General features: G+C 49.9%; 50 protein-coding genes, 1 tRNA gene, 4 pseudogenes and 1 riboswitch. Of the genes and pseudogenes, 48 read left to right on the top strand and 7 right to left on the bottom strand.

Annotated features, from left to right (window positions below):
* The first annotated feature begins 60 nt into the window (after positions 1 to 60).
* The 7 genes from LKE53_11660 (at position 61) to LKE53_11690 (ending at position 10,358) form a co-directional block, all read left to right on the top strand.
* Positions 61 to 1,344, top strand: coding sequence for an extracellular solute-binding protein (locus tag LKE53_11660; GenBank protein MCH3973392.1), 1,284 nt, complete (start codon positions 61 to 63; stop codon positions 1,342 to 1,344).
* A 98-nt stretch (positions 1,345 to 1,442) separates the two neighbouring features.
* Positions 1,443 to 2,849 (top strand): sugar ABC transporter permease, encoded by a 1,407-nt coding sequence (locus tag LKE53_11665; protein ID MCH3973393.1) that lies wholly within the window; start codon positions 1,443 to 1,445, stop codon positions 2,847 to 2,849.
* Positions 2,849 to 3,706 (top strand): ABC transporter permease subunit, encoded by an 858-nt coding sequence (locus tag LKE53_11670; protein ID MCH3973394.1) that lies wholly within the window; start codon positions 2,849 to 2,851, stop codon positions 3,704 to 3,706. The genes LKE53_11665 and LKE53_11670 overlap by 1 nt, the downstream gene beginning before the upstream one ends.
* A 48-nt stretch (positions 3,707 to 3,754) precedes the next feature.
* Positions 3,755 to 5,299 carry an alpha-amylase family glycosyl hydrolase gene (locus LKE53_11675; GenBank protein MCH3973395.1) on the top strand — a complete coding sequence of 515 codons (1,545 nt, stop codon included), beginning with the start codon at positions 3,755 to 3,757 and terminating at the stop codon, positions 5,297 to 5,299.
* A gap of 193 nt (positions 5,300 to 5,492) precedes the next feature.
* The gene (locus tag LKE53_11680; protein ID MCH3973396.1) at positions 5,493 to 7,016 is read left to right on the top strand and encodes a response regulator; all 1,524 of its coding nucleotides are present in this window, start codon (positions 5,493 to 5,495) and stop codon (positions 7,014 to 7,016) included.
* Positions 6,997 to 8,694: a sensor histidine kinase gene (locus LKE53_11685; protein ID MCH3973397.1), complete on the top strand. Its 1,698-nt coding sequence runs from the start codon at positions 6,997 to 6,999 to the stop codon at positions 8,692 to 8,694. The genes LKE53_11680 and LKE53_11685 overlap by 20 nt, the downstream gene beginning before the upstream one ends.
* Entirely contained in the window at positions 8,691 to 10,358 is a 1,668-nt protein-coding gene (locus LKE53_11690) for an extracellular solute-binding protein (protein ID MCH3973398.1), read from the top strand. Before LKE53_11685 ends, LKE53_11690 begins: the two co-directional genes overlap by 4 nt.
* Positions 10,359 to 10,481: 123 nt before the next feature.
* Here LKE53_11690 and LKE53_11695 read toward each other — a convergent pair whose 3' ends face one another.
* A complete protein-coding gene (locus LKE53_11695; GenBank protein MCH3973399.1) occupies positions 10,482 to 10,961 on the bottom strand; it encodes an AraC family ligand binding domain-containing protein in 480 nt (159 codons plus the stop codon).
* Positions 10,962 to 11,163: 202 nt separating this feature from the next.
* Between LKE53_11695 and LKE53_11700 the strand changes: the two genes are divergently transcribed.
* The 26 genes and pseudogenes from LKE53_11700 (at position 11,164) to LKE53_11825 (ending at position 35,672) form a co-directional block, all read left to right on the top strand.
* Positions 11,164 to 11,526: a hypothetical protein gene (locus tag LKE53_11700; GenBank protein ID MCH3973400.1), complete on the top strand. Its 363-nt coding sequence runs from the start codon at positions 11,164 to 11,166 to the stop codon at positions 11,524 to 11,526.
* A gap of 13 nt (positions 11,527 to 11,539) precedes the next feature.
* Positions 11,540 to 12,915, top strand: a pseudogene (locus LKE53_11705) (alpha-glucosidase).
* Positions 12,916 to 13,062: 147 nt separating this feature from the next.
* Positions 13,063 to 13,488, top strand: a complete 426-nt coding sequence (locus LKE53_11710; protein MCH3973401.1) for an Rrf2 family transcriptional regulator — start codon at positions 13,063 to 13,065, stop codon at positions 13,486 to 13,488.
* Between the two features lie 280 nt (positions 13,489 to 13,768).
* Positions 13,769 to 13,924, top strand: a complete 156-nt coding sequence (locus LKE53_11715; protein MCH3973402.1) for a hypothetical protein — start codon at positions 13,769 to 13,771, stop codon at positions 13,922 to 13,924.
* On the top strand, positions 13,921 to 14,538 hold the full coding sequence (locus tag LKE53_11720; protein ID MCH3973403.1) for a pyridoxal-phosphate dependent enzyme: 618 nt from the start codon (positions 13,921 to 13,923) through the stop codon (positions 14,536 to 14,538). The genes LKE53_11715 and LKE53_11720 overlap by 4 nt, the downstream gene beginning before the upstream one ends.
* A 208-nt stretch (positions 14,539 to 14,746) precedes the next feature.
* Positions 14,747 to 15,073, top strand: a complete 327-nt coding sequence (locus tag LKE53_11725) for a PLP-dependent transferase (protein MCH3973404.1) — start codon at positions 14,747 to 14,749, stop codon at positions 15,071 to 15,073.
* A gap of 205 nt (positions 15,074 to 15,278) precedes the next feature.
* Positions 15,279 to 15,671, top strand: a complete 393-nt coding sequence (locus LKE53_11730; protein MCH3973405.1) for a hypothetical protein — start codon at positions 15,279 to 15,281, stop codon at positions 15,669 to 15,671.
* Positions 15,672 to 15,738: 67 nt separating this feature from the next.
* Positions 15,739 to 16,692: pseudogene (locus LKE53_11735) on the top strand (glutamate-1-semialdehyde 2,1-aminomutase).
* A gap of 273 nt (positions 16,693 to 16,965) precedes the next feature.
* On the top strand, positions 16,966 to 18,009 hold the full coding sequence (locus tag LKE53_11740) for a sulfate ABC transporter substrate-binding protein (GenBank protein ID MCH3973406.1): 1,044 nt from the start codon (positions 16,966 to 16,968) through the stop codon (positions 18,007 to 18,009).
* Between the two features lie 12 nt (positions 18,010 to 18,021).
* Positions 18,022 to 18,867, top strand: coding sequence for a sulfate ABC transporter permease subunit CysT (gene cysT / locus LKE53_11745; GenBank protein ID MCH3973407.1), 846 nt, complete (start codon positions 18,022 to 18,024; stop codon positions 18,865 to 18,867).
* Positions 18,868 to 18,881: 14 nt separating this feature from the next.
* Positions 18,882 to 19,760, top strand: coding sequence for a sulfate ABC transporter permease subunit (locus LKE53_11750; protein ID MCH3973408.1), 879 nt, complete (start codon positions 18,882 to 18,884; stop codon positions 19,758 to 19,760).
* 6 nt (positions 19,761 to 19,766) lie between these two features.
* Positions 19,767 to 20,834, top strand: coding sequence for an ABC transporter ATP-binding protein (locus LKE53_11755; protein MCH3973409.1), 1,068 nt, complete (start codon positions 19,767 to 19,769; stop codon positions 20,832 to 20,834).
* 24 nt (positions 20,835 to 20,858) lie between these two features.
* On the top strand, positions 20,859 to 22,544 hold the full coding sequence (locus tag LKE53_11760; GenBank protein ID MCH3973410.1) for an adenylyl-sulfate reductase subunit alpha: 1,686 nt from the start codon (positions 20,859 to 20,861) through the stop codon (positions 22,542 to 22,544).
* Entirely contained in the window at positions 22,528 to 22,839 is a 312-nt protein-coding gene (locus tag LKE53_11765) for a ferredoxin family protein (protein MCH3973411.1), read from the top strand. The genes LKE53_11760 and LKE53_11765 overlap by 17 nt, the downstream gene beginning before the upstream one ends.
* An 11-nt stretch (positions 22,840 to 22,850) precedes the next feature.
* Positions 22,851 to 23,753, top strand: a complete 903-nt coding sequence (cysD, locus tag LKE53_11770) for a sulfate adenylyltransferase subunit CysD (GenBank protein ID MCH3973412.1) — start codon at positions 22,851 to 22,853, stop codon at positions 23,751 to 23,753.
* Positions 23,753 to 25,444 carry a GTP-binding protein gene (locus LKE53_11775; GenBank protein ID MCH3973413.1) on the top strand — a complete coding sequence of 564 codons (1,692 nt, stop codon included), beginning with the start codon at positions 23,753 to 23,755 and terminating at the stop codon, positions 25,442 to 25,444. The genes cysD and LKE53_11775 overlap by 1 nt, the downstream gene beginning before the upstream one ends.
* Positions 25,445 to 25,695: 251 nt before the next feature.
* A riboswitch (FMN riboswitch) is annotated at positions 25,696 to 25,811 on the bottom strand.
* A 235-nt stretch (positions 25,812 to 26,046) separates the two neighbouring features.
* Positions 26,047 to 26,765, top strand: a pseudogene (locus tag LKE53_11780) (hypothetical protein).
* 395 nt (positions 26,766 to 27,160) lie between these two features.
* Positions 27,161 to 28,129, top strand: a complete 969-nt coding sequence (locus tag LKE53_11785) for a proline racemase family protein (GenBank protein MCH3973414.1) — start codon at positions 27,161 to 27,163, stop codon at positions 28,127 to 28,129.
* 18 nt (positions 28,130 to 28,147) lie between these two features.
* The gene (prdC, locus tag LKE53_11790) at positions 28,148 to 29,449 is read left to right on the top strand and encodes a proline reductase-associated electron transfer protein PrdC (protein ID MCH3973415.1); all 1,302 of its coding nucleotides are present in this window, start codon (positions 28,148 to 28,150) and stop codon (positions 29,447 to 29,449) included.
* Between the two features lie 34 nt (positions 29,450 to 29,483).
* A complete protein-coding gene (gene prdA / locus LKE53_11795) occupies positions 29,484 to 31,193 on the top strand; it encodes a D-proline reductase (dithiol) proprotein PrdA (GenBank protein MCH3973416.1) in 1,710 nt (569 codons plus the stop codon).
* Between the two features lie 14 nt (positions 31,194 to 31,207).
* Positions 31,208 to 31,396: a hypothetical protein gene (locus LKE53_11800; protein ID MCH3973417.1), complete on the top strand. Its 189-nt coding sequence runs from the start codon at positions 31,208 to 31,210 to the stop codon at positions 31,394 to 31,396.
* Between the two features lie 34 nt (positions 31,397 to 31,430).
* Complete coding sequence (prdB, locus tag LKE53_11805) at positions 31,431 to 32,156, top strand: D-proline reductase (dithiol) protein PrdB (protein MCH3973418.1); 726 nt, start codon at positions 31,431 to 31,433, stop codon at positions 32,154 to 32,156.
* Positions 32,157 to 32,188: 32 nt separating this feature from the next.
* Positions 32,189 to 33,097 carry a DMT family transporter gene (locus tag LKE53_11810; protein MCH3973419.1) on the top strand — a complete coding sequence of 303 codons (909 nt, stop codon included), beginning with the start codon at positions 32,189 to 32,191 and terminating at the stop codon, positions 33,095 to 33,097.
* Between the two features lie 129 nt (positions 33,098 to 33,226).
* Positions 33,227 to 33,949, top strand: a complete 723-nt coding sequence (locus tag LKE53_11815; protein MCH3973420.1) for an amino acid ABC transporter ATP-binding protein — start codon at positions 33,227 to 33,229, stop codon at positions 33,947 to 33,949.
* 95 nt (positions 33,950 to 34,044) lie between these two features.
* A complete protein-coding gene (locus LKE53_11820) occupies positions 34,045 to 34,911 on the top strand; it encodes a transporter substrate-binding domain-containing protein (GenBank protein ID MCH3973421.1) in 867 nt (288 codons plus the stop codon).
* 62 nt (positions 34,912 to 34,973) lie between these two features.
* Positions 34,974 to 35,672, top strand: a complete 699-nt coding sequence (locus LKE53_11825) for an amino acid ABC transporter permease (GenBank protein ID MCH3973422.1) — start codon at positions 34,974 to 34,976, stop codon at positions 35,670 to 35,672.
* 106 nt (positions 35,673 to 35,778) lie between these two features.
* Here LKE53_11825 and LKE53_11830 read toward each other — a convergent pair whose 3' ends face one another.
* The gene (locus LKE53_11830; protein ID MCH3973423.1) at positions 35,779 to 36,393 is read right to left on the bottom strand and encodes a cytidylate kinase-like family protein; all 615 of its coding nucleotides are present in this window, start codon (positions 36,391 to 36,393) and stop codon (positions 35,779 to 35,781) included.
* A gap of 395 nt (positions 36,394 to 36,788) precedes the next feature.
* Here LKE53_11830 and LKE53_11835 point away from each other — a divergent pair, with 395 nt between their 5' ends.
* Positions 36,789 to 37,619 (top strand): helix-turn-helix domain-containing protein, encoded by an 831-nt coding sequence (locus LKE53_11835; GenBank protein MCH3973424.1) that lies wholly within the window; start codon positions 36,789 to 36,791, stop codon positions 37,617 to 37,619.
* A gap of 145 nt (positions 37,620 to 37,764) precedes the next feature.
* Here LKE53_11835 and LKE53_11840 read toward each other — a convergent pair.
* Positions 37,765 to 38,142 (bottom strand): annotated as a pseudogene (locus tag LKE53_11840) (tryptophan-rich sensory protein).
* Between the two features lie 888 nt (positions 38,143 to 39,030).
* Between LKE53_11840 and LKE53_11845 the strand changes: the two are divergent.
* The 5 genes from LKE53_11845 (at position 39,031) to LKE53_11865 (ending at position 42,468) form a co-directional block, all read left to right on the top strand.
* Positions 39,031 to 39,588 carry a hypothetical protein gene (locus LKE53_11845; GenBank protein MCH3973425.1) on the top strand — a complete coding sequence of 186 codons (558 nt, stop codon included), beginning with the start codon at positions 39,031 to 39,033 and terminating at the stop codon, positions 39,586 to 39,588.
* Complete coding sequence (locus LKE53_11850) at positions 39,512 to 40,219, top strand: hypothetical protein (GenBank protein ID MCH3973426.1); 708 nt, start codon at positions 39,512 to 39,514, stop codon at positions 40,217 to 40,219. The genes LKE53_11845 and LKE53_11850 overlap by 77 nt, the downstream gene beginning before the upstream one ends.
* Positions 40,198 to 40,503, top strand: coding sequence for a hypothetical protein (locus LKE53_11855; protein ID MCH3973427.1), 306 nt, complete (start codon positions 40,198 to 40,200; stop codon positions 40,501 to 40,503). Before LKE53_11850 ends, LKE53_11855 begins: the two co-directional genes overlap by 22 nt.
* A 581-nt stretch (positions 40,504 to 41,084) precedes the next feature.
* Positions 41,085 to 41,624, top strand: coding sequence for a DUF4258 domain-containing protein (locus LKE53_11860; GenBank protein MCH3973428.1), 540 nt, complete (start codon positions 41,085 to 41,087; stop codon positions 41,622 to 41,624).
* 349 nt (positions 41,625 to 41,973) lie between these two features.
* Positions 41,974 to 42,468 (top strand): phage scaffolding protein, encoded by a 495-nt coding sequence (locus LKE53_11865; protein MCH3973429.1) that lies wholly within the window; start codon positions 41,974 to 41,976, stop codon positions 42,466 to 42,468.
* A gap of 90 nt (positions 42,469 to 42,558) precedes the next feature.
* Here LKE53_11865 and LKE53_11870 read toward each other — a convergent pair.
* Both LKE53_11870 and LKE53_11875 read right to left on the bottom strand, forming a co-directional pair.
* Positions 42,559 to 42,634, bottom strand: a tRNA-Thr gene (locus tag LKE53_11870).
* A gap of 85 nt (positions 42,635 to 42,719) precedes the next feature.
* Entirely contained in the window at positions 42,720 to 43,493 is a 774-nt protein-coding gene (locus LKE53_11875) for a M15 family metallopeptidase (GenBank protein MCH3973430.1), read from the bottom strand.
* 131 nt (positions 43,494 to 43,624) lie between these two features.
* On the opposite strand from LKE53_11875, the gene LKE53_11880 reads away from it, so the two are divergent.
* The 8 genes from LKE53_11880 to LKE53_11915 all read left to right on the top strand — a co-directional run bounded on the left by LKE53_11880 (position 43,625) and on the right by LKE53_11915 (position 51,523).
* On the top strand, positions 43,625 to 44,068 hold the full coding sequence (locus LKE53_11880; GenBank protein ID MCH3973431.1) for a DUF4830 domain-containing protein: 444 nt from the start codon (positions 43,625 to 43,627) through the stop codon (positions 44,066 to 44,068).
* 50 nt (positions 44,069 to 44,118) lie between these two features.
* Positions 44,119 to 44,835: an rRNA pseudouridine synthase gene (locus LKE53_11885; GenBank protein MCH3973432.1), complete on the top strand. Its 717-nt coding sequence runs from the start codon at positions 44,119 to 44,121 to the stop codon at positions 44,833 to 44,835.
* Positions 44,836 to 45,042: 207 nt separating this feature from the next.
* Positions 45,043 to 46,155: a sn-glycerol-3-phosphate ABC transporter ATP-binding protein UgpC gene (gene ugpC, locus LKE53_11890; GenBank protein MCH3973433.1), complete on the top strand. Its 1,113-nt coding sequence runs from the start codon at positions 45,043 to 45,045 to the stop codon at positions 46,153 to 46,155.
* Between the two features lie 256 nt (positions 46,156 to 46,411).
* Positions 46,412 to 47,497, top strand: coding sequence for a helix-turn-helix domain-containing protein (locus LKE53_11895; GenBank protein MCH3973434.1), 1,086 nt, complete (start codon positions 46,412 to 46,414; stop codon positions 47,495 to 47,497).
* A gap of 275 nt (positions 47,498 to 47,772) precedes the next feature.
* On the top strand, positions 47,773 to 48,459 hold the full coding sequence (ftsE, locus tag LKE53_11900; GenBank protein ID MCH3973435.1) for a cell division ATP-binding protein FtsE: 687 nt from the start codon (positions 47,773 to 47,775) through the stop codon (positions 48,457 to 48,459).
* A complete protein-coding gene (ftsX, locus tag LKE53_11905; protein ID MCH3973436.1) occupies positions 48,456 to 49,364 on the top strand; it encodes a permease-like cell division protein FtsX in 909 nt (302 codons plus the stop codon). The genes ftsE and ftsX overlap by 4 nt, the downstream gene beginning before the upstream one ends.
* Entirely contained in the window at positions 49,354 to 50,679 is a 1,326-nt protein-coding gene (locus tag LKE53_11910) for a peptidoglycan DD-metalloendopeptidase family protein (protein ID MCH3973437.1), read from the top strand. The genes ftsX and LKE53_11910 overlap by 11 nt, the downstream gene beginning before the upstream one ends.
* A gap of 85 nt (positions 50,680 to 50,764) precedes the next feature.
* A complete protein-coding gene (locus tag LKE53_11915; GenBank protein ID MCH3973438.1) occupies positions 50,765 to 51,523 on the top strand; it encodes an arginase family protein in 759 nt (252 codons plus the stop codon).
* A gap of 61 nt (positions 51,524 to 51,584) precedes the next feature.
* Here LKE53_11915 and LKE53_11920 read toward each other — a convergent pair whose 3' ends face one another.
* Both LKE53_11920 and LKE53_11925 read right to left on the bottom strand, forming a co-directional pair.
* Positions 51,585 to 52,019 carry a divergent PAP2 family protein gene (locus LKE53_11920; GenBank protein ID MCH3973439.1) on the bottom strand — a complete coding sequence of 145 codons (435 nt, stop codon included), beginning with the start codon at positions 52,017 to 52,019 and terminating at the stop codon, positions 51,585 to 51,587.
* Positions 52,020 to 52,603: 584 nt separating this feature from the next.
* Positions 52,604 to 53,377: an SDR family NAD(P)-dependent oxidoreductase gene (locus LKE53_11925; GenBank protein MCH3973440.1), complete on the bottom strand. Its 774-nt coding sequence runs from the start codon at positions 53,375 to 53,377 to the stop codon at positions 52,604 to 52,606.
* Positions 53,378 to 53,552: 175 nt separating this feature from the next.
* Between LKE53_11925 and rlmD the strand changes: the two genes are divergently transcribed.
* On the top strand, positions 53,553 to 54,667 hold a 1,115-nt coding region (rlmD, locus tag LKE53_11930; GenBank protein MCH3973441.1), incomplete at its 3' end, for a 23S rRNA (uracil(1939)-C(5))-methyltransferase RlmD.

The following is a 54,667-nucleotide window of genomic DNA, read 5'->3' on the forward strand; positions in this document are numbered from 1 at the left end:
TTATAGCTGGGGGTACAAATTATATAATAAAAGTACCAAAAACAGGAGGTAGTTGTAATTATGAAAAAAGTTCTTGCTGCTGTGCTGGCGGGCGCAATGGTCGCCGCCAGCATGACCGGATGCGGCAGTACAGCCGCATCAAGCACTGCCCAGTCTGCGGCGCAAAGCACAGCGGCCAGCACGGCCAGTGCACAGGACGAGGCCTTGACCGCCACGATCAGCGTTTGGGGTCCGGCAGAAGATCAGGCCGCCGACAAAGGCAAGTGGCTGCCGACCATGTGTGAGCAGTTCAAAAAGCTTCACCCCAAGTGGAACCTTACTTTTAAATACTCCGCTTGCAGTGAGGGCGATGCCGGCAAGACTGTAACCAAAGACCCGCAGGCTGCCGGTGACATTTTCTTCTTTGCCAACGACCAAATCAACACCTTGATTTCTGCAAACTCCCTTTCTCAGCTGGGCGGTTCTACAGTAGAGGAAATCAAGAAAAGCTGCTCGAAAGAGATTGTCGATTCTGTAACCGTAAACGGCGGTGTCTACGGTGTTCCGTTTACCACCAATACATGGTTTATGTACTACAACAAGAGCAAGTTCTCTGACAGCGATATTAAGAGCCTGGATACTATGTTGACCAAGGCGAAAGTCGCTTTCCCGATTACGAATTCCTGGTATCTGCCGGCTTTCTATCTTGCAAACGGCTGCACTATGTTTGGCAAGAATGGCACAGATGAGTCCGCCGGGATTCAGTTTGGCGGCGACAAGGGCACCCAGGTTACAAAATACTTAGTAGACCTTGTTAAAAACAAGAATTTTGTCAACGACGACAGCGGCTCCGGTTTAGCCGGCCTGCGCGACGGCAGTGTTGCTGCAATCTTCTCTGGCTCTTGGGATGCAGCGGCGGTAAAGACAGCACTGGGCAGCAACTTTGGCGCGGCAGCTCTGCCAACAGCAAAAATCGGCGGCAGCGACAAGCAGCTTCTCAGCTTCTCCGGTTCAAAAGCAATCGGTGTCAACCCCAACACCAAGTACCCGCAGGTTGCCGTGGCACTGGCCAAGTATCTGGGCGGTGCTGACGCACAGCGTGCCCACTATAAACTGCGCGACATTGTTCCCTGCAACACTGATGTGCTGAAAGACAGCGCAGTTTCTTCCGATGCAATGGTTACAGCACAAAATGATACTTTCCTAAAGACCTCTATTATCCAGCCGTTTGTTGCTGCTATGAACAACTTCTGGACACCAACCCAAAACTTTGGCAAAGCAATTATTAGCAAAGACGTTACAGCCGACAACGCCGCCGCTAAGACAGACGCGCTGAACAAATCCTTTACAAGCGCCGCGTCCTAAGGCCATTTTCGGCCGGTTGGTCCTATAGAATGTACATTATGCCGGTCGGTTTTTCCGGCCGGCATTTTTTAAAGTGAAGATGAAGCGGAGGTCTTATTGTGGAACACGTTGCTATTCAGGCAAAGCGCGGCCTGCGGCGAAAAAAGAAAGGATCCGGTGAGTTTGACACCCCCTATACCCTGCACGCAGCAATCACGAAGGGTGACTGGCGCACACGTCTTTCTTGTCTGGTGATGGGCTTTGGCAACCTGGCACATCGGCAAATTGTGAAAGGACTGTTGTGTTTAGCGACAGAAATTGCTTTCATTTGCTTCATGGTGTTTTACGGGGTATACAGAATCTCGCAGCTGCCCTCATTGGGTGGGCATGCGCAGCAGAAAGTTTGGAATGAAGCCAAAGGCATTTACGAATACACCGCAGGGGATAATTCTATTATCATCTTAATCTATGGGTTGTCCTGCGTAGTGCTGGCGGTGCTGTTCTGCATTTTTTGGCGGTCGTCTGTTATCAGCAGCTACAAAGCGCAGTATCTTTCCCAGCATGGCGGCCATGTCAACAGCTTTGCCGAAGACGTGCGCAGCCTGTTTGATGAGAACCTGCACAAACTGCTGATGGCACTGCCGTTGGTTGGCATTTTCGCATTTACCTTTTTGCCGCTGGTCTTTATGATCAGCATGGCGTTTACAAATTACAGCATTGAAAATAACCACTTGGTATTGTTTCAGTGGGTCGGCTTTAAAAATTTTGCCCGCGTGCTGAGCTTTGGCAGCGGCATTGGCAAGTCCTTTTGGTCGGTGCTGGGCTGGACACTGATATGGGCGGTCTTTGCCACATTCCTCAACTATTTCCTCGGCATGATTTTGGCAATGGTTATCAACCGTCCCAGCACGCATGCCAAGGCTTTCTGGCGCTTCTGCTTTGTGTTGTCCGTGGCGGTGCCGCAGTTTGTTTCTCTGCTGATTATGCACACCATGCTGCAGCCAAACGGCGCAATCAACGTTTTGCTGATGAACGCCGGCATTATTAAAACGCCTCTGCCATTCTTTACCGACGCTACTTGGGCGCGCGTAACGGTTATTGTCATCAATCTGTGGGTCGGCATTCCGTTTACCATGCTGCAGGTTACCGGCATTTTGCAAAATATCCCAAAAGAGTTGTACGAGGCGGCCCGTGTTGACGGCGCCAACAGCGTTACGATTTTCTTTAAAATCACGCTGCCCTACATGCTCTTTGTCACAACCCCCTATCTGATTACAATGTTTACCGGAAATATCAACAACTTCAATGTTATTTATCTGCTGTCCGGCGGCGACCCGATTCCGGTTGGTTCCACGGCAGGCAAGACCGACCTGCTCATCACCTGGCTGTATAAGCTGACAGTTGACCAACAGTACTATAATCTAGGCTCGGTCATCGGCATTCTTACTTTTGTAATTATGATGGTTGTATCGCTGGTCGCCTATCACCATACCGGCGCCTACAATAACGAGGAGGCGTTCCGCTGATGAAAAATGCACATACTGCAAAACACATAGGCAATTTCTTTATTCATTTGCTGCTGGCGGTGCTGGCGATCGTTTGGGTATTCCCAATCTTCTGGGTAGTGCTCATCAGCTTTCGCGGGGAAAAAGGCTCTTATGTATCAACTTTCATGCCCAAAACCTACACAATGAACAACTATGTGAAGCTTTTTACCGACACGCAGGTCATCAACTTTCCCCGCATGTTTATCAATACGCTGATTGTCGCCATTTTCACCTGCCTCTTGTCCACTTTCTTTATCCTTTCCATTGCGTACTGCATGTCGCGCCTGCGCTTTAAGATGCGCAAGCCCTTTATGAATATTGCCATGGTTATGACCCTGTTCCCTGGCATTATGGCAATGATTGCGATATACTTTATATTGAAAGCGCTTGGGCTGACACAGGGCAGCATGGTGCGTGTAGCACTGGTCTTGGTTTACTCTGGCGGTGCGGGTCTGGGCTTTTACATAGCCAAAGGCTTTTTCGACACCATACCGACATCGCTGGATGAAGCGGGCTTCCTGGACGGCTGCACGCACTGGGATGTGTTTACAAAAATCACCATTCCGCTGAGCAAACCCATTATTGTTTATACCGTTTTGCAGAGCTTTCTTGCACCGTGGCTGGACTTTGTCTTTGCCAAGGTTATCTGCGGCGCGGATACCGACACCTACACGGTTTCCATCGGCCTGTGGAAAATGCTGGAGAAAGAAAATATTGACAGCTGGTTTACCTGCTTTGCAGCGGGCGCCGTGTGCATTTCTATTCCGATTGCGATTCTGTTTCTGCTGATGCAGCGCTACTATGCTGAGGGAATGAGCGGCGCTGTAAAAGGATAAAAAGCCGCTGCTGCCTGCTCTGATTTTAATGAAAAGAAGGATGTATCTATGCCGGAATGGCTGAATGACGCTGTGTTTTATGAAATTTACCCGCAGTCTTTTTACGACTCCAACGGCGACGGGATTGGCGATATCAATGGCATTGCAGAAAAGCTGGAGTATATTCAGTGGCTGGGCTGCAACGCCCTGTGGATCAATCCCTGTTTTGACTCCCCGTTTCGTGACGCGGGCTATGATGTGCGGGACTACAAAAAGGTTGCCGCGCGCTATGGCAGCAACGAGGATTTGTATCGCCTGTTCCGCGCGGCACACGAAAAGGGCATTCATGTACTGCTGGATTTCGTTCCGGGGCATACTTCGGAAGAACATCCGTGGTTTCGTGAAAGCGCCCGCCCGCAGAAAAACGCATATTCCGGCCGCTATATCTGGACCAACAGCGCCTGGGATATTCCGCAGCCGTACCGCTTTGTTAGCGGCCGTGCCGACCGCAACGGCAGCTACCTTATCAATTTCTTCAGCACACAGCCGGCACTGAATTACGGCTTTGGCAAAGTGACAGCCCTGTGGCAGTCGCCCTGCAATGCACCAGAGTGTGCAGCTACGCGCGAGGCTATGAAAGATGTCTTGCGCTTTTGGCTGGACCACGGCTGTGACGGCTTTCGCGTTGATATGGCGGATTCTTTGGTAAAAGATGACGATAGTAAAAAATCCGCGACCGGCGCCATTTGGCGCAGTGTGCGTGAAATGCTTGACCGGGAGTATCCGCAGGCCGCGCTGGTTTCAGAGTGGTCAAACCCGCAGCTTGCACTGTCTTATGGCTTTCACTGCGACTTTTATCTGAATCACCCCGGCAATGGCTACTATACGCTGTTTCGCGACAATGAAAACGGCAGGCAGCGCAGCTTTTTCAGCGCAAAGGGCAAAGGCGACATTACGCGTTTCCTTTCGGATTACCTGCCAAAGTACCGCAATACACGAAAGAAAGGTTTTATCAGTTTTATTACCTGCAACCACGATACCCCACGCATGAGCCGCGACTTTACCCCGCGGGAGCTGGCGCTGGCCTACAGCTTTTTGTTCCTGATGCCGGGTGTACCTTTTTTGTACTACGGCGATGAAATCGGGATGCCCTATCAGGCGGATTTGGTCAGCAAAGAGGGCGGGTACGACCGAACGGGTTCGCGTACACCAATGCAGTGGAACAGTACAGAACCTAATGCCGGCTTTTCTAGTGCCCCCGCAGCAAAGCTTTACCTGCCGGTCGACTCTGCCGCAGATGCTGTAAGTGTGAGTGCACAGTCGGGAAAAGCGGATTCTCTGCTGGAGACCGTGCGCACGGTGCTTCGCCTGCGCCACGCTGAACCGGACCTGCAGGCCGGTGGGGACTTTATACCGGTGTACGCGGAAGCAGAGCGCTGTCCCTTTGTATTCCGCCGGGGCGGCCTGCTGCTGGCCTTTAATCCTTCCGGCAAAGAGACCGCTGCGCCAGTAGATGCCCGCGGCGAAATTCTCTATTCTCTGGGAAAGCTGCCGGAGTGCTCTGCCAAAAAGCTGGCTATGCCGCCGCAGTCCTGTGTGGTTGTCCGTCTTTGATTACATCTGCAACAGTTTTCCTTATAGAAGCCTGCCCACCACCCGGGCAGGTCTTTTGCTAACTGCAGGCAGAGAAGTGAACAATTTCTATACGTGTGGCACAATTTGTTAAAATACAATTCTTTGAATAGAAGTTTCTGGGGAAAGTGTGCATAAAAAGCTTATACCGCACGGAAGCAAGAGGAGGAGCAGCATGCGTGTCCTGGTTGTAGATGATGAAAAAATAGAGCGGGACGGTATCCGCTTTCTGCTGCAGCAGACAGGCCTTTCCTGTACAGTTCGTGAGGCCGCCAACGGCAGTGAGGCTGCCGCGATGCTCAAAAAAGAGTTGTTTGACGTTTTGCTTACGGATATCCGTATGCCGTTTATGAATGGCTTAGAGCTGACAAAAACCGCCCGGGAGTCGCAAGAAGGCATTCAGATTGTCATTTTCAGCGGCTACAGTGATTTTGAGTATGCCAAGCAGGCCATTCGGTACGGGGTGTCTGACTATGTACTGAAACCTGTAGACCCGGAGGAATTCAATAGTACGATGCAGCGCGTGGCCAGCGCACTGGCAGAGCGCCAACGCCTGCTGACAGTGGAAAAACAGCTCTGCCGGATTGAGGGCAGCTATTATCTGCGCCAGTACCTGGTGCGCGGCCGGGCAGAAGATTTTGACAAGGCGCGCGAATATGTCGATGTTTCCCTTTGGGAAACATGCAGTACACTCTTTTTGGCAGAAAGCGAGGAACCTGTCTTTTTCGGCGAGCCAGAGTGGCTCTCTGCAGAAAGGCTGCAGCGGGCGCTGCAGTGCCCGGTCTTTGTGCTGCCGCTGCAGGACACCCGCGCGGCGTTTTTGCTGGGGCGGCAGCTGCCTTGCAGTTGGCGACTTTTGGCGCAGGATACACAGCATTACCTGGAGGGGCACAGCGGCCGGCCGGTGTGGCTTTCCGCTGCTGGGGGCGTACAGGGCGCCGCTTCTTTGGGAAAGCCCTTCCGCACACTCAGCCGCCTTTTGGGCCGGCGTGTGACTGACCCTGAGGAAAAAGTACTGTACGCGGATGAATCGCCTGTACAGCAGCCAAGGGAAAAGACGCTGCTTGCCTTACTTGAGCCGCTGAAAGAAGACATTCGCCGCGGCGATGTGACTGGTCTGTGGAAACATTTTTACGCGGCGCGCGCGGCCCTTTCTGGGGCAGCTGCTTTTCCGGCGAGCACAGCGGTAAAATATGTTTTGTCTGGCTTAATGAATAAGCTGATGGCTGCGCTCCCCGCACAGGAGCGTGAACCGGCAATCGGCGCGCTTTACCGCGCACGTACGCTGGAGGAAACAGCTGCTCTGCTGCAAAACGCAATCTGCTGCTTTGAGTCCGGCTGCAGTGAGCAGGCCGCAGACCGGCCCGATGTGGATTTGGTAAAAAGATATATTGCACAGCATTATGAGGAGGACCTCAGTGTGGAAAGTTTGGCAGAGGTCGTTTATCTTTCGCCCGGCTATCTCAGCGCGCTTTTTAAAAGAGAAACCGGGCAGAACTTGAATACTTACATACGAAACTACCGCCTGCTTGAGGCCCGCCGTTTGCTGGAAAACACCAATATGAAAATTGTGCAGGTCTGTAAAAAAACAGGCTTTACCAACGCATCTTATTTTTGCAAGCGCTTTCGGGAATATTTCGGCACCAGCCCGCGCCGCCTGCGCAGTACAGAGGTAAGCAATGAAGAAACTGCTGAATAAAATCCGCGACGCCAAACTGCGCACAAAACTGAGCCTTGTCATTCTTTTGGTCGGCATTGTGCCGATCCTGCTGCTCAGCCAAACCCTGCTTAGTGAGTTTGGTGGGATTATGCGCAGCGAAGAGAGTACCAGTATGAATACCTCCCTGCAGCAGGCAACTGCTACAGTGGAAAACCAAGTGACACAAGACGGCCTTTTGTGCCGGTATGTTGTTTTCAGCGACAGCATACAGCAAGTCCTTTCCGGGAAAGATACGGACCTTTATGACCGCTATCAGCTGTATTCGCAGTCTGCAAAGCAAATTCTCAATACTTCCCGCTATTTGCAGAAAGGCGCCCAGAGCATCACCATTTATTCTCAAAATATTCCGGTCAGCAGCGGTACCTCTCTGCAGCCGCTGCAGAATATGCAGGAGAAAGACTGGTATTATCAGATTCAGCCGGGCAGCGGGCTGCAGTGGTTCCTTGACAGTACAGCCCCCAACACCCTCGATTCGGTCTGCCTGACCTCGAATTATCTGGGAACGGGCAAAAGCTACTTGGTGGTGCGCTACAGCCTTTCCACTTTCTTGCAGCCTTTTTGCGAGATGAAGCAGAAAAATACAGATGTAGCGGTCTTTCGGGGTGACAAACTGCTGTATTCTACTGGCACCCTTGCCAAAAGCAGTACTTCCCAGGCAAATGCCGCCGCAGCCATGCGGTCCCGCGGCACATGCGAAAAACGGCACATTTCCGGTTTGAATTGGGATGTCTACCTCTGTGCTGACGGAAGCGTCATCTCTGATGCGGCACGGGCGGCCTTTTTTCGCACGGCGATGATTTTCCTGCTCTGCCTGCTCATCCTTGTGGCCATGGACCGCCTCTTTTCCCACACAATGACCCGCAGCATTGAGGCACTTACCGCAAACATGGTGGCGGTGTCGCAGGGCGATATGACCGTTCGGGTAAGCAGCAACGCAAAGGACGAAGTCGGCACGATGATTCAAACTTTCCGCAAAATGGTGCAGCGTATCGACAAACTGATTCACAAGATATACGAAACCCAGCGCCTGCAGAAAGAAGCGGAAATTAAAGCGCTGCAGTCACAGATCAATCCGCATTTTCTGTACAATACACTTTCTATGATCAACTGGAAAGCGCTTGCCGCAGGGGAAAAGGATATCAGCCGCATTACACTGCTGCTTTCCAGCTTTTACCGCACAACACTCAACCGCGGGCGCAGCATGACAACCGCGGGGGACGAACTGAAAAATGTTCGCGCTTATCTCGATTTGCAGCTCATGATGCACGACGGAAATTTTCAGGTAGAGTGGCATGCGGACCATGCGGCGGACCCGTACCAAATGCCAAAACTCTTGCTGCAGCCGATTGTTGAAAATGCGCTGGAGCATGGGCTGGATGTCAAAGAAACCGGTGAGCGGTGCTTATCGGTTTCTGCCGAGCTGACGAATACCGATGTCGTTTTTACCGTGCGGGACAATGGTGTCGGTATGCCGCAGAAGACAGCCGAGCAAATCATTCACTGTGAAACTTCCGGCTACGGCATGAAAAATGTAAATGACCGTGTGGTGCTGCTGTATGGGCCGACATATGCTTTGCAGATTGAAAGTGAACCGGGCCGTGGCACCTGCGTGACGGTGCGTATACCCAAGTCAGGGGAAGAAGGCGGTAAAACATGAAAAAGTTTGCCCGCAGGGGTGCGGCGTGGGTGCTTTCGGGCGCGCTTTTCTGCATGTGGCTTTCCGCCTGCAGAAGTCCTGCGTCTTCATCTTCTTCTGTATCGTCTGTTGTAAAGGAAAGCGCGGCATGGACCTCGGCACAGACAACACCTTTGGGAACCTATCCGCAGACGGTAACGTATACCCTGGGGAAAATGACCACACAGAACAATTCTAATATGCCCAAAGGCGATACTTATGAAAACAACGCCTATACACGCTACTTAAAAAAGATCCTGAATGTACAGAACCGCGATACTTTTGAAATAGATGGGGATATAAACTATGAGTCGGAACTGGAGCTGGAGGTCAGCAACGGCAAAATACCGGATGTCATGGTCGTTACGAGCCGGGACTTTTTAAAAAAGCTGGTACAGAATGATCTGGTGGCAAACCTTACCGATGCCTACCAGACCTGCTGCAGCCCGCGAATACGGGATATGTACAAAAGCTACAGCGGTCTGCTGCAGTCGGTCACGTTTAACGGGAAGATCATGGCCCTGCCGGAGACATCGATTGAAAATGGACCCAATCTGCTTTGGCTGCGCAAAGACTGGCTGACCAAATTGGGCCTGAATCCGCCCAAAACACTAGATGACTTGGAAACAATTTTAAAGGCGTTTGTACAGCGGGACCCCGGCGCAAGCAGCGCGGGGCATACGCTGGGGCTGGTGTGCCGCTCTAACCTGATGGACGACACCGGCGCTTGTTATTCTATAAACCCTATATTTGAGCAGTTCGGTGCATATCCGCGCAGGTGGGTACGCGGAACAGATGGAAAGCTGGTGTATGGGTCGGTTATGCCCGGAGCCCAAAAGGCTCTGGCCAAATTGCAAACCTGGTATCGCGAGGGGCTGATAGACGCGAACTTTCCTCTGCGCCAAGATGACAACCTGGGCGATTTGGTGGCACAGGGCCGTGTGGGTGCTCTTTTCGGATGGTGGTGGGCCCCAAATGACCCGTTGATTCGCAGCGTACAAAAAGATTCCGCTGCCGATTGGGAGCCTTACCTGCTGCTCAACAGCGGCAGTGGTGTTAAGACGACCAGTACGGCCGCCTCACAGCGGTACATTGTTGTACGCAAAGGCTACAGCCACCCGGAAGTCATCATGAAAATTATGAGTACGCTGTACGATTATGCCCGCTATCAGGACCCTTCTCCCACGACTCTGGAAAGCTATTTTTCCCATAACGTGGGGTCTACAGCAACGCCGTTGGTGCTGAACTGTGACTACAGCGATGCGGCAGTTCGTACGACCCGCCACATACAGGCGGCCATGCAGGGAACCCTGCAGACCGACCGGCTGAGTATGCTGGAGCGCGCCTATTACCGCACATGCAAATCCTACCTAGCGGCAAAGAAAAAAGAGCCGCTTCAGTGGGCGGCTTACACTTCCAGAATTACGGCTGTAAACCGCCTGATCAGCTGTAAAATCAGCTATGTTGACGAAGACTGTTCTTTTGAGGACAGCACCCCTTCTGACAAGCTCAGCAAACTGGAACAGGAAACGTACCTGCGAATCATTACCGGCAGCCAGCCGGTGTCTGCCTTTGATTCGTTTGTGCAGAACTGGTACAATCAGGGTGGAGCGGAGCTTACCACCCGCGCAAATGCACAGAGCTAAAAAAGCTAAAAGACGGGCAATCTTTCTGAAACGCAAAAAGCCGTACAGAAAAGCTTTAAAAGGGCTTTTCTGTACGGCTTTGCACTGGAGCTACTGATCGGACTCGAACCGATGACCTGCTGATTACGAAATAGTCAGTTCATAGGCAGGCTGATGTTCCTCATACACCTCTTTGATTTGCCGCAGACAAGCCAGTACCGTTTGTTCCCATTTGGCCTGCGGGTGCAGATGTGCGGGAAAATGCACCTGACCGTTTAGTACCGGGGTAATGTATTTCTGCTGAACACTGTCGTTAACGGAATTGTCCAGCAGCGAGGAGTGAAACACAACAGCAAAGAAACGGAAAGGCGTGTTTTCCACTGCCAGGGCAGAATGCAAGCGGTTGGAGTTGACAAACAGCACATCACCCGTGGTGACACGGTAGTGCTGTGCATCAATGTGAAAGTCAGCTTCCCCGTCGGTTACGACCAGAAATTCCAGTTCTTCATGCCAGTGGCACACCACGCGTTTCCGTAAACGCATGCCAGTTTCAAAGACATGTACCATGAGCGGCAGCAGGGCGTTACCGTGTGGGATTGGCTCCTGCAGTGACTCTCGTTCCAAAAGCAGCACTCCTCTTTTGAGAAACATAAAATTGTGTTAAAAGATCAATTCCATTCAAGAATTTTGCTGTAAAAATCATTATAATAACATTATAAGATAAGTAAAACGCAAGAAAAAAGAATTAAGGTGCTGTTATGTCTTTTACACAGGGAAATCATACCCTCGTTTTTCGCAAACAAAACGAAGTGCTCCGCTTGGAGCCGTGAGGCACAAATGCTCTGCGCTGTATGGCCGCTTCAGCAATCAGAATTGGGCGCTGGAGTCTGCTCCGGAAACATCCCCCAAAATTATCATTGGGGAAGAAACCGCTTCTATCCAAAATGGAAAGCTGTGTGTTGAAATCAATTTTGCCGGTGTTCTTACCTTTTATAAGGATGGTAAACAGATTTTACGCGAATGTTTCCGCAATTACGGCGGCACGCTGAGCAAAGAGAGCAGCTGCCTGAAAATCATTTCCCGTCAGTTCCGCCCCGTTATTGGTTCTGACGATTATGAGCTTTTTGTGGAACAACCTTTCCGTGGGGCGCGCTTCCTTTGGCAAGAACTATACCGAATAGTACGCTGAAGCGACTGAGCAAATGGACTACTGGATTACTGCAGATGACACACCGGCCAAGATTGTGGAAAATTATACAGCCGAGACTGGTCGTGCTCCGGTACTGCCGGAAAGCGTAATGGGTTTGTGGCAGTGCAAGCTGCGCTACCGCACACAGGAAGAAGTACTCACCGTTGCCCACAAGTACAAGGACCTGGATATTCCGCTGGATGTTATTGTCATTGACTTTTCCCATTGGACACGTCAGGGAGATTGGGGCTTCGACCCGGAGTGCTGGCCGGATCCGAAAGCAATGGTGGAAGAACTGCATGCCATGGGGACGCATGTTTATGGTGTCTGTGTAGCCGTCAGTTGACCGTAAAAGCACGCATTTTGAAGAGATATTTGAAAAGGGATTCCTGGTGCGTACAGAACGCGGCAGTATCTAGACCTATGACTTCAATGGCGACTGCCTGACCTTTGATGCCATGAATCCCGAAGCGCGGGATTTTGTGTGGAATGTCTGCCGTGAGAACTACTATAAATATGGCATTGACTTTTTCTGGCTGGACAACGCTGAGCCGGATTATGCTGTGTATGACTATTGCAATTATCGCTATTTCTTAGGGCCTGCACTGAAAGTTAGCAATATTTATCCGCTGATGTATGCGAAAGCATTTTACGACGGTCAGCACGGCGAAAAGCAGAAGAAAATTGTAAACCTGGTACGCAGTGCGTGGGTGGGTATCCAGAAGTATGCTACCCTTATATGGTCGATTGACGTGCTTAGCACTTTTGAAGTATTTCAGGGCCAGATTGCCAGTGGCCTGAATATTGTTCTGGCAGGACTGCCGTGGTGGACTCCTGACATTGGTGGCTTTATGTATGGTGATGTGCATGACCCGGCTTTTAAACAGCTGTTGCTGCGCTGGTTCCAGTTTGCTGCTTTTTGTCCGGTGCTGCGTATGCACGGTGACCGTGACCCGCACGATAGATATTCCACCGCTGAGCGGCGACAAGGATTATGGCGGCTACCTGTACACCGGCCAGTCGAACGAACTGTGGAGCTATGGGAAAGAAGCGCAGAAAATTATGCAGAAGTTTGTAAAGATTCGTCTGCAGTTGAAGCCTTACCTGAAAAAGATTGCACAGGAAGCACACAGAACCGGTGTGCTTATGATGCGTACCGTGTTCTACGAATTTCCGCAGGACGCAAAGTGATGGGAATTAAGCGACCAATATATGCTGGGGTCAGACTACCTGGTGGCACCGGTGCTGTACGCCGACCAGACTTCCCGCACAGTATATCTGTCTGCCGGCAAGTGGGTTTCGCTGAACGGCGAGCAGGAGTATGAAGGCGGCCAGACTGTTGAGTGCGCTGCGCCGATTGATGTCATTCCTGTATTTCGCAGAAAATAAAATTTGACAAGTGTGTTAATGAAAAGGTGGGGGCCTGTGTGGCTTCTGCCTTTTTTGCGTCTCTGCGGAATTATAGCGAGGTGTTTTTACAGAAAGACTTGAAAAGTATATAAACCCTGTGGTAAAGTATGTTTAGGAGGGAATGCTATGAAAATTTCTACAAGAGGGCGCTACGCCATCCGCGTCATGATTGACTTGACAGAGCACAATACCGGAGAATTTATTCCGTTAATGGATATTGCCAAGCGGCAGGAGATTTCTGAAAAATATTTGGAATCCATTATGTCCGTGCTGAGCAAAAACGACTTTCTCATTTCTTTACGCGGCAAAGGAGGCGGGTACAAACTGGCCCGTCCGGCGGAAAGCTATACGGTAGCCAGCATCCTGCTGCTGACAGAGGGGTCCTTTGCGCCAGTTGCCTGTTTGGAAAAGAAGCCGAATCGCTGTGTGCGTGCGGCAGAGTGCAAGACTCTGAAAATGTGGGAAGGCTTGGAAAAAGTCGTGACCGATTATTTTGAGGGGATTACCATTGCAGATCTGGCACACCAAAGTTTGTACGATTTTGTCATTTAAGGTTTGGCTGGCAAGGGTCGTTTTTTTGTCTCCGCTCACGCGGAGTATCCTTTTTTAGCTAAATCACACTAACCTATTTGCAAAGTATATTATGGAAGTATGATTAATTCATGCTTTACGGAAGGGGGGTGACACATGGAGAAGGTCGCAAAACATTTGACGGAACTGATAGGACATATGCTGCTGTTGGAACTGAGTGATTTTGAAGAAGACAGGCACCTGTAGGCACGTCTGTTGGCAAAATTGGAGTATTTTAATCCTTTGGGAGTGTAAAGGACGTGTGGCAGATGCCATGATTGAACAGGGAATCCGGAAGGGCAGCATGAACCGGGACACGGTGCTGATTGAACCGACCAGTGGGAACACCGGCATTGGTTTGGCTTTCGCCGCTGTCTGCCGCCGCCTACGGCTGATTTTAAACATGCCGGAACCATGAGCATCGAGCGCCGCAAGATTGTGAATGCTTTGGGTGCTGAGGTGGTGCTTACTCCCAGACATCTGAGAATGAAGGCCGCTATTGACAAAGCGCAGGAACTGCAGAAAACATACGGAAATGCATTTATCTCACAGCAGTTTGAAACTGCTGCCAATCCAGACATCCAACAAAAGACTACGGCACAGGAAATCTGGGACGCTACAGACGGCCGTGTTGACTTCTTTGTTTCGGCAGTCGGTACAGGCGGCACTGTGACCGGAACCGGACGGGACTTGAAGGAGAAAAATCCGGATGTACAGGTTATAGCTGTGGAACCGGCTGCTTCTCCGGGATTGTCAGGCGGCAAACCGGGGCCGCATGCCATTCAGGGAATCGGCGCGGGTTTTATCCCAAAGGTGATGGACACTCGTTTGGTTGATAAAATCATAACGGTAGAAAATGAAGACGCATTTGACCATTCCCGTGAGGTAGCCAAATCAGATGGTCTGCTGGTAAGCTTTTCTGCCGGTGCGGCCATTGACGCGGGTCTGCAGCTGGCACAGCGGCCGAAACACAATTGTGGTACTGCTGGCGGACGGCGGCGACGCTGCCTGTCTACTTCTTTGTACAAATAGAGTGAAGAGAACAGAAGCTATGACGGATTGGACAGACTGTGGTTTCAACACAGCTCTTTTATATGCCGGCAGCCACGAGGAAACTTTTGGCGCCGCTTTGCCGCCGGTGTACTAGGCCAGTGCTTGTCGGCACAAAGGTGCAGAGAAGCTGGAAAAAATTTTTGCAAATAAAGCGCCTGGCTTTTCATATACGCGTATTGGCAATCCAATAGTGTCAGCTGTTGAGCAGAAGATGACTCAACTGGAGGGCAGCACAGCCAGTGCGGTGTGCGCTTCTGGTATGGCGGCGATTTCCAGCGCGCTGTTAAACCTGGTGAGAGCCAAGGATGAAATTGTGGCGGCGGCCGGACTTTACAGCGGTACGGTTGAGCTGCTGCGTAGTTTTGAAGCGCTGGGTATCCATACTCGCTATGTGCCGAAAAATACGGTTTCAGAGTATGAAAAGCGCATCAACGGAAAGACACGGGTAGTGTTTGCAGAGACCATTGGAAATCCTCGGTTGGACGTAACAGATGTTGTGGTGAATTCATCTTAAGTATATCAACGGCAGCAGCGATGCAATTAGCGGCGTACTGACGTACAGCGGCAGGGACGCACAGCGCTACTCGGAACTGTAGCCTTACCGCAGATTTGGCCGTATGAGTTACATGGTTCGGCTGTGGCAGGAGCTTTTGCCTGCGCTGGGGGCATGTCTGGCACCGCAAAATGCACTTTTAAAATGACTGCAGCGGGTGAATGCCGTGGTGAGTGCGACCACCAGCCCGCACTATATCTTAACACAGGAAGCATACCGGCGGATGCTGCCAGAAGGCAATAGCCGACTGCTGGTTGATTTGGTGGTGCCGTATGATATCGACAGGGCACTGCTGGATGTGGATTACTTTGATGTATTGGCGAGAGAAAACCGCAGTGTCAAGCTGGACGAACTGCAGAAGGCACAGCAGATTGTACAGGATTGTGTGGAAGAAGCGGTTAAGAAGACAGCTGTGCGAAAATTTCAGGCGCCCGTCGGTGCTGCGCGAACCGAACCGTGGTTTCCGAAAATGATCTTTTACTTAAAGGATGTTTTGGACAGCGCCCAACTGCAACAGGTGCTGAAGCGCATTGCAGACACAGAAGCGGAGGACGCGTGAAATGGCATGTTTTCCGTTTATGGTGGACATTAGTGGCAAGACCTGCTTGATTGTTGGCGGCGACCGTATTGCTTTGCACAAGACGGAGACCCTGCAGTGCTTTTTGCCGGGCGGTGTGAACAACCCCGTGCGTGCCTATCGGAGTACATCGCAGTCCGGTGTTCATAGACCACGCGAAAGGTTCTAAAATTGTTAATGTAGATGGGAATGAATATATTGACTATGTTTGTTTCTGGGGCCCAGCTATTTTGGGCCATACGGACGGCTGCGTTATTGCTGTCGTACAGAGGGCCTGCGAAAAGGGACGGACCTTTGGTGCACCAACGGAAAAGGAATATCAACTGGTTGAATTGGTACAGGAACTGATGCACCTGGTTAATTCCAGTACAGAAGCGGTAATGAGTGCTATTCGTGCAACGCGTGGTTTCACCGGACGCAACAAAATCATAAAATTTCGCGGCTGCTACCATGGCCATTTTGACGGTCTATTGGTCAAGGCTGTCCCGGGCGTACCGGCGGACTTTACCCGCAACACGTTGGTGGCGGAGTATAACAGTGCCGCTTCTGTTGAAACCTTGTTAAAGCAAAACGGCGACGACGTGGCAGCCATCATTGTGGAGCCAGTGGCGGCAAATATGAGTGTTGTGCCGACCACAGAACATTTTTTGCAGGAACTGTGGGAACTGGCAGACTGCTACCATACGTTGCTCATTTTTGATGAAGTGATTACTGGCTTCCAACTGGCGCTGGGTGGTGCGCAGGCGTACTACAATGTTACGCCAAACCTGACTACGCTGGGGAAAATCGTCAGCGGCGTATGCCAATGGCGGCCTACGGCGGCCGAAGGAACATCATGCAGATGGCGGCACCGCTGGGCGGTGTGTACCAGGCGGGCACGCTGACGGGCAACCCGATTGCAACCACGGCTGGGATTGAAACGCTGAAAATTTTGCGGGAACAGCCGGATTTGTACAGCAAAATTGAACACGGTGCCCGCTGGATTGTGGACGCGGTGCGTGAAACACTGGAAACACATGTTTGTGTCCTATGCACATACCGAGGCTGATTTGGAAAAAACCTGCACTGTAATTCAAAATTATCGTAATTGAATGAGAGCACTGCCGGGTGGCAGTGCCCTTTTTTGCCCAACACTTTCTTTCAAGGAAGGGCAGTGAAAACTTTTATGATGTATGTTTATAGAAAAGATTAGTTTTTCTATAAACATACTTTACAAATAGGTAAATGGGTATTATAATAGATTTCATCAGCAAAAAGTGCTTGGAGGTGTGGAATTATGAAAAAGAAATGGCTGAAGCGTGCATTGGCGTTGGCGCTGGTCTGTGTGGTCACTTTGCCGCTGCTGGGTGGCAGTCGCCAGCCTCGGCATACAGCCAGCAGCACGGTGGGAGAGATCACCCTGACCAACGTTTCCTACGATCCGACCCGGGAACTGTATGAGCGCTACAACACCGTTTTCGCAAAGCATTATGCTAGCGAACACGGTGGCAAAAGCATTAAGATTGTCCAGTCACACGGTGGTTCTGGCAGTCAGGCACGCTCTGTGATTGAGGGTGCCGAGGCAGATGTAGTTACGCTGGCATTGGCACATGATGTGGGAATGATTCAAAAATCCGGATTGATTCGCTCCGGCTGGGAAAAGAATTTTGCACATGATTCCGCGCCGTACACTTCTACCATTGTGTTTTTGGTGCGTAAGGGAAACCCTAAGCAGATTCATGATTGGAACGACCTTACCCGGCAAGGTGTTAATGTCATTACGCCTGACCCTAAGAGCAGCGGCGGCGCCTGCTGGAATTTTTTGGCGGCATGGAACTACGCCGAAAGATGCTGGCCGAACAATGATGCAGCGGCACGCAGGTTTGTGGCAGCGCTGTACGCAAACGTTACGGTGATGGACTCAGGTGCACGCGGTTCGACCACAACCTTTGTTGAAAATGGACAGGGAGACGTGCTGATTGCATGGGAAAACGAGGCAATTGCTTCTGTAAAGGAACACCCGGGCGAATACGAGTTGGTTTCACCCAGCGTCAGCATCTTGGCACAGCCCAGTGTGGCTGCGGTGGATGAAAATACTGCGAAGCACGGTACACAGGCTGTCAGCCACGAGTACCTGCAATACCTGTACTCGGACGAGGCACAGCGGCTGATTGCACAGAGCGGTTATCGCCCAACTAATCCCAAAGTCTTGAAAGAATATGGAAAAACCTTTGACCTGAAAATGAAACTCTGCACCATCAGCGACTTTGGCGGCTGGAACGCTGCCTATGAAAAATTTTTTGAGGATGGCGGCGTGTTTGATGATATTTACAACAAGTAAGAGGTGAAAAAAATGAAGCTGCCGAAAAAAACAAAGAGTCCGCGGGTTATACCAGGTTTCGGTCTGACGATGGGGGTTACAGTTACGCTGCTGTCTTTGCTCATTCTCATACCGCTTGCCTCTGTGTTCCTGTTTTCATTTCAGCTCAGCTTTGCACAGTTTTGGAAGCTGATTACGAAGCAGGTCGTCCTCAATGCTTTTGCTACCAGTTTGAGTTGTGCGCTGGTGGCAGCGCTGGTCAACTGTGTGTTTGGGTTGATTCTGGCGTGGGTGCTGGTGCGCTGTGATTTTCCGGGAAAGCGCCTGCTGGATGGACTCATTGAACTGCCTTTTGCGTTGCCCACTGCGGTTGCAGGCATTACACTTTCCAAGATGTATGCCGACACGGGGCTACTGGGAGCTCCTCTGGCGAAGCTGGGAATCCGTGTTTCCTACACCAAACTCGGGCTGACCGTGGCACTAATATTTGTGGGTATTCCGTTTGTGGTGCGCGCCATCCAACCGGTGCTGGTTAAGCTGGACCCACAGTATGAGGAGGCTGCGTGTATGTTGGGGGCAGACCGGAAGCAGACTTTTTTGCGCGTGGTGCTGCCGGAGTTGTTTCCTGCGCTGCTCACGGGCTTTGGTCTGGCCTTTGCCCGAGGTGTGGGGGAGTATGGCAGTGTTATTTATATTTCCGGTAACAGTGCAAAGCACCACACGCAGGTAATTTCCTACGTCATTATGCAAAAGCTGAACTATGTGGATTACGCATCCGCTACTGCCATTGCACTGGTGCTGCTGTTGTTCTCGTTTGTGGTTCTGTTTCTAGTCAATCTGGTGCAGTTGCGGCAGGCACGGCGCACCAATTTACTTTAAAGGGGGGCAGCAGTATGCAGACAAGTGCAGGTACAGAAGAGAAGAAAAAAAATACGGCGGGCCAGTGGACGCTGATTGCCATCAGTGCGGCCTTTGTTGTGGTCATGCTGGTGTTGCCACTGGCCTCGGTGCTGATGAACGCGCTGAAAGAAGGCTGGGACTTTTACATAAAGGCACTTTTTACCAGCAAGGTGCGCTCTGCCTTTCGTGTCACCATGATTGCCACGGCTTTTTCAGTGGCGGTGAATACCTTTTTTGGTTTAGCCGCAGCATGGCTGCTGACAAAGTTTTCTTTTCGCGGAAAGCAAGTGCTGTCCACAGTTATTGATATACCATTTTCCATTTCACCGGTTATTGCAGGACTGGCTTTCTTAATGACCTTTGGCCGTTTGGGTTGGGCCAGCCATTGGGTAGATGCTTTTAACGCTTACTTTGGCACCAATGTAAAAATCGTGTTTGCAGTGCCAGGAGTGGTGCTGGCAACAATTTTTGTTACGTTCCCATTTGTTTCGCGTGAGCTGATTCCAGTATTGAATGCAGAAGGGAAGGATGAGGAAGAAGCGGCTGCACTGATGGGTGCAGGCGGGTGGAAAATTTTTCGCTCTGTTACGTTTCCGCACATTAGATGGGCACTGCTGTATGGTGTGATTTTATGCACAGCACGGGCATTGGGGGAGTTTGGCGCAGTAAACGCTCTGGCAAAGACTCGCGGCCAGACCTTTACCCTGCCGTTGGAGATTGACGCGCTGTATCTTTCCGGTTCTGCCAAATCCATCACTGCGTCCTTTGCAGTTTCATCGCTGCTGGTCATTATGGCGGTAGCAGTGCTGATTGTAAAAAATGTGCTGGAATACCGGGCACAGCGGCAGAGAAATACAGAGAACGAGGGGTGACCGGCTATGTATGTAGAACTTGAGAACATCAATAAAACCTATGGCAACTACCGCGCCTCTGACCATGTGAGCTTAGGGGTGGAGCAGGGAAAGCTGGTGGCACTGCTGGGCCCAAGCGGAAGCGGGAAAACGACTGTTCTGCGTATTTTAGCGGGGCTGGAAACGCCGGATTCTGGTGAAATCCGCATTGCTGGGCAGCGCATGAATGATGTGCCGCCGGCCCAGCGCGGCATTGGCTTTGTGTTTCAAAATTATGCGTTATTTCGCTACAAAACGGTGTTTGACAACATTGCTTTTGGTTTGGAAATACAAAAGGTACCGAAAAAACAAATTCAGGAACGTGTGCAGGAGCTGGTGGAACTTATTGGTTTGGCTGGACTGGAAAAGCGCTATCCCAATCAGCTTTCCGGCGGGCAGCGGCAGCGGGTTGCCTTTGCACGGGCACTGGCACCTCGGCCCAAGCTGCTGTTACTGGACGAACCTTTTGCCGCTATCGACGCTAAGGTACGCACTGAGCTGCGTACCTGGCTAAAGGAAACGATACACAAGGTTGGCATCACCAGCATTTTTGTCACGCATGATCAGGACGAGGCAGTGGAGGTGGCAGATGAAATCATTGTGACTAGCCATGGCAGAGTGGAACAGGCTGGTACGCCGATGGATATTTACAAGAACCCGAAAACACGCTTTGTTGCGTCTTTTATTGGCGAGGCTATCCAGGTGGAGGATTACAGTCGGCTGCGGGGCTTTTCACATTCACAGCACGGTCAGGGCGCAGTTGTCCGGCCGGAATTTGTAGAAGCCTTTAAAAGTGATAATGATAAGTTTAAAAATATGCTGCGCTACTCGGAAGAGGGCACCATTGAGGACATTGCTTTCCGTGGCAGTTTTCTGCAGCTTACACTCAATGTGCAGGGCCTGCGGCTTGTTACACACCGCTCGCTAGAGCGCCGCCCGGTACAACTTGGCGAAACCATGCGTGTCATTGTGTACCGGGTCTATGCCTATGATGGTGACAAGGTTTATTTACTGGAAAATGAAGAATTGCAGGGCAAAAAAGTGGTGTCTTTGTAAGGGCGGAAAGGATGGACCTGTAATATGAAAGCAAAATTGCAAGTGCAAAGGTTGTCTGCTGACGTACTGATTATTGGCGGCGGTACAGCGGGATGCTACGCGGCGCTCACCCTTAGCCGCCAGTCCGGCCTGTCCGTACTGGTTGCGGAGAAGGCGGACATTCGCCGCAGCGGCTGTCTGGCGGCAGGCGTTAATGCAATTAACGCTTACATTGTTCCGGGACGTACCCCACAGGACTATGTGGATTACGCTGAAAATGACGCAAACGGTATTGTGCGCAGAGACCTGCTACTCACTGCCGCCCAGCGCTTTAATGCGGTAACAGCAGACATGGAGCAGCTGGGACTGGTTATTTTAAAAAATGCAGATGGCAGTTATGCGGCCCGTGGCAATCGAAACATTAAAATCAACGGCGAAAACTTTAAGCCTCTGCTGGCGCAGGCAGTGCGCAGCGCAAAAAACGTGCAGGTACTGAACCATGTGAATATCACAGATTTGCTGGTGCAGAAAAACCGAGTGTATGGTGCGGTAGGTTTTTCTGTGTGGGATGACGTTGCCTATGATATCCGTGCGGGTGCGGTGCTAGTGGCAACCGGCGGCGCGGCGGGACTGTACAGGCCTAATAATCCGGGATTTTCCCGGCACAAAATGTGGTACCCACCTTTCAACACTGGCGCAGGCTACGCTATGGGTATTCGTGCCGGTGCCGAGATGACCTCTTTTGAAATGCGTTTTATTGCCCTGCGGTGTAAAGATACCATTGCACCCACGGGAACCATTGCGCAGGGGGTACGTGCCAAGCAGGTGAACGCCCGCGGCGAGGTGTATGAGGATCGCTATGGCCTGACCACAAGTGAACGGCTTTATGGCACCGTGCAGGAAAATCGACAGGGACGCGGCCCCTGTTACCTGCACACCAGCGGCATCACCCCAGCACAGGGGGAAGATCTGCTGAAAGCCTATCTGAACATGGCACCAAGCCAGACACTGAAGTGGTTGGAGAGCGGCCAGACCCCCGGTAGAGCTGACGTGGAGATTGAGGGTACTGAGCCGTACATTGTGGGCGGCCACACCGCCAGCGGATACTGGGTGAACACCCAGCGCGAAACGACTGTACATGGCCTTTACGCGGCCGGGGACGTGGCGGGCGGCTGCCCGCAGAAGTATGTGACCGGCGCACTGGCCGAGGGAGAACTGGCTGCACAGGATATTTTAAAGCAATTTCAAGCGGCAGCGGATTTCCCGGAACTGGACGCGCAGGTACAGCAGGTACTTGCCGGTTATGAAGCTATACGCAGCGCGCCGCTGCCGCTGTACAGTACTGAAGAATTGGAAGAAGCAATGCAAAAAGTGATGGACGAGTATGCAGGCGGTATCTCTACCGGCTACAGGTTCCATGAAGAACGGCTGCGGCTGGCAGATGAAAAAATTGTTGAACTGGAGCAACTGGCTACACACGCTGCCGCTGACGATGCACGGGAACTGCTGACAGTGTATGAACTGAAGGATCGGCTGACGGTTTGTCGGGTGTTGATTGCACACTTGCGTGCCCGCAAGGAAACACGTTGGCATTCATTTAACGAAAATCTGGATTATCCCCAGACGGACGAGCAATACTGCAAGTACGTCAATTCGCGTCTGCAGAACGGCAGACTGCAGGTCTTTCTGCGGGAACTGGTGAAGGAGGCGTCATATGAGCATACGGATTGATATAAAAAAATGCGTGGGCTGTGGGCGCTGTGCCGAAGTTTGTCCGGGAAATTTATTGGAGCTGCGCGGTGGTACTGCAGTTATGCGATATCCGCGTGATTGTTGGGGCTGTGCTTCCTGTGTGAAGGAGTGCCCGGCACAGGCAGTTGTTTTCTTTTTGGGTGCAGACATCGGCGGTCGCGGCAGCACGCTGATCGTTGCCGGCGAGGGAGACGTGCTGCACTGGCAGGTGCGCCGCCCAGACGGCACCACGCAGGTGGTAGACATTGACCGTAAAAACGCGAACAAATATTAGGAGAGATGAAGATGAGCGCATTATCGCATTTGGATGAACTGGAGGCGGAGGCAATTTACATTATCCGGGAAGTAGCAGCAGAGTGTGAAAAGCCGGTCATGCTGTATTCCATTGGCAAAGACAGCTCTGTTATGCTGCACTTGGCACTAAAGGCCTTCTATCCGGAAAAGCCGCCGTTTCCGTTTTTGCACGTCAACACAACGTGGAAGTTTAAAGAAATGATTGCTTTTCGTGACCAGACTGCCAAGAAATTGGGCATCGACATGATTGAGTACATTAACAAGGATGGTGTGGCACGCGGGGTTAACCCCTTTGACTACGGCTCCTCTTACACAGACATCATGAAGACTCAGGCGCTGAAGCAGGCGCTGACCAAGTACGGCTTTACTGCAGCTTTTGGCGGCGGCCGCCGTGACGAGGAAAAGAGCCGTGCCAAAGAGCGCATCTTCTCCTTTCGCAATGCTGCGCAGGCGTGGGACCCCAAGAATCAGCGGCCAGAGATGTGGAAGCTTTACAATACCGAAATTAACCAAGGGGAAAGCACCCGCGTGTTTCCTATCTCCAACTGGACAGAAAAGGACATCTGGCAGTACATTCAGCGGGAGAACATCCCGATTGTGCCGTTGTACTTTGCGGCAGAACGCCCTGTGGTGCGGCGTGGCGACAACTTGATTATGGTGGATGACGACCGTATGCGGCTGAAGCCTGGCGAAAAGCCGGAAATGAAAAAGGTGCGCTTCCGCACTTTGGGCTGCTACCCGCTGACCGGTGCCATTGAGTCAGAGGCCGACACCCTCGACAAAATTATTGAGGAAACCTTGAGTTCTGTGGAGTCTGAACGTACCAGCCGCGTTATTGACCAGGACGGCGGGGAAGCCAGTATGGAAAAGAGAAAGAGAGAGGGTTATTTCTAATGAGCGGATTGCTGAAATTTATTACCTGCGGCAGTGTGGATGACGGAAAATCAACGTTAATCGGACATATGCTGTACGACTCCAAACTGCTGTATGCTGACCAGGAAAAGGCTTTACTGCTGGACAGCAAGGTTGGCTCCCGCGGGGGCGCGATCGATTACTCCCTGCTCTTGGATGGCCTTATGGCGGAGCGTGAGCAGGGTATTACCATTGATGTGGCCTACCGCTACTTCACCACTGACCGCCGCAGCTTCATTGTGGCCGACACTCCTGGTCATGAAGAATATACCCGCAACATGGCCGTGGGCGCTTCCTTTGCCCAGTTGGCAGTCATTTTAGTGGATGCTTCGCAGGGCATTTTGGTACAGACTCGCCGTCATTCCCGCATTTGTGCGCTGATGGGTATTCATCACTTTGTGTTTGCTGTAAACAAAATGGATTTAGTGAATTACAGCGAAGCACGCTTCCGCGAGATTGAAAAGGATATAAAAGAATTGGTGCAGCAGTTGGGTCTGCAGCACGTCAAGATTATTCCGGTAAGTGCTACTGAGGGCGACAATGTCACCCAAAAGTCGAAAACAATGCAGTGGTATACTGGTGGCACCCTGCTTCAGCATTTGGAAACTGTAGATGTTTCAGAAACAGACGATGACGCCGATTTTTACCTGCCGGTGCAGCGTGTGTGTCGGCCGGACCACACCTTCCGCGGTTTTCAGGGTCAGGTGGAAAGCGGTCGTGTGCATGTAGGCCAGACCTTGACTACTCTGCCCAGCCGTGAGTCTGCTTCGGTAAAATCCGTGTTGGCAGGCAGCCAGTCTGTACAGGAAGCGCAGGCCGGGCAAGCTGTCACTATTCAACTGGACCGTGAGGTAGATGTCAGCCGCGGCTGCGTCTTGACTGACAACGAAGCCCTGCCTGTTAGCCGCCGCGTAACTGCCACACTGCTGTGGATGGATGATGATGCGCTGACGCTGGGCCGCGAGTATTTGGTAAAGCTGGGTACTCGCCGCGTACCAGGCACGGTGAAAAGCATTGTGTACAAAGTTGACGTTAACACCGGAGAACACTTGAATGCGGACTCTGTTGTGAAAAACGAAATTGCTGTTTGTGAGCTGGAATTTTCCGAAAAGATTGTGGTAGATACATTTCAGCAGCACAAGACGCTGGGAGAACTGATTTTAATTGACCGTGTCAGCCACATGACTTCGGCTTGTGGTGTGGTGGAATCAGTGAACACCGATGAGGAAAAGCCCTATTTTGAAAATGGCTCTGTCAAAGTTGGCGGTTGCATTTTTGAGGAGTTTTACTTCAACCTTAACAGCGCACTTCTTTCGCGCGAAAACGCTGCAGTGAAAACTTATCATGTGGGGGATGCCGTGCCAGTGGAAGGCAGCAGCTTCCACTACCCGGACTACTTCGACATTGTTTCGGCAGTGTCCGGTGCCGCAGTGCAGGTGCGTGATCGCCAGATTACAGCGATTGTACCTTTAGCTGAGTACCGGTATCAGGGCTTGCCTGTGCTGGACGAGCGTGGCTTTTCACTGCAGATTGCCGGGAAAGATGATTTGGAACATTTTCTGCGTGAATATCAAAATGTTACGCCGGAAACTTCCGCAGACTTTTATAATCACTGGTCCAATTTTGAGACATACCGAAAGATTGTATTTGCCGACAATTTTTGGATTATTTAATTTTATAACGTACAAAAGCTGCCCAAACAGGAAAACACTGTTTCGGCAGCTTTTTGATGTATAGACAACGGATCCTTTTAGCAGTTGTCCATATTGTGCAGAAAATTGGCCATTTCCACGGCATCCTCGGCACAGGCGAAATCCTTATTTCCTGTTTTGGTACCGGCACAGAATGCAAAAAGCCCTGAAAAGACAGAAATATCTTTTCAGGGCAAAACAATGCGCGAAAAACACCAAATGATTTGCAACGCAAATATCTTCTTTCATCCAGACTGTAACTGTCGGCTTCGGAATTACACCGAATCATGCCTTGCCGCTCGTGGGCTGTACCACCGGTAGGGAATTGCACCCCGTCCCGAAGATGTTATTTATTTTTTATCATATTATGCTGCTACGTTTTTATCAAGCGAGAAGCCCGGAGGAAAAATATTGTAAGTGTTCCGATTTATACAATTTTTACATTCAAAATTTCTCTATAATAATAATAACATTTAAAAATGAAACGCGACAAAGACGTCAGTTGGGAGATGTTCCCACTGTGTCTCTGCCGCGTTTTTGGGTTTTGGTGTAATCTGCGACATAAGTAAATGAAGGTAAGCAACATGCGTGATGCAAATATTGATTTTTTGTACCTGAGTGAGCAGGATATGATTAAAGCGGGCGGTACAGATATGAGCGGCTGTATTGACACCATGGAGGAACTTTTCAAACTGATGAGTGTCGGAAATTATCGCATGGACGGTGATAACGGCAACTCCCACGGTATTATGATGACTTTTCCAGACAGCTCTCCTTTTCTGACTATGTCGTTGAATAACCTTGACAATCGTTTTATGGCGATGCCGGCCTATGTGGGCGGCTCCATGGACATGGCAGGTGTAAAGTGGTACGGCTCTAACGCAAAGAACAAGGAGAAAGGCCTGCTACGTTCCATCCTGATGCTGACCTTGAATGACAAGGATACCGGGGCACCGGTTGCTTGTATGTCTGTTAATGTTGAAAGCACTTACCGTACCGGCGTGGCGCCGGGTGTAGGGGTACGGCACTTGGCCCGCAAGGGCGCCACAACTGTCGGCATTATTGGTGTTAAGTATCAGGATTTGATTGCGGAAGGTAAGCTGCCAAAAGAAGCGGTTGCAGATATGGCTGAAATCCTAACTGGCAACGTACGGGTCGCCGGAGCAACGATGATATTTTTATCTACTCTGTTGGAGGTATGCCGGTTGAAGACGTTGACTGGGGTACCAAAGTCTACCGCAATGCTCTCAAGTTTGGAATTGGCACTAAGCTGCACCTGTGGGACAGCCCGGAACTGGCGTAACATAGTTTTATGCAGCAGGTCCTGCCTTAAAACAAGAAACTAAAGGACTTTCATGTGTAAAAACATTACAAAATAAAGTATTTGATGAAGATAGTTAATCATCAACAAAACCTTTTCTATAATATGCTTAACAAAAGCAATGTGGTTCAGTTTTAGGAATTGCTTTTGTTGGTTTCAGGACAAAGGCGTTCTGATCTGCCACAGGGGCAGGCCGGAACGCCTTTATGTTTTAAAGGACAGCAGAGTGGCTCTGCAATTTCCCAAAATATTGGTAGTGCTGAAAAGCACTACTGTTTCGGAAGAAGGTGCATGGTGTGAAGTTTTCTCCTTCAGCGCTACAATTCGATACCGCAGAAGAGACTGGCCGCCGCTTTTTTGCAGTGGATTCCCATACAATGGGGGAGCCCACACGCATTATTCTGAGTGGCTTTCCGACCATTTACGGGAATACCATGATGGAAAAAAAGCAATATCTTTCTCGAAATTTAGATCATCTGCGGCGTGCTTTGATTCTGGAACCGCGTGGTCACGCAGATATGTTCGGTGCAGTAGTGACAGAACCAACAAAACCGGATAAAGCCGACTTGGGTGTTATTTTTATGGACAGCGGCGGATATCTGAATATGTGCGGTCACGGTTCCATAGGTCTGGCCAGTGTAGCAGTGGACCAAAAACTGGTGCCTGTACAGGAGCCTTACACTCGTGTGGTACTGGAAGCACCGGCAGGCATAATTGAAACGCAGGTTAAAGTTGTGCATGGAAAAGCAGTAGAGGTAACCATTACAAATGTGCCCTGCTTCCTGTACCGTCAGCATGTGGAACTTACGCTGGAGCGCTTTGGCCGTGTAACAATGGATATTTCCTTTGGCGGCAGCTTCTTTGCTTTGGTTAATGCCGATAACTTGGGCATTGCTCTTACCCCGGACAATGTTCCTGTACTGGTGCGTACCGGTATGGAAATCCTGAAAAAAATCAATCGTCAGGAGAATGTGCAGCATCCATATCTGGACATTCATTCGGTAGACTTGGTTGAGTTTTACGGGCAGGCAGACAAACCGCAGGCTTCCTTAAAAAATGTTGTAGTGTTTGGCGATGCACAGGTGGACCGTTCCCCTTGCGGTACGGGTTCCAGCGCTAAAGTGGCCACCCTGTACCGAAAAGGCAAGCTGCGGCTGGGTGAAGATTTTGTGTATGAAAGCATTACCGGCTCGCTGTTTCATGCGCGAGTATGCCGCGAAACCACAGCGGGTGACTTTCCTGCTGTGGTGCCGCAGGTAACAGGCAGTGCTTATGTAACAGGGATTCACGAAATCATTTTAGACCCAGACGATCCGCTGAAATATGGTTTTCGACTAAAGGTTTGACAGAACAGGAGAATACGAATGCAGCAAATTTATCATTTTCCGCTACGTCAGCAGATTGGCGTACCGTCGCAGCCGCTGGTGCAGCCAGGGCAGCGGGTAGCACGGGGACAGCTGTTGGCAGAAATTCCGGCAGGAAAGCTGAGTGCGAATTTGCACACGTCGGTTTCCGGTGTGGTGGAACAGGTGACTGACGAAGAAGTTACAGTTTGTGCCGATACCGAGCAGCCAGACAGTTTTGTGCCTGTTTCGGGAAGCAGCGTGACAGAATTGGTTCGCGCTGCAGGTGTTGTTGGCATGGGTGGGGCGGGCTTTCCCACACATGTAAAACTGGCTACACCACTTGGTGCGGAGGGTACCGTCATTGCAAACTGTGCAGAGTGTGAACCGGTGCTGGGGCACAACATCAGTCGGCTGGAAAAAAAGCCGACGCAGCTGGTACAGGGACTGCGTTTGGCCATGCAGGCAACCGGCGCAGGTCATGGAATCATTGCTGTCAAAGAAAAACATGTAGAAGCAATTCGCTCTATAAAAAATGTTCTGGACCCGTCCTGCATGACGCTGCAGCTGTTGCCGGATTTGTATCCGATGGGCGAAGAACGGGCGATTGTGCGGGAATGCCTGCATGTTTTGCTGCAGCCTGACCAACTGCCCAGTGCGGCTGGAGCTGTCATCTGCAATGCGGAAACACTTTGCCGGGTTACGGAAGCAGTAGAGCAAAAGAAGCCCTCTATTTCAAAGGACGTGACAGTTGCAGGCAGACTGCACGGACAGCCGCTGCAGTGCTTTTTGGATGTGCCCACTGGAACCAGTATAGAAGCGCTGTTGAATCGAACCGGCGGTGCCCTAAAGGACACCGGCGAGTTGCTGGCGGGTGGACCATTCACCGGGTACCGGGTGGAGGCAGACAGCCCGGTTACAAAAACAATCGGTGGCGTACTGGCAACTATGCCGTTTTTGCGGGAACGGCGGCCAATGGGTTTGCTGGTGTGCGCCTGTAGTGCTGGTGAGCAGCGGCTGCGTCAGCTTGCAGCCAGTATGGAGGCACCGGTGGCTGCGGTGAAATTTTGTAAGCAAGCCGTGAAAATGCCGAATGGTGCGCTGAAATGTAAAGACCCTGGGCATTGCCCCGGTCAGGCACAGCGAATTTTGCAGCTGAAAAAAGCCGGGGCGCAGGTGCTGCTGGTCAGTAACTGTACAGACTGTACAAACACAGTTATGACCGTAGCACCAAAACTTGGACTGCCGGTTTACCATTTGACTGACGGTACGCTGCGGGCGGTGGGGCTGCCACTCATTCGCCGCATGAAGCTGCATGAATGAAAAAGACGTTTAATTTTTAAAAGGGGTGTTGTTCATGTCTATTTCCAGAGAAACTGCCAACGCACATTTGCAGGACCCGGCGGTGCTGTGCTGTTTAACGCGTGCAGGTACTGTGGTAAGTCCTGCCGAGTTGGAAGATCCTGAGGTCTTTGCTGACTTGGTTGATTCCGGCTTACTCAAGCTGGACGGAGAGGTACTTAAAATTTCACAGGTGCTTGGCGCAACGCTGAAAAAAGACTGTGACGGCCTTACGCCGCTGACAGCAGACCTTTTAGATGAAATTCAGGAAGCAGCTGGACCTACTGCAGTAGCAGAGGAAGCACCTGCTGCCGATGTCAAGCCTGCGGCATCTGTTTGTACAGGTGGTATGGTGCATCTGCATTTGGAGCATGCCGATGGATTGACGTTGGATTTTCCCGCAGGATTTAGTGTGGCAACTGCCGCAGAAACGCCCTGCACAGACAAGCTACTGCGTACTTTGGTAAAAAAAGGCTATCCGGTGAAGGAAGTGCGGCTATCTGACACTACTTCTTACAGTGATGGTATTTTGTCTATCGATAAGGATCTGACTGAAAAAGCAGTTGCCTGCAATCCTCTGGTAAAAGAAGTGACCATGGATGTTATTCCACCGGAAAAACGTCATGTTTACAGCAATACAATTATGGATGTTATCCCAATTGCTGCAAAGGCAGAGGGAAAGCTGGGCGAGGGAACGACCAATGTGCTGACGGGTGCAGTGTTTGTGCTGACGGGTATGGATGAAGCAGGCGTTCAAATACATGAATTTGGTTCTTGCGAAGGCTATATGGATGAAAAAATTCGTTTTGGCCGTCCTGGCTGTCCTGATCCGGATGACATCATGATTCGTGTGGATGTTAAAATTCAGCAGGGTACCGGTATGGAGCGCCGTGGTCCGTTTGCAGCGCACTGTGCCTGTGACACAATCATTTCTGAAATTCGGGAAAAACTGAAAGATCTTTCTGCTGAGCAGCCGGTACAGCAGGAAACTTTCCGGGACGTGAAGCGCCTGGGCCGCCCCAGAGTGGTGCTGGTGAAAGAAATTATGGGGCAAGGCGCCATGCATGATAATTTGTTAGTGCCTAATGAACCCTGCGGGGTAATGGGTGGTCAAAAGAATGTGGACCTCGGTAATGTGCCGGTTGTACTTAGCGCCAATGAAGTCCTGGACGGCGGGGTTCACGCGCTGGCCTGCATTGGTCCTGCCACGAAAGAAATTACACGCCACTTTTTCCGCGAACCCTTGGTCAAAGCGCTGGCGGCGGATGAAGAACTGGATTTGGTTGGCGTCGTGTTCATTGGTTCACCGCAGGTGAATGACGAAAAGACCTACGTTTCTCAGCGACTTGGCGCTTTGGTAGAAGCACTGGATGTGGAAGGCGCTATTGTTACAACAGAGGGCTTTGGCAACAACCACATTGATTTTTCCGAGAATATTGCTGCCATTGGTTCCCGCGGCGTACCGGTGGTTGGTGTAACATTTGCGGCTTACCAGGGACAGCTGGTGGTTGGCAACCAGTACATGGATGCCATGATTGAGTTAAATAAAGATCCTGAGGGCTTTGAAAATGAGATTTTAGGTGATAACACTACCTGCCCGGAGGACGCTGCCCGTGCGGTACTTATGCTGAAAACAAAGATGGCAGGTGTGCCTATTGCTGCACCGGAACGCAAGTGGAACGCTCAGGTCATTCGGGAAAATCAAGCGTTGGTAAGCGACGTCTAAAGGAGGAAGCAAGCATGAATATAGAGTTGCAGCCGCTGCTCTTGCACGGCAAAATCAAAGAGATTACGGAAGTGGGCGTGCGGATTGGCGTGAAGGGGCGCATGGGGGTGCTGTCGCTTCCGCTGCGCTGTGTTTACAGCGATAAGCCCTTGCAACTTGGTCAGGAGTGCGAGTTTTACCTGAGCTGCATTAACGTTTTGTAAAAAAATGAGCAGAAACGAAAAAGGAGCATCTATTATGAAACTGACTACTGCCGAAGGTTTAAAGTCGGAAGTTTATGTGCCTATTACGCCACCGCCGGTGTGGACACCGCTGACAAAACCCTTGAAAGAGTGCAAGGTCGCATTCATTACTGCGGGCGGCATTCACAAAAAGACGCAAACGCCCTACAACACAGCCGGAGACTATACTTTTCGGGAAATTCCTTCAGATACACCTTCCAGCGAGCTGATGGTTACGCATGGCGGTTTTGATAATTCTGATATTAACAAAGATGTCAATGCGATGTTCCCTATTGACCGACTGCATGAATTAGTGGATGAAGGTTTCATTGGCGGGCTGGTACCCATGTTTTACGGCTTTATGGGTGGTGGCGGCAATGTCAATAAGTTCCGCGGAGAAACTGGCCCTGAAATTGCCCGCCGGCTGAAAGCAGAGGGGGCAGATATTGTACTGTGTACTGGCGGCTGTGGCACCTGTCACCGATCGGCAACCATCGTAGAGCGCGCCTGCGAGGCTGCGGGAATGTCCACTTGTATCATCGCAGCACTGCCACCAATTGCACGGCAGCAGGGCGCACCGCGTATTACCGCACCGCATGTTCCCATTGGTTCCAATGCAGGAGAGCCAAACAACAAGGAAATGCAAACAGCCATTTTAAAGGATACATTAAATGCGGTGGCTACCATGACACACTTTGGTCAGATGAAAGTGCTGCCGTACGAATATCGCCATAACGTGTAAACCGCATTGCAGCAGGAAGGAGGTGCACGCCTGTGCGAAAAGGTCTGCCAGTGCTTTCCGTATTGCTTGCGGGCAGCTTGTGGGGGTGCATCGGACTGTTTGTACGCGGTCTGACAGGTGCCGGCCTTTCCTCAATGGAGCTGGTAGCACTGCGCTCAATTGTTACGGCGGCGGTGCTGCTGATCTGGCTGCTGCTGCGTGACCGGGCAAAGCTGAAAATTTGCTTACGGGATTTGTGGTGCTTTTTAGGCACTGGACTGTGCAGTATTGTATTTTTCAACTTCTGTTACTTTTCCGCGATACAAAGGACCTCTCTTTCTGTAGCCAGTGTTCTGCTGTATACGGCACCCTGCATTGTTATGCTGCTGTCTTTGCTGCTGTTTCACGAAGCGTGTACCCCTGCTAAACTGGTGGCATTGGCCATGTCTTTGTTGGGACTGTGCTTGGTGACTGGCTTGTTGGGTGGTGGTCGGCAGCGTGTCACTGCAGCGGGAATCCTGTACGGTTGCGGTGCCGGCCTAGGCTATGCATTGTACAGCGTTTTTGGCCGCTTTGCCCTAAACCGTGGCTACCATCCTTTAACCATTACCCTGTATACATTCTTTACGGCCAGTGTGGGCAGTCTGCTGCTGTGCGGCGGTCAACTGCATCTTGCTTTCTTAGCAACTTTCCCTGCTGCTGCGGCAGATGTTCTTTTGCTGGGTACAGTGTGCGGTGCATTGCCTTACGTTTCCTACACTTGGGGACTTACACACATGGAGGCCAGCCGCGCTTCAATCTTAGCTTCTGTGGAGCCAGTGGTTGCCACACTGCTGGGTGTTATGTGCTTTCACGAAAAGCTGACGCTGCCGGGTGGGTGTGGGGTACTTCTGGTGCTGGGTGCGCTACTTGTTTTAAATCTACAATCTCCAAGTGAAGCACAGCAGAGTAGCACTGCGTAAAAGAGCTTTACAACATTGAAAAATGAAATACCTAGACAATGCAATGGCGCATACAGCAGCTTGCCGTGTGCGCCGCTTTTGTTGTAGGCAGTCTTTTCAAAATTTTGGAGGGAGAGAAACGCAATGAATATTATGCAGGTCTGCAACCTTAAAAAGGTTTTTGGTGACAACGTTGTGCTGGAAAACATCAGTGTAGATCTTCGGGAAGGGGAGGTTACCTGTATTTTAGGGCCTTCCGGTGCGGGAAAAAGTACCTTTCTGCGCTGTCTGAACCGGTTGGAATATCCTGATGACGGTGAAATTTTGTACTGCGGAAACAATACTTTGGGAAAAAGCTATGATATTCGCTGCCTGCGCGAAGAGGTAGGCATGGTCTTTCAGCGCTTTAATCTGTTTCCAACCAAGACCGTGCTACAGAACGTCATGCTTGCTCCCATGGTTGTTAAAAAAATAAGTCGTGAGGAAGCCCGGGAAAACGCCTTGAAAGAGCTGAAAAAGGTGGGCATGGCAGAAAAAGCAGAAGCGTACCCAGGCACGCTTTCTGGTGGACAGCAGCAGCGCGTAGCCATTGCCCGTTCACTCAATATGCATCCGAAGATGATTTTGTTTGATGAACCCACTTCGGCACTTGACCCGGAACTGGTGGGTGATGTGCTGGACGTTATGCGTGACCTGGCCAAGGAAGGCATGACCATGGTGGTGGTTACACATGAAATGGGTTTTGCACGGGAGGTGGGAGACCGCATTTTATTTATGGCGGATGGTGGCATTGCGGAAGATGCTTCACCGGAGGAATTCTTTACAGCACCAAAAACGGATCGCGCCCGTTCCTTCCTTGCTCGTATTTTGTAAAAGTAAGCTATACCAATAATCGTTTGTCGAAACTGCTTCAAACGTGTTACATATACAAATTCGTGTTTGTTTTAAACAAAAAGGGGGAACCACTCATGAAAAATCGTGTTTTGACCAAGCTTTGTTCTGCGGTGATGGCTGCTGCGCTGGCCCTGTCCTTTACTGCCTGTGGGGAAACACCTGCCGGCAGTTCCTCCGTTGGAGGTGCTTCGTCTGCCGGGAGCAGTTCTGCTGCCGGCGGAAGCGCTGTGACTGGTTCGGTGGACGGTTCCATGAAGGGCGTGACCATTAAGGTTGGTACATCCGGTGTATTCGGTCCTTTCAGCTATTACGACAAAGATGGCAAAACCCTTATCGGCTTTGACCTCGATCTGATTAAGGCGCTGCAGGCAAAGCTAGGCTTTACCATTGACGGTGACATTCAGGCAATGTCTTACTCAGCGTTAGGTGCGTCCATTGGTCAAGGTAAGCTGGACATGGCTGCTGCCGCTTTGTGTCAAACCGACGAGCGTAAGAAGACCATGGACTTTTCAAAGACATACAGTGACTCTGGCCTAAAAATTCTGATTAACAAAACGAAGAACAGTGGTATTAAAAGCGTAAATGACCTTCACGGAAAAAAGGTCGCAGTGGAAAAAGGTACCGCTTCACACGCTTATGCCAGCAAAAATTTGGCGGATGCAACACTGGAAGTGCATGATACCATCACCACTGCTTATGCCTCTTTGGAGCAGGGAAAGGTGGACGCTGTCATTCAGGATTTGCCGAACTGCGCATTTTATATTAAGACGAACCCCAAAACAAATCTAGAAGTGGTGGGGGATCAGTTCAACCAAGGGCAGTCTCCTTATGCAATTGCCTTTAAGAAGGGCTTTGCTTACACAGACAAGTTTAATGCGGCTTTAGATGAACTGACCAAAGACGGTACCATGAAGAAGCTGGACGAGAAATGGTGCGAATAACAGAAATTTAAATTTTCTCGGGTATATTTGTCTCGCCGGGAAGCAGATAGGCAGGGATCATTATGAATACAGCAATTATAACACTGGTGCCCATGTTGATGAGTGGTTTGCAGCTTACGGTTTTAGTTGCGGCGGTCGGCATCCTGTGCGGTTTTGTCATTGGCAGTGTCGCAGGTTACGCGCTGCAGTCACGCAGCCGGGTGGCACGCACACTGGCATTTGTGTACATCTGGCTCATTCGCGGTACGCCGATTATTGTGCAGGCACTGTATATTTACTATGTGCTGCCGCTGATGCTGGGAAGCAATATTCCAAGTACGACAGCCGGTATCATCGTTATTTCCATAAATTCTGGTGCCTTTATTGCCGAGATTGTGCGTGGCGCACTGGAAAGCGTAGACAACGGCCAAAAAGAAGCTGGCCGCTCGTTGGGTATGAGCAATTTGCAAGTATTGATTCATGTTGTCATTCCTCCGGCTTTCCGACAAATGGTGCCTGCACTGTTTAATCAGTTTATCATATCGCTGAAGGATACCTCTATGCTTACAATTATTGTGGTCAATGAAATGACGCAGAAGGCGATGAGCTACGCCGCACTGACCTTTGACTATGTTACCACTTATTCACTGCTGGCACTGTTCTACTTAGCGCTGATTTCGCTGCTGATGGTATTGCAAAAGTTTGTTGAGCGCCGCATGAATTTGCAGCGTGTACCAAAGCCCAGACTGAAAGACTTGAAAAATAAGAAGCTGGCGGCCTAACCTTCTGCAGGTGTTTGGCTGTAGCACTGACAGCAGAAAAAGGTCCGGAACACTCGCTTTTGGTTTACGAGAGTTCCGGACCTTTTTGTGGGAATACAGCAGGATGTCACAGGGCACTGTTCGTTTGTGGAAAGCACTTTTGAACGATTTCGGCAAGGCATTCTGCCGTGCCATTTACGCCTAACAGACTGCTGTTGATCATGAGATCCTGATGGTTTTCATCGTTTGGCAGGTAGCCTGCATAGTGCAGATGGTAGGCGCTGCGTGCTTTGTCTACTTTGGCAATCATTTTTTCAGCTGTTTCCGGTTCCATTCGCAGACTGTCGACGCAGTTGCGGTAGCGCTGCTCATAGGGAGCATAGACAAAAATGTGCAGACAATTCTTTTCATTTTGCAAGATGAAATCGGAGCAGCGGCCTACAATGATGCAGGACTGCTGTTCTACCAAATTGCGGATAATCTTGACTTGCTCGTGAAAGACAGTGTCCTGTTCTTCGGTTGTGCCGGTGCCAAGAGGGTAGGACATCTTAACAAACAGGTTCTTTTTCGCACTTTCCTCCATATTGCTGATAACCGAAACGGGCATTCCCAAATTTTCTGCGGTTTTTTCTACAATGTCACGGTCATAACATTCGATACCCAGCAACTCAGCCAGCCGTTTGGCAATTGGCCGTCCCAGACTGCCAAATTCTCTGGACAGGGTAACAACATAATTTTTCACCATGGCTCATCACTCCTGTTAAAAAAGTAAGCGTGACAGCAGGACCGCAGTGAAAATCGCCACAGCAGCTGTACACTTTTTTCCATCTTAGCCCCCTGTGGCAAAGGCGTCAAGACGTTTGAAAATTTCCAGAAAAAGAAATGAAAAGCAGAAGAAAACTTTGTTTTCATTGTTTTTATACATGGCCTAAAGTGCCTGAATTTATGGTGTTCTGCCACAGCGGATTCGCTGTAAATGATTCTTCCTTGTTTGTTCAGCTTTATTTTACAATCTGTCTAACATTTTTTACAAAGAAAACACAGGAAAATACTTTACTTCTAAAATTGTAAACTGTTTTGATTTCTTCTATACTGAAAACAGTACAAAGTTTTTTGAAGTAGACGGGGTGAAACGGTATGCAAAATGAAGAAAAAGCTCCTTTTCAGCCAGTTCAGCCATACTTTGTCACCAGCTGCAGCCGTTACCAGCAAAGAGCGGTTTACAAAAACGGTATTTCACAGATTTATCAGTATTGTTTGGACGACCCGGCCGAACATGGTACGGTAGCCGTACCGGATGGTTGTGTGGACATTGTTTTTGACTGTACAGACAGCCGTGTTCAGGCAGAGGTGATTGGTACCGTATTGGCACATCGGCTGATTCCAACCGAAAAGAACCATACTTATTTTGGCGTGCGTTTTTTGCCGGGGGTATCGCCACAGCTGCTGACTGTTCCGGTGCAGGAGCTGACAGAAGTGCGTACAGACCTGCAAAATATTTTGAGAGACGAAACCTTGTGTGAACGCATGGCAGAGGCAGCGACCTTTGAGAAACGTGCACAGGTGTTTTTGCAGGTGAACCGCCGGGTACAGGTGGAGCAGCCCGGCAGCTGCGGCAGTCAGGCACTGTTTTGTGCAGTCCGCAAAAAAATCTACCACAGCGACGGCTGTGTAACCATTGGCCAGCTGCAGGAAGAAACTGGGTATAGTGAGCGTTACATTAGCCGGGTGTTTCACGAAGTTTCCGGCATTTCTCCAAAAACGTTTTGCGGTATTGTGCAGTTTCAGCGTTTGATGGCTGACTTGTGCTATCACCCGGACACACAGCTGACACAATTGGCAGCAGATTATGGCTATTATGATCAGCCGCATTTTATCCGGCAGTTCAAAAAATACACGGGGCTTGCGCCGAATGTTTGCCGCAGGTTGGTGAAAAGTTATGCCGGACGTATTGTTCCGCAAAACTGAAATGAAAAAGTAAAGGTACACGCAAATCAGCGACGCTTTTCCGAAAATGAAAAGCGCCGTTGATTGTTGTCAAATTGATAGGGTCGAGAAAGCAGATTTATATGCTTTCCCGCCAGAAACAACGACCGCAACTGCTTATGATTTGTCAGCGGTTCAAAATCCAGATGCCGCCGTTTAGATAAGCGGAAAAAGTGACCCCCAGAAGGTAGGGCAGCAGCATCCATGCAGCTGGTTTGCTGATTTTATAGAACAGCAGCAAAGTGGCAAGTATTAGCAGCCAGAGCAGCAGAATCCACAGTAACGCGGCAAAGTAGGCGTGCTGTTCAAAGAAAATCAATGGCTTGAAAAAGTTGACGGCCAGTTGGACACCGTAAAGAGTCAAGGAGGTTTTCTCGTTTTCAGCGTGCGAAATATAAACCAGATAGGACGCAATACCCATTTAAAAATACAAAATTGTCCATACAATAGGGAAAAGCCAGCCAGGCGGTGACAACGACGGCTGGTTTAGTGTCTGAAACAGCATTGTGCGGCCACGAGTCAAAAAGCTGGACAGACCGCCAACAGCAAAGGGGAGAATCAGACTGAGCAGCAGTGGCTTCCATTTTGACTTTTTCATAGCAGTCACCCCTTTATGCTTGAAAGCATATGCTGCTTTTCTAAAAAAATCAAAAGCCGCCCAAAGGTGGCATGGCAGCCAGACGTCATTGTGCGGAATCGATTGTTTTTTGGCGTTCCTATTTTGATTCTCCCGTGTCAGCGGTGTTTGACCGTAACATTTTTTGGCGCATGCGGTTTCGCTGTCAGGTTGGCTGCCCTTTGGCATTACATTTCATCTCGATAAAAATATCTCCGTGTAACTATGAAAGTATACGGACGGAAAAGAAAAATTCACAATTCCAGTAACATGGCTGTATGCAAGATGTACGATATTATTTTTATAAACATCAGACATCAATCAGCAGTTTTGCACAGAAACGCTTGAAAAAAGGTGAAAAGCCTCTAGAATTTACTTTGTATGTATGAAACCGGTTTTGCAAATAAACGAAGAGGAACTGATATGAAAATCACTAAGCGAATTGTCTTGCCCGGCTTTTAAAAGGAACAGTCGCTGTCTTTGCGGAAAAACAGTTTGGTTTTGCTGCTGATGCTGTGTCCAATTCTCATCATTGCGGCTGTAAATTTTTGCATAATTGTCCAGCAAAGCCTTAATGCTATGCAAAATGAACTTCGGATTCATTCTGAACGGTTACTGGATCAGACAGAACGACAGCTTGAGGCAGTGCTTAAGGTAACAGACCGCCACAAGCAGGAAACTGAATTCTTTAATGTTATACCAGACGGATTCGCTTGCCTCCTACTAATTACATTATGGATGGCTTAAATAAAGACAGCTTGTGGACAGCCTTTTTATATGAATTACAAAGGAAAGTATATCATCAGTACGCAGGTGAAAGATGGAGTTGATTTCTATTTTACCAACATTTTGCTTTCCAAGAAGTTAAAAACTGCCAGTACAACAGTTTTTAAAAGTGATCGTGAGCAAATTTGTACCTTTCGCGTACATAGTAAATTAACAAACGATGATGGCACTCTGTTTTTGGCACCGCTGGAAACAGCAGACGACAATACAGTCGTTTCCAGCATGGCTTTTGTAGTTTACGACAGCACAATGAGTGCCCTGTGGGACAAAGTTAATGAAAACGGCTTTATGACCCTGTCTTACAACAATGAACGAATCTATTCATCCAACAAACAGGGTAATCAGGCAATCAATGAAGGGAACAACCTAAGCAATTTTCTGCCCGGAGACAGTCTGACAATGTGTTACAGTCATAATGCTTTTAAAGTGCAGTGGACTATTCCACAATTTACGTTTTTTACTAGGCGCTGTCATGGTGCAGGCAGTCATCACATTTTTGGTGTTGGCGGTGGCGGTACTACTACTGCTGCTGCTGTGCTACACGCATAAAAGCTATGCGCCGGTGAGGCAGATTCTGCAACGTATTGAACCACAGTACCAGCAGCAAAACGCCATGGACGAATCAAAGTATATTGACATGGCGGTCAGTGACCTTACTTATACCAAAAAATTTTTGGAACAGACCAATGAGGAACTGTGTCGAGAAAAATACCTGTACTATATTCTGGATAATCAAGTGACAACAGGTTCCGTCCTGTACCAGCAATGTCTTAGCGCCGGTATTCGGGTGGACCGGCACTGGTTTGCGTGCATTTTATTGGAAGACACTGCGGAAAATGAAAAACTGTTTCAAAGTTTAAATGCAGAGGAAAAAGACAGCGGGCAGGAAACCAATTCGTATTCCATGTACATTATGGACAATAAATATATGTTCCTGCTGTGTTCAGACGAAAAAGAGGACTGTCTGGCAGAAAAGCTGCGGCAGCTGAGTGACGGTAATGACGAGTTGGTTTCTGTCAGTCATGCAGTTGACAGTCTAGAAAATGTATGCAGTGTATATCTGGATGTTTGTCAGCGTGAGGCAAACAGACGCAAAGTCCAGATACTTCCTCTGTGTATCCGGAATTGGAACTGGAAGCACTGCAAGAAGCTGTTTCTGTGGAAAGCACTGATAAAGTGAAATTTGCACTGCGTATGATTAAGAACTGGCTTGTCTCCTGCAGCGAGATGTGGCGCGCTTCTGTTTTTGTAACCGTCTGCAGTATTCTGAATGAGGGCGACCGCCAAAAAATCAATCGGCAGGTGCAGCGGATTCCGGTACCGAATCCGGAAGCTATTAGCTGTGAGATTGACATTTTGTTTTCCAAATATCTGCAGCGTGTGGGAACACAAGTGGAAGAAACAGCACCGCATGGGCACCGAAGCTTGGGCAGCTTGATGCAGTATGTGGAAGCAAATTACTGAGATTTCAGCTTTACCATCAAGCGTATGGCAATGAATTTTCACACTTCGCCGTCTAACCTGAGCCATTTTTTCAAAAAGAGTACCGGGCAGACAATTTCCCATTTCATTGATGACATGAAGGTGAAGCGTGCAGAACAACTGCTGCTTGCCGGTTAGAGGGTGAATGATGTTGCATAGCAGTTTGGTTACAACAGCGCTTCCGTGTCCATTGAAACCTTTAAACGCGTACGAGGGGGTGACTTACAGCGTGTTCCGCTGCAGCAGTGAAACTGAACTTATTCAAAAACATTCAAAACCTTGAATTTGCAGAAAGGCCGGCCGACTTTTGCCTGCCTGCCTTTTTCTTTGCGTATCTTAAATTTTTGAACTGCTTGTGAAGCGGCGTGATTCTGTTCAATTTGCAGGGATTGATTTCACATTCCCGTATTTTTTTCAAAATCACGGAATTGAAAGCAGAAGCAAAGAGTTTATACTGAAAAGTGTTCCGGGAGATGTTCAGCCAGCGGAAGCGGGAGATTGCCCGAGAAAAAGTTTTGCAGCCAGCGGGGAGCTGGCGAAAAGATTGAAAAGGAGTCTCAACAATGACCAAAAAGCAATTTTTAGCAGATGGTCTGGCAGCGGTGCTGAAAGACTTTTGCAGTCAAACCGGCCTGCTGCGGCAGCGGGAGCGCGAACAGGTTGCTGCCACAAAGTCAGCAGGTAAAACCGTTTCCTTTGGACGCAGTCCGGCACAGAAAGCGGTTCAGGCCGCAAAGGCGCAGCAACGGCTGGACTCCGCAAACAAGGAGTTGAACAGTCTGCGCGAGGATGGTACAATTAGAGTGAAAGGAATGCTCGTGAAAGCTCCCGCCGTACCGGGCACCTTAACTTTCAGCGGCCATGCGTTAGACAGACTGTCCGAGCGCGGAATGACTTTGCAGGATGTGGAACGTATCATAAAATCGCCAAAATTTGCAATCAGGCAGCGTAATGGTACACAGCACGTTTATTATTCGGAAGCCGGATTCATTGCAATTAAATCAGACGGCACCGTGTCCTCCATCGGTCAGCTTGACGAGGGCGGGAAAACAGTATTGGAGGTGGCAAAAAAATATGGATTTTATCACGAATCCAAAAAATGAAGATGAACAGGTACTTTGCCCTATCTGGAATAAGAAAATTTCTGCCGGTCTTTGCTTTGACATTTCCAACATTGGCAATGACAGTTTGAATCTGCCGCAAAAGCTCCGGCCACCATGTGGCTGGCAAAAGGCACATGAAATATGTGATAAATGCGAAAATTACAACTAAGCCGCCACGGCACACGCCCGGCGGTATTTTTGTACCCAATTTCAGAAGCAAGCAGCCGTTGCGGGCTGCTTTTTTCATACTTATTTTGCCCTACCCTGCCGGGCTTAAAATGCAGGAACCGCACGGCGCAGAGTGGCTGCGCACTTACAAATCAAATCAATGCGGCAAGGAGTTTTTAACATGGATATGAAAGAACTTTTCGGTGACAAATCGCTCACCTATGCGGACTTTGAAAAAGCTGCCGGTGAGCACAAAGCAAAATTTGTTGACCTGTCCGAGGGCGGCTATGTGGACAAGGGCAAGTTTGACAGTAAAGACGCTGAATTAAAAACCGCAAATGGCACTATTGCAGACCTGCAGGACAAAGTGAAGGCTTTTGACGGTGTGGATGTTGAAAAGCTGAAGCAGGATGTCAAAGACGCGCAGGTCAAGTATGGTACCGACCTTAGCACGCTGAAAAAGTCCAGTGCTATCAACCTTGCGCTGGTGGGAGCAAAAGCGCACGACGCAAAAGCCGTGCTGCCATTTGTCAACATGGACGCTGTCACGAAGGACGGCGACAAAGTGCTGAGCTTGGATGAGCAAGTACAGAATTTGAAGAAAGACAAGGTTTTTCTGTTTGAAGAAGAAAAGCCGGCCGGGGGCTTTTTTGTTTATGCAGTAGTCAAATTATAAAAAGTAGTCAAAAGGTAGTCAAAACCGAAAAAGGCATAAAGCAAAGCCCGCAGGAAATCACTAAAAACATGATACCTACGGGCTTTTCCTTGGAGCTACTGATCGGACTCGAACCGATGACCTGCTGATTACGAATCAGCTGCTCTACCAACTGAGCCACAGTAGCAAACGGAACTTATCTATTATATCGTACGAATAAAGTTTCGTCAAGGTTTTCCCAGTGGCTTTCCATGCGGATTCTTAGAAAGGGGTTACGCAAGGTATTCCTCAAGGCAGACCCCTTGGCTGTGTATTTCTTTTGCCGCGGGCAGGCCCACATACCGATAATGCCACGGCTCATAAATAATTCCGGTAATCTTTTCTTTTCCTTTCGGGTAGCGCAGAATAAAGCCGTACTGCCAGGCATTTTGAGTCAGCCAGGCGGATTCCGGCGTCTCTGCAAAGGTTTCGTCCAGCAGCTGATTGGTGTCGCTGCCTAGATCGGCAGCAAGACCGAGATTGTGTTCACTGGTACCGGGCGGTGCAACAACCGCTGCCGCCGCGTCAACCGCTTTTTGACCCTGCAGACCTTTCTTTTCTTTTGAGCGGATTTCATCCTGATACAGGCTGCTTTGCAGACTGATGCTGCGCCAACCGGAGCAGACCATTAGGTGGTTGCCTTTGGCGTTGCAGGCGGAAATCATCTGCTGCAGAGCTCCCGCTGCGCGTGAGTCAAAACGGACATTGGCTACAGCAGATGTTTTTACAGAGAAGCTGCTGGGCAGCGGATGGCTGGCGTTTACTAAGTGCAGCTGCCACGCTGCTTTATTCACAGCAGGCTTTGCGGCTGCAGAAGACACAGCGTGCGGCTTTGCAGAAGAAACGGCCGGCTTAGCGGAAGACACTGCCGCAGCGGATGGCTGCGGCAGCCGATACAGCATGAAAGCACAGCCGGCGGCAATGCAGATGAAAGCAGCTGCCAGTAAAAGCACAACACGGCGGCTTGGCCGGTGGTGCAGGGAAAAGCAAAAGAATCGGCGGCGCATTTGGGATTCCTCCCTATCAATAAATTCTTTATACATCTATATATATAGAAATGGGCCTGCCGCAATGGTTCTATTCTACTTCTTCCCTGCATAAAAAATCAATGAGGAAACTAGAGAAGGAGGCGAAAACGGTGACCATTTCTTTTCACGGGAAAAAGAAACGCGTCTTTTTAGCAGCAGCCCTTTTCGCAGTAGCGGTGATCATTGTGCTTTTTGTACGCACGGCCGGCGCAGCGGGGGGGATTTCCGCCGGGAGCAACAGCGACCGTGTGCGATTTCTGCAGCAATGCGGATGGCAGGTGGAAAATGAACCGATTGCTGCACGTGAGGTGCAGATTCCTGCACAGTTTTCTAAGGTTTACCAAAATTACAGCCAGTTGAACCAACAGGCTGGTTTTGACTTGACCAAAGTCGCTGGAAAGACCTGTCAGCAGTATGTGTATCGTGTGAAAAATTATACAGGCAATCCGGATGTTCGGGCAACTTTACTCGTATATAAAGGGGAAATTGCCGGAGGGGATGTCTCCACCGCTGCGCTAAACGGCTTTATGAAACCGCTGCGGCAGAAAAGTTGAGTTTCAACCGGGCTTCGGGTATAATGACAGCAGAAAACGAGGTGTACCCGATGCCACAAATGCGATTGGATAAACTGCTGGCACAGCAGACCGGCATCAGCCGCAAAGAAGCCGCTGCCTTAGCGCGCAGCGGCGCTGTGCAGCTGAATGGACAACCCTTGACTGACCCGGCCGCGCATGTCAGCCCGGAGCAGGTAACTTTGCACGGCGAAAAACTGGACTACCAGCAGTTTGTGTATTGGATACTCAACAAGCCGGCGGGCCTTTTGACTGCTGCACGCGACGCCCGGCAGCCGGTAGTGCTTGACCTGCTGCCGCCGGAGCAGCGCCGGCGCGGGGTGCAGCCCGTGGGTCGGCTGGACAAAGACACCACCGGCCTGCTGCTTTTAACGAATGACGGCGCTTTGGCGCACCGCCTGTTGTCGCCCCGGCATCATGTCTGGAAAATTTATCAGGCCCGCCTGAGCTGCCCGCCGCGCGCCGGTGCGCAGCAGCGCTTTGCGGCTGGGGTGCAGCTGCCGGATTTCACCTGCCTGCCGGCTCGACTGCGGCTGTTGGAAAACGGCAGTACGCCCCTTTATGAGGTTGCCCTGCGTGAGGGGAAATTCCACCAGGTAAAGCGGATGTTTGCGGCACAGGACAGCGAAGTGACAGCACTGTGCCGCACAGAATTCGGCCCGCTGTCTCTGCCGCCGGATTTGCCGCAGGGTGCGCTGCGCCCGCTGACTGCCGCTGAGCAGGCGGCCCTGCTGGGACAAGGAGATTGACATGTTGCATAAAAGTGACTTGAAAATTTTGATGGCATGCTTTGACAATATGGACGAAATACGACCTGCGTTTTTGGATTTTAGGAGAATTACATAAACAAGACAAAAGAAGTTTGGACAAAACAGGTCTGTACAGGCATAAATCTATCTGCTATTATTGAAACAACCGATAGATGAAGATGAAACGAAAAACAGGAGGCACATGTTATGGCAAGCGTAACCCTGAAGCATGTTTACAAAATTTACACCGGCGGCGTACAGGCCGTTACCGATTTCAATTTGGAAATCGCCGATAAAGAATTTATCATTCTGGTTGGTCCTTCCGGCTGCGGCAAATCTACCACCCTGCGTATGATTGCAGGTTTGGAGGATATCTCTAAAGGCGAGCTGTATATCGGCGACACCCTGGCAAACGACGTTGCACCAAAGGACCGCGATATCGCCATGGTGTTCCAGAACTATGCGCTGTATCCGCACATGACCGTGTTTGACAACATGGCATTTGGTCTGAAACTGCGTAAAGTACCAAAGGATGAAATCAAGGCGCGCGTGGAAGAAGCTGCCCGCATCCTTGACATTGCACATCTGCTCGACCGTAAGCCGAAGGCCCTTTCCGGCGGCCAGCGCCAGCGTGTTGCTTTGGGTCGTGCAATCGTGCGTAACCCGAAGGTCTTCCTTTTGGATGAGCCACTGTCTAACTTGGATGCAAAACTGCGTGCACAGATGCGTACAGAAATCAGTAAGCTGCATAAGCGCCTGGGCACAACCTTTATTTATGTTACACATGACCAGACCGAGGCTATGACCATGGGCGACCGCATTGTGGTTATGAAAGACGGCATTATTCAGCAGGTAGATACCCCGCAGAATCTGTATGACTTCCCGATCAACGAGTTTGTCGCAGGCTTTATGGGCAGCCCGCAGATGAACTTCATTGATGCAAAGGTCAACAAAGCTGCAAAGGGCTATTCCATTGACTTTGGCCAGTACAGTTTGGTACTGCCTGCCGGCAAAGCAAAGGCAGAGGTCATGGATCCTTATGTCGGCAAAGATGTCGTTTTGGGCATTCGCCCCGAGCATGTGCATGATGAGCCGAAGTTCCTGCAGGATCATCCTGAGTTTATCGCAGATGCAGAAGTAGAAGTTACCGAGCTGATGGGCGCAGAAACATACCTGTACCTCACCTGCGATGGCAACAACCTGACTGCTCGTGTCGAGCCTACCTCTACTGCAAAGTCCGGCGATAAGATTAAGATTGCCTTTGATATGAGCAAGTGCCATCTGTTTGACAAAGATACAGAAGCCACCATCTTGAACTAACAAGAACAGGATGTTATATAAAGGAGGGAACTGCACGCTGTGTAGTTCCCTCTTCTGTTTTCACGCTGTGAGAAATCCATAAAAATTATGAATTTTTTTATGAAATAGTTGAAAAGCATTATAAAAGTGTGTAAAATAGATAAAAGAGTATTTCTCTTTTCAGTTGGCTTTTGTGAAATCATACATTGCATTTTTTTGGCAGCTGGTTCTCATTGCCAAAAAGCGCTTCATACTTAGTAAAGCGAGGGGTTCTATTATGTCAAACAGATTATTTCAGGGCGTTATCCATCAAATGCGTGACGCAATCGACCGCACCATTGGCGTTATTGATGAGACGTCAGTTATCATTGCCTGCAGCGAACTTGGCCGCATTGGCGAAGTAAACGAGAGCGTTACCTCCGAGTTGATGGTTTCGCAGGAACCTTTCGTTGTAAACGGGTATACCTACAAGTCTTTCGGCAACCTGCCGCGGCCAGAGTATGCGGTGTTTGTGCTGGGCACAGACCCCGAGGCGGGCCGCTATGCCTCTCTGCTGGCCGTTTCCCTTTCCAGCATCAAGCAGTATTATGATGAAAAATATGACCGCAGCAATTTTGTAAAGAATGTTATTTTGGACAATATTCTGCCCGGCGATATCTATTTGAAGGCGCGCGAGCTGCACTTTAACAACGATGTCAGCCGTGTGTGCATGCTGATTAAAGTAACCAACAAAACTGACATTGCCGCTTATGATGTGATTCAAAACCTGTTCCCCGACAAAAACAAGGATTTTGTCATCAACATCAACGAAAGCGATATTGCGCTGGTCAAAGAGATTAAGCCGGGTATCGACAGCAAAGACCTTGAGAAATTGGCAAGCTCTATTGTTGACACACTTTCCAGTGAATTCTATACCCATTGTGTAGTGGGCATAGGCACCCCGGTCGTGGGTGTAAAGGACTTAGCCCGCTCCTTTAAAGAGGCACAGGTTGCCTTGGAGGTCGGCAAGGTCTTTGATACCGAGCGCAGCATTGTGCGCTATGACAACTTGGGTATTGCGCGCCTGATTTATCAGCTGCCGACTACCCTGTGTGAGATGTTTTTAAAGGAAGTCTTTAAAAAAGGAAGCATCGACAGCCTGGACCACGAGACGCTGTTTACGATTCAGCGCTTCTTTGAAAATAACTTGAACGTCTCTGAGACCAGCCGCAAACTTTTTGTGCACCGCAATACTTTGGTCTATCGCTTGGAAAAAATCAAGAAGATTACCGGCCTGGACCTGCGCGAATTTGAAGACGCTATTGTCTTTAAGGTGGCGCTCATGGTCAAAAAATACCTCGATTCCAACCCGGTAAAATTCTAAAAAGTAGTTTTGAACCACCCCAAAGCAGCTGTACCTTTGTAAGGCCAGCTGCTTTTTTTGGGCGATTTTCCCAGATGACGGAAAGAAAGGCGGAGTGGATTTCCATATCGTTTTTTGGTGTTCATATTATGCTCACAGTTTACAGTTTGATTACATCTTATTTCTATATAAGAATTATTGTAAGGGAAACTGTGCTAATATGATTATGTACGCAAAGGCGCTTTTCCTGTAAAAACGCCTCAGAAAAGAAATTATTTTGAAAAGGAGCGATCTGCTTGATCGAGTTGAGTCATGTCAGCAAGACCTACCCGAACGGCACCCGCGCCCTGTATGATGTGAGCCTGCAGGTAGATAAAGGCGAGTTTGTCTTTATTGTGGGTGCCTCTGGTGCAGGCAAAAGTACACTGCTGAAGTTGATTACCTGTGAAGAGAGACCGGACTGCGGGGAGCTTTCCGTAAACGGCCTTGATTTAATGAAAATTAAACGGCGGGAAGTGCCGTATCACAGACGCACACTGGGCATGGTGTTTCAGAATTTCCGCCTGATTGCGAAAATGACGGTTTTCGACAATGTTGCCTTTGCTATGCACATTGTCGGTGCAAGCCGCCGCGAAATCAATAAGCGTGTACCGTACATACTGGGTTTGGTCGATTTGGAAAACAAGGCAAAGTGCTACCCGGCGGAGCTTTCCGGCGGCGAGCAGCAGCGTGTCGGCCTTGCGCGCGCGCTGGTCAATAATCCGGAAATCATCATTGCAGATGAACCAACCGGCAATATCGACCCGGCGCTGTCCTTTGAAATTGTAGACCTTTTAAGCGAAATTAACCTGCGCGGAACGACGGTGCTGATGATAACGCATGAGCACAGCCTTGTCAAACAGTTTCAAAAGCGTATCGTCGAGATTCAGGGAGGCCGCATTGTGGCGGATTCCAAAGAAATGGAGGCGAACGCAGCACAATGAAAAATTTTGGCTATCTCCTTAAAGAGGGTATTAAAAATATTTGGAAAAGCAGGACCATGTCGCTGGCTTCCATTGCGGTTTTGATGAGCTGTCTGCTCATGACCGGCGCGGCAGTGCTTTTCAGTTGGAATATCAAGTCCGCAATGAGTTTGGTAGAGGGCAATAACTCTATTAAGGTATATATTAAACAGGATGTACCGTCCCTGAAAGCTCTGCAGATTGGCGACCAGATTCGTAAACTGGACAATGTCGCTTCCTGTGAGTTTATCTCAAAGGACGACGGTATGAAAGATATGCGCAAAATGGTTGGCGAACAGAACGCTGGCTTGCTGGACGGCCTGGAGGGCGACAACAACTGGCTGCCGAACTCCTTCCGTATCTCTATGAAAGACCTTTCTAAGTACAAGGAAACCGCGGCGAAAATTACTGCAATCGATGGTGTCGATAAGATTTACGATTACCAGCAACTGGCTGATAAGCTGACGCACATCGACCGCATTGTTACCAATGTGGGTTTTGTGCTGGTGATAGCGCTCAGTCTGGTTTCTCTATTCATTATCGCAAATACCATTCACGTGGCCATGTACTCACACCGGCTGGAAATCAGTATTATGAAATCGGTAGGTGCGACAAATGGATTCATACGGGTGCCATATTTGGTCGAAGGCATGGTGACCGGTCTTGCGGCCGGCGCGATTGCAGCGGGCCTTTTGCATTTGATTTATTATCGCGTGGTGGACTCCATGGGTATTCGAGCACTCTTTAATGTGATTAATTTGAATGCCATTATGACGCCTGTGGTCTTGATTATGATGCTGGCAGGTGCCTTGTTTGGCGCCTTGGGCGGCATTATTTCCATCGAGCGCTATTTGAAAAAAGAGGGAGGAGCTATCGTTGGCTGGTAAATGGAGAAAACACGCAAAGTTTTTGAGCGGCGTGCTTTCCGTATGTGTTGCAGCGGCTTTGGTACTGTCTACAACAGCAACTACTGTGGCGTATGCAGCAGACGATATCAGTTCTCTGAAACAAAAACAGGCTGCCTATGCGCAGCAGAAAAAAGAAAATGACGCAAAGCTGACCCAGCTGCGCCAGGACAAGAGCAAAAAAGAGGAGTACAAGCAGACCCTGCAGAACCAAATTACCACTCTGCAGAATCAAATTGATACTTACAATACACAAATTGCAGACCTGGATGACAGCATTTTGCAGTCGCAGCAGCAGATTGCGGCAAAGCAGAAAGATATTTCGGCGGATACTGCGAAACTGAAAGAGCGCCTGTGCGCCCTGTATATGTCCGGCGGCGCAAGCAATTTGGAACTTCTGTTTTCCGCGAAAGATGTTGCGGATTTAGCGGACAAGACCGAAGCACTGCAGATGGTGACTTCTCATGATACAGCCCTGATTAGTAAACTGCGGTCTGAAATGTCGGCGGTCAAAAAGCAGAAAGAATCGATTGAGCAAAACCGCGAAGAAGCTGCAGATGCCAAAACGGCTGTTGCAGGGAAACAGAGTGAGCTTTCCGGCTTAGCCAGCGAGGTACAGACAGTTATCAGCAGCCTTTCCACGCAGGAAAGCAGCCTGCAGTCACAAAGCGACTCTTTGGCTCAGCAGGAAGCTGCTGCAGACCAGGCGGTCGACAAGTGGTATGCGGACTACCAGGCGAGCCAGAAGAAAAAGCAGGTAGAGGCAGCTCAAAAAGCGGCCCAGCAGAAGGCTACTGCTTCCAGCAGCCAAACAAGCGGCAGCACGAGTACCGGTACCTCTGGTTCTTCACAGCACAGCAGCACGAGCGGCGGCAGTTCTTCCAGCGGAGCAAGCGCAAGCGGCAGCGGCTCTATGATGTGGCCGGTGCCCAGCTGCCAGCTGATTACGTCTCCGTTTGGTCACCGCAGCAGCCCGGGCGGCATTGGCAGTACTTATCATAAAGGAATTGATATTGGTGCCAGCTATGGTTCGGCGATTGTTGCGGCCGACAGCGGCACAATTATCCAGGCGGGCGACAACGGCTGGGGGTATGGCAACCTGGTAATGATTGACCACGGCAACGGTGTCATCACGTACTATGGCCACATGAGCAGTGTCGCAGTCAGCGACGGCCAGACCGTTGCGAAAGGGCAGATTATTGGCTATGTCGGCAGCACCGGCAACAGCACCGGCCCACACTGCCACTTTGAGATTCGCGTAAACGGAACCGCTGTTGACCCGAGCGGCTATGTATAACGTATACTAATACATATAAAGGCAGCCAAGCATGCGGTAAAACGCGATTGGCTGCCTTTTCGTTTGAGCAGAAGGAGGAAAGAAGTTGGAGCCGGAAACTATCATTTTAAACTTTACAGATATTTACGAGGAAGAAAATTTTTACCAGAATGAAAAATTCACATGGATTAACTGTACTGATATTCCGGGAACCTGCTGTTATTGCACACCGCAGGCGGCAGAGGAATTGCGCCACCGGCTGAAAGATCATTCCGCGTATGGCATCCATTTCTTAGATTCCGGCGATTACCACTATGTTACTGGCCTTTGGCTTGAAAAAATACAGGAACCGTTTCATTTGCTGCTGTTTGATTATCACAGCGATATGCAGCCCCCGCGGTTTCCGGGCCTGTTTTCCTGTGGAGGGTGGGTAAAAGATGTCATGGACCATCACCCTTTTTTACAGAATGTCTGCATAGTTGGGCCGGACCAGAGCGCTTTTGCACAGATTTCGGAAAAATACCGCAGCAGGCTGATTTGCATCAGCCTGCAGGCTTTGCAGGAAAAGGAAACATGGGGGCAGCTGGAAAAGCTGAAAACCGGCATGCCGGTCTATATTTCTATTGACAAAGATGTGATGAGCCGCTACTTTGCCTGTACAGACTGGAGCCAGGGGCAGCTTTCCCTGCAGGTACTGGAAAAGTTGCTGCAGATTTTTGAGAGCCACTGCCGCATTTTGGGGATTGATATCTGTGGCGAGTGCAAGGCGGATATGCTGCCCTTTTTGCTGCAGCGCGCAGAAAAGACCAACAGTGACACCAATTTGGCGCTGCTGCGTTTTTTGCTGCGGGGAAAGAACAGATAAAATACAGAATAAAAGACCGGCCTGCTGCGCAGATTTTGCAGCGGGCCGGTCTTTTTAGAAGTTACAGGGAATGAAGTACCAGAAAATGAAGAAGATATGCAATGAAAATACCGAGCAGCCCGCCGCAAATGACCTCTGATGGGCGGTGACCAAGGCGGGTTTCCAGAGGCGGCGCTTCTTTTTCCGGTTCCACTTTGCGTTCCATGCGGTTGATTGCGTCTGCATGCAGGCCAGCCTGCCAGCGAATGCCGAGGGCGTCATAAATGACAACGGCAGACAAGGCAACGCCCAGCGCAAACTCGACCGAATCAAAGCCGCGGACCAGGCCGCAGCCAAAAGCAGTGGCGCAGACAAAAGCAGAGTGGGAACTGGGCATGCCGCCGGTGCCGATATAATCGTGCAGTGTTAATTTTTCACGGCGGACAAGGCAGGTGATTACTTTAATCAGCTGTGCCGCCAGCCAGGACAGTACGGCCGACAAAATAATCAAGTTCATAAATTTTCCTCCTTACAAGCCGCCCTCAAAACGGGCGGCATTCATACAATAAAAGGGCAAAAACAGATGTGTGGCAGAAAGCGTTCTCATTATACCCTGCTTTGCAGGTAAAGTAAAGGAAACACAGGAAATAGGTAAAAAGCGAAAGTCGCCTTAAAAAGAAAAACAAAGCAGCAAGAAATTCATAATTTCGCAAATATGTTGTGAATATTCTGTAAATTTGCAGGAAACTGAAATAAATCCTGCAAAATCACTTGCAATTCTGAAAAGTTGGTGCTATGATAATGTCAACAAAAACAGATGGGAGCGAATCCGATGGAGTAACGCAAGAGGATAGAGAAGGATAGAAACGCAGGGAAACCGAAAAATTCAGAAAGGGTGAGTCCCATGGCACAGGTAAGCGTTTTTGAGAAAAAGTTTCTTGTAACGAAAGGACAGATGCCCATGTTTTAAAAACCTCGCAAAACTTCCTATTCCTGATTGAAACGATAAATACCTTTTTTCCGCGGCGGCTCATGCGGAGAAGGTTTTCTCCTATAGAAAGCACCTGCAAAGCAAACATGCTTTGCAGGTGCTTTTTTGCGTTACAGCCGGCGCAGCAGTTCCCAGATTGCAATCATCGCACAGTGTGGGATAAACTTTGCGGCGATGCGGTGTACAAAGCTGACCGGGCTTGGTGTTGAAACAGCAAGGTCAAGTTCGCTGTCCCACAGCGCGAGCTTTACTACACTGTGAGCGTGACTTGCCAGCGGAAAATGACGCACAGCTTTGCTGTTTTTTGTTTTGCGCGCAGTCGGAATAAATTCGGTATCTTTTACCCAGTAAGGACAGACGGCAGTAATATGAATGCCGCGCGGGAAAAGCTCCCACCGCAGGGCGCGGCTGTAGCGCAGCAGAAACGCTTTGCTGGCGGCGTAAACGCCCAGCCCTGGCAGCGGCTGAAACCCGGCAGTCGAGCAAATTTCCAAAACACGTGCACCCGCACGCATAAAGGGCAGCGTCAGTACAGTCATGTCCACTGCAGCGCGGCAGTTGAGGTCAATCATGCCGTCACAGTCTTTGCGTGAGATTTCGTCGTAATTTCCCATCTTGCCAAAGCCGGCAGCATTTACCAGGATTCGCACATCCGGCTTTTTGCGCTCAAGCAATTCCTGCAGTTCCTGCAGACTTTCCTGTCGGGTCAGGTCCAAAGGAACCGGGCGCACACATATGCCGCTGACTTCACTGGCCAAGTCGCGCAGGCGATTTTCACGGCGGGCAATGACCCAGATTTCATCCAGCTTTTCAGTCTTGCTAATCTGGTGTACAAATTCACGCCCCAGCCCGCTGGAAGCGCCAGTGACGATTGCAATCTGCATAGTGGAAAACCTCCTTACAAAACATGCGGCGTGTGGGTATTGTATTCGTTCTGTATGATTCTAGTATACCGCAGCTGACAGAGAAGAAACAAGCCTTTTGCGCGGAAAGAGAAACCTTGCGCTTGCAGGTGTTATGCTTTACAATTAAAACAGGAACTAGAGAGGATGAACAAATATGGAGACAAATCAATGTCCGCTGTACCGCAAGTGCGGCGGCTGTCAGTTACAAAATATGGACTATGACCGTCAACTGGAGTGGAAGCAAAGGCGGGTACAGAAGCTTTTGGGTCACTTTGGCAAAGTAGAGACGATTATTGGAATGCAGAATCCCTATCATTACCGAAATAAAGTGCAGGCGGCTTTTGCCACTGACCGCCATGGAAACATCATTTCCGGCGTCTATCAGTCTAGTACGCATCGCGTAGTGCCGGTGGAGTCCTGCATGACCGAGGACCAGACTGCCGACAAAATCATGGCGGCCGTGCGCAAACTGCTGAAAAGCTTTAAGCTGAAGCCATATGACGAGCGCACAGAGCGCGGCTTTCTGCGCCATGTGCTGGTCAAGCGCGGCTTTCAAAGCGGGCAGGTCATGGTGGTGCTGGTAGCGGCAAATGCCATATTCCCGGCGAAAAAATTTACAGCGGCGCTGCTGCGTGCTCACCCGGAAATTACAACGGTGCTGCTCAATATCAATCAGCACCATACCAGCATGGTGCTGGGACAGCGCGAAAGAGTGCTGTATGGGCCGGGTTATATTGAAGATACGCTTTGCGGCTGCCGTTTCCGTATTTCTGCAAAAAGTTTTTACCAAATCAACCCCGTGCAGTGTGAAGTGCTGTACCGGACAGCTATGGAGTATGCGCAGCTGTCCGGAAAAGAAAGCGTTATCGATGCTTACTGCGGGATTGGAACCATTGGTATGGTTGCAGCAAAAAGGGCAGGCAGCGTGCTAGGCATTGAAAATAACCGTGATGCAGTGCATGATGCTGTTGCAAATGCCAAACAGAATAAACTGCGGAATATTCGTTTCCTATGCGCGGACGCAACGGAATGCCTGACGCAGATGACCGAAGAAGATGACCATGTTGATGTTGTCTTTATGGACCCGCCTCGTGCCGGCAGCACAGAGCGCTTTTTGCTGTCCCTTTCTGAACTGGCACCCCGGCGGGTGGTGTACATTTCCTGTAACCCGGAAACGCAGGCGCGTGATTTGGCGTATTTTTGCGCACGCGGCTATGCAGTGAAAAAAATTCAGCCAGTTGATATGTTTCCACATACCAATCATGTGGA

This window comes from Oscillospiraceae bacterium (assembly GCA_022483045.1).
In the GTDB taxonomy this organism is placed as follows: domain Bacteria; phylum Bacillota; class Clostridia; order Oscillospirales; family Acutalibacteraceae; genus Caproicibacterium.

Bases quoted from the DNA above. Each gene is read 5' to 3' on its own strand.
- cysT (MCH3973407.1), top strand. From the start codon at position 18,022: ATGAAGCTGCCGAAAAAAACAAAGAGTCCGCGGGTTATACCAGGTTTC.
- LKE53_11750 (MCH3973408.1), top strand. From the start codon at position 18,882: ATGCAGACAAGTGCAGGTACAGAAGAGAAGAAAAAAAATACGGCGGGC.
- LKE53_11820 (MCH3973421.1), top strand. From the start codon at position 34,045: ATGAAAAATCGTGTTTTGACCAAGCTTTGTTCTGCGGTGATGGCTGCT.
- LKE53_11675 (MCH3973395.1), top strand. From the start codon at position 3,755: ATGCCGGAATGGCTGAATGACGCTGTGTTTTATGAAATTTACCCGCAG.
- LKE53_11660 (MCH3973392.1), top strand. From the start codon at position 61: ATGAAAAAAGTTCTTGCTGCTGTGCTGGCGGGCGCAATGGTCGCCGCC.
- cysD (MCH3973412.1), top strand. From the start codon at position 22,851: ATGAGCGCATTATCGCATTTGGATGAACTGGAGGCGGAGGCAATTTAC.
- LKE53_11760 (MCH3973410.1), top strand. From the start codon at position 20,859: ATGAAAGCAAAATTGCAAGTGCAAAGGTTGTCTGCTGACGTACTGATT.
- LKE53_11865 (MCH3973429.1), top strand. From the start codon at position 41,974: ATGGATATGAAAGAACTTTTCGGTGACAAATCGCTCACCTATGCGGAC.
- LKE53_11765 (MCH3973411.1), top strand. From the start codon at position 22,528: ATGAGCATACGGATTGATATAAAAAAATGCGTGGGCTGTGGGCGCTGT.
- ftsX (MCH3973436.1), top strand. From the start codon at position 48,456: ATGAAAAATTTTGGCTATCTCCTTAAAGAGGGTATTAAAAATATTTGG.
- LKE53_11690 (MCH3973398.1), top strand. From the start codon at position 8,691: ATGAAAAAGTTTGCCCGCAGGGGTGCGGCGTGGGTGCTTTCGGGCGCG.
- LKE53_11885 (MCH3973432.1), top strand. From the start codon at position 44,119: ATGCCACAAATGCGATTGGATAAACTGCTGGCACAGCAGACCGGCATC.
- LKE53_11845 (MCH3973425.1), top strand. From the start codon at position 39,031: ATGAATTACAAAGGAAAGTATATCATCAGTACGCAGGTGAAAGATGGA.
- LKE53_11680 (MCH3973396.1), top strand. From the start codon at position 5,493: ATGCGTGTCCTGGTTGTAGATGATGAAAAAATAGAGCGGGACGGTATC.
- LKE53_11920 (MCH3973439.1), bottom strand. From the start codon at position 52,019: ATGAACTTGATTATTTTGTCGGCCGTACTGTCCTGGCTGGCGGCACAG.
- LKE53_11740 (MCH3973406.1), top strand. From the start codon at position 16,966: ATGAAAAAGAAATGGCTGAAGCGTGCATTGGCGTTGGCGCTGGTCTGT.
- prdC (MCH3973415.1), top strand. From the start codon at position 28,148: ATGCAGCAAATTTATCATTTTCCGCTACGTCAGCAGATTGGCGTACCG.
- LKE53_11670 (MCH3973394.1), top strand. From the start codon at position 2,849: ATGAAAAATGCACATACTGCAAAACACATAGGCAATTTCTTTATTCAT.
- LKE53_11720 (MCH3973403.1), top strand. From the start codon at position 13,921: ATGAGCATCGAGCGCCGCAAGATTGTGAATGCTTTGGGTGCTGAGGTG.
- LKE53_11800 (MCH3973417.1), top strand. From the start codon at position 31,208: ATGAATATAGAGTTGCAGCCGCTGCTCTTGCACGGCAAAATCAAAGAG.
- LKE53_11860 (MCH3973428.1), top strand. From the start codon at position 41,085: ATGACCAAAAAGCAATTTTTAGCAGATGGTCTGGCAGCGGTGCTGAAA.
- LKE53_11755 (MCH3973409.1), top strand. From the start codon at position 19,767: ATGTATGTAGAACTTGAGAACATCAATAAAACCTATGGCAACTACCGC.
- LKE53_11710 (MCH3973401.1), top strand. From the start codon at position 13,063: ATGAAAATTTCTACAAGAGGGCGCTACGCCATCCGCGTCATGATTGAC.
- LKE53_11775 (MCH3973413.1), top strand. From the start codon at position 23,753: ATGAGCGGATTGCTGAAATTTATTACCTGCGGCAGTGTGGATGACGGA.
- ugpC (MCH3973433.1), top strand. From the start codon at position 45,043: ATGGCAAGCGTAACCCTGAAGCATGTTTACAAAATTTACACCGGCGGC.
- LKE53_11825 (MCH3973422.1), top strand. From the start codon at position 34,974: ATGAATACAGCAATTATAACACTGGTGCCCATGTTGATGAGTGGTTTG.
- prdA (MCH3973416.1), top strand. From the start codon at position 29,484: ATGTCTATTTCCAGAGAAACTGCCAACGCACATTTGCAGGACCCGGCG.
- LKE53_11785 (MCH3973414.1), top strand. From the start codon at position 27,161: ATGGGGGAGCCCACACGCATTATTCTGAGTGGCTTTCCGACCATTTAC.
- LKE53_11850 (MCH3973426.1), top strand. From the start codon at position 39,512: ATGGTGCAGGCAGTCATCACATTTTTGGTGTTGGCGGTGGCGGTACTA.
- LKE53_11895 (MCH3973434.1), top strand. From the start codon at position 46,412: ATGTCAAACAGATTATTTCAGGGCGTTATCCATCAAATGCGTGACGCA.
- LKE53_11875 (MCH3973430.1), bottom strand. From the start codon at position 43,493: ATGCGCCGCCGATTCTTTTGCTTTTCCCTGCACCACCGGCCAAGCCGC.
- prdB (MCH3973418.1), top strand. From the start codon at position 31,431: ATGAAACTGACTACTGCCGAAGGTTTAAAGTCGGAAGTTTATGTGCCT.
- LKE53_11925 (MCH3973440.1), bottom strand. From the start codon at position 53,377: ATGCAGATTGCAATCGTCACTGGCGCTTCCAGCGGGCTGGGGCGTGAA.
- LKE53_11835 (MCH3973424.1), top strand. From the start codon at position 36,789: ATGCAAAATGAAGAAAAAGCTCCTTTTCAGCCAGTTCAGCCATACTTT.
- LKE53_11685 (MCH3973397.1), top strand. From the start codon at position 6,997: ATGAAGAAACTGCTGAATAAAATCCGCGACGCCAAACTGCGCACAAAA.